The 54,455-nt window shown below is 66.9% G+C and carries 44 protein-coding genes and 1 tRNA gene; 18 read left to right on the top strand and 27 right to left on the bottom strand.

The window, feature by feature from the left end; translation table 11 throughout:
* Positions 1-50 precede the first annotated feature (50 nt).
* A complete protein-coding gene (gene lepA, locus Q0996_RS25460; protein WP_299627043.1) occupies positions 51-1,853 on the top strand; it encodes a translation elongation factor 4 in 1,803 nt (600 codons plus the stop codon).
* Between the two features lie 35 nt (positions 1,854-1,888).
* On the opposite strand, the gene Q0996_RS25455 is transcribed toward lepA, so the two are convergent.
* The gene (locus Q0996_RS25455) at positions 1,889-2,233 is read right to left on the bottom strand and encodes a hypothetical protein (RefSeq protein WP_299627040.1); all 345 of its coding nucleotides are present in this window, start codon (positions 2,231-2,233) and stop codon (positions 1,889-1,891) included.
* Positions 2,234-2,625: 392 nt separating this feature from the next.
* Here Q0996_RS25455 and Q0996_RS25450 point away from each other — a divergent pair.
* Positions 2,626-2,715, top strand: a tRNA-Ser gene (locus Q0996_RS25450).
* Between the two features lie 190 nt (positions 2,716-2,905).
* Here Q0996_RS25450 and Q0996_RS25445 read toward each other — a convergent pair.
* From Q0996_RS25445 to betC, 4 genes are all read right to left on the bottom strand, one after another.
* A complete protein-coding gene (locus Q0996_RS25445; protein ID WP_299627037.1) occupies positions 2,906-3,925 on the bottom strand; it encodes a proline racemase family protein in 1,020 nt (339 codons plus the stop codon).
* Between the two features lie 14 nt (positions 3,926-3,939).
* Positions 3,940-5,178, bottom strand: coding sequence for an FAD-binding oxidoreductase (locus tag Q0996_RS25440; RefSeq protein WP_299627034.1), 1,239 nt, complete (start codon positions 5,176-5,178; stop codon positions 3,940-3,942).
* 74 nt (positions 5,179-5,252) lie between these two features.
* Entirely contained in the window at positions 5,253-6,134 is an 882-nt protein-coding gene (locus tag Q0996_RS25435; protein ID WP_299627031.1) for a dihydrodipicolinate synthase family protein, read from the bottom strand.
* 18 nt (positions 6,135-6,152) lie between these two features.
* Positions 6,153-7,697: a choline-sulfatase gene (gene betC / locus Q0996_RS25430; protein WP_299627028.1), complete on the bottom strand. Its 1,545-nt coding sequence runs from the start codon at positions 7,695-7,697 to the stop codon at positions 6,153-6,155.
* Between the two features lie 100 nt (positions 7,698-7,797).
* Here betC and Q0996_RS25425 point away from each other — a divergent pair, with 100 nt between their 5' ends.
* From Q0996_RS25425 to Q0996_RS25400, 6 genes are all read left to right on the top strand, one after another.
* Positions 7,798-8,565, top strand: coding sequence for a GntR family transcriptional regulator (locus Q0996_RS25425; RefSeq protein WP_322096811.1), 768 nt, complete (start codon positions 7,798-7,800; stop codon positions 8,563-8,565).
* Entirely contained in the window at positions 8,562-9,512 is a 951-nt protein-coding gene (locus Q0996_RS25420) for an aminotransferase class IV (protein ID WP_299627025.1), read from the top strand. Before Q0996_RS25425 ends, Q0996_RS25420 begins: the two co-directional genes overlap by 4 nt.
* 34 nt (positions 9,513-9,546) lie before the next feature.
* Positions 9,547-10,578 carry a transporter substrate-binding domain-containing protein gene (locus Q0996_RS25415; protein ID WP_299627022.1) on the top strand — a complete coding sequence of 344 codons (1,032 nt, stop codon included), beginning with the start codon at positions 9,547-9,549 and terminating at the stop codon, positions 10,576-10,578.
* A gap of 69 nt (positions 10,579-10,647) precedes the next feature.
* Complete coding sequence (locus Q0996_RS25410) at positions 10,648-11,793, top strand: ABC transporter permease subunit (RefSeq protein ID WP_299627019.1); 1,146 nt, start codon at positions 10,648-10,650, stop codon at positions 11,791-11,793.
* Between the two features lie 2 nt (positions 11,794-11,795).
* Positions 11,796-12,875, top strand: a complete 1,080-nt coding sequence (locus tag Q0996_RS25405; protein ID WP_299627016.1) for an amino acid ABC transporter permease — start codon at positions 11,796-11,798, stop codon at positions 12,873-12,875.
* Entirely contained in the window at positions 12,868-13,608 is a 741-nt protein-coding gene (locus tag Q0996_RS25400) for an amino acid ABC transporter ATP-binding protein (RefSeq protein WP_299627013.1), read from the top strand. The genes Q0996_RS25405 and Q0996_RS25400 overlap by 8 nt, the downstream gene beginning before the upstream one ends.
* 74 nt (positions 13,609-13,682) lie before the next feature.
* On the opposite strand, the gene Q0996_RS25395 is transcribed toward Q0996_RS25400, so the two are convergent.
* The 4 genes from Q0996_RS25395 to Q0996_RS25380 all read right to left on the bottom strand — a co-directional run bounded on the left by Q0996_RS25395 (position 13,683) and on the right by Q0996_RS25380 (position 17,484).
* The gene (locus Q0996_RS25395) at positions 13,683-14,009 is read right to left on the bottom strand and encodes a zinc ribbon domain-containing protein (protein WP_299627010.1); all 327 of its coding nucleotides are present in this window, start codon (positions 14,007-14,009) and stop codon (positions 13,683-13,685) included.
* 92 nt (positions 14,010-14,101) lie between these two features.
* Positions 14,102-14,641, bottom strand: a complete 540-nt coding sequence (locus tag Q0996_RS25390) for an AmiS/UreI family transporter (RefSeq protein ID WP_299627007.1) — start codon at positions 14,639-14,641, stop codon at positions 14,102-14,104.
* A 166-nt stretch (positions 14,642-14,807) separates the two neighbouring features.
* Positions 14,808-16,046 (bottom strand): formamidase, encoded by a 1,239-nt coding sequence (gene fmdA, locus Q0996_RS25385; RefSeq protein WP_299627004.1) that lies wholly within the window; start codon positions 16,044-16,046, stop codon positions 14,808-14,810.
* Between the two features lie 280 nt (positions 16,047-16,326).
* Complete coding sequence (locus Q0996_RS25380; RefSeq protein ID WP_299627001.1) at positions 16,327-17,484, bottom strand: helix-turn-helix transcriptional regulator; 1,158 nt, start codon at positions 17,482-17,484, stop codon at positions 16,327-16,329.
* A gap of 328 nt (positions 17,485-17,812) precedes the next feature.
* Here Q0996_RS25380 and Q0996_RS25375 point away from each other — a divergent pair, with 328 nt between their 5' ends.
* Positions 17,813-18,550 carry a response regulator gene (locus tag Q0996_RS25375; protein WP_299626998.1) on the top strand — a complete coding sequence of 246 codons (738 nt, stop codon included), beginning with the start codon at positions 17,813-17,815 and terminating at the stop codon, positions 18,548-18,550.
* A 22-nt stretch (positions 18,551-18,572) separates the two neighbouring features.
* Here the strand turns inward: Q0996_RS25375 and Q0996_RS25370 are convergent, their stop codons facing one another.
* Positions 18,573-21,044 (bottom strand): response regulator, encoded by a 2,472-nt coding sequence (locus Q0996_RS25370; protein WP_299626995.1) that lies wholly within the window; start codon positions 21,042-21,044, stop codon positions 18,573-18,575.
* 49 nt (positions 21,045-21,093) lie between these two features.
* Complete coding sequence (locus Q0996_RS25365) at positions 21,094-23,943, bottom strand: ATP-binding protein (protein ID WP_299626992.1); 2,850 nt, start codon at positions 23,941-23,943, stop codon at positions 21,094-21,096.
* Positions 23,944-24,257: 314 nt separating this feature from the next.
* Here Q0996_RS25365 and katG point away from each other — a divergent pair, with 314 nt between their 5' ends.
* Positions 24,258-26,432, top strand: coding sequence for a catalase/peroxidase HPI (gene katG, locus Q0996_RS25360; protein WP_299626989.1), 2,175 nt, complete (start codon positions 24,258-24,260; stop codon positions 26,430-26,432).
* 120 nt (positions 26,433-26,552) lie between these two features.
* Here katG and Q0996_RS25355 read toward each other — a convergent pair whose 3' ends face one another.
* The 9 genes from Q0996_RS25355 to Q0996_RS25315 form a co-directional block, all read right to left on the bottom strand.
* A complete protein-coding gene (locus tag Q0996_RS25355; protein WP_299626986.1) occupies positions 26,553-27,665 on the bottom strand; it encodes an ABC transporter ATP-binding protein in 1,113 nt (370 codons plus the stop codon).
* A gap of 1 nt (position 27,666) precedes the next feature.
* On the bottom strand, positions 27,667-28,452 hold the full coding sequence (locus tag Q0996_RS25350; protein WP_299626983.1) for an ABC transporter permease: 786 nt from the start codon (positions 28,450-28,452) through the stop codon (positions 27,667-27,669).
* A gap of 13 nt (positions 28,453-28,465) precedes the next feature.
* A complete protein-coding gene (locus Q0996_RS25345; protein WP_299626980.1) occupies positions 28,466-29,452 on the bottom strand; it encodes an ABC transporter permease in 987 nt (328 codons plus the stop codon).
* Positions 29,453-29,533: 81 nt separating this feature from the next.
* Positions 29,534-30,640, bottom strand: a complete 1,107-nt coding sequence (locus Q0996_RS25340; protein ID WP_299626977.1) for a PotD/PotF family extracellular solute-binding protein — start codon at positions 30,638-30,640, stop codon at positions 29,534-29,536.
* 58 nt (positions 30,641-30,698) lie between these two features.
* On the bottom strand, positions 30,699-31,850 hold the full coding sequence (locus tag Q0996_RS25335; RefSeq protein ID WP_299626974.1) for an NAD/NADP octopine/nopaline dehydrogenase family protein: 1,152 nt from the start codon (positions 31,848-31,850) through the stop codon (positions 30,699-30,701).
* On the bottom strand, positions 31,850-32,440 hold the full coding sequence (locus tag Q0996_RS25330; RefSeq protein ID WP_299626971.1) for a peroxidase-related enzyme: 591 nt from the start codon (positions 32,438-32,440) through the stop codon (positions 31,850-31,852). Before Q0996_RS25330 ends, Q0996_RS25335 begins: the two co-directional genes overlap by 1 nt.
* Entirely contained in the window at positions 32,437-32,949 is a 513-nt protein-coding gene (locus Q0996_RS25325) for a hypothetical protein (protein ID WP_322096810.1), read from the bottom strand. Before Q0996_RS25325 ends, Q0996_RS25330 begins: the two co-directional genes overlap by 4 nt.
* A gap of 2 nt (positions 32,950-32,951) precedes the next feature.
* The gene (locus tag Q0996_RS25320; RefSeq protein ID WP_299626968.1) at positions 32,952-34,436 is read right to left on the bottom strand and encodes an FAD-dependent oxidoreductase; all 1,485 of its coding nucleotides are present in this window, start codon (positions 34,434-34,436) and stop codon (positions 32,952-32,954) included.
* A gap of 558 nt (positions 34,437-34,994) precedes the next feature.
* Positions 34,995-35,636: an NAD(P)-dependent oxidoreductase gene (locus Q0996_RS25315; protein WP_299626965.1), complete on the bottom strand. Its 642-nt coding sequence runs from the start codon at positions 35,634-35,636 to the stop codon at positions 34,995-34,997.
* A gap of 168 nt (positions 35,637-35,804) precedes the next feature.
* On the opposite strand from Q0996_RS25315, the gene Q0996_RS25310 reads away from it, so the two are divergent.
* Positions 35,805-36,740, top strand: a complete 936-nt coding sequence (locus Q0996_RS25310) for a LysR family transcriptional regulator (RefSeq protein WP_299626962.1) — start codon at positions 35,805-35,807, stop codon at positions 36,738-36,740.
* A gap of 153 nt (positions 36,741-36,893) precedes the next feature.
* Here Q0996_RS25310 and Q0996_RS25305 read toward each other — a convergent pair whose 3' ends face one another.
* From Q0996_RS25305 to Q0996_RS25270, 7 genes are read right to left on the bottom strand one after another with little or no spacing between them, the layout of a single operon-like run.
* Positions 36,894-37,886, bottom strand: coding sequence for an ABC transporter ATP-binding protein (locus Q0996_RS25305; RefSeq protein ID WP_299626959.1), 993 nt, complete (start codon positions 37,884-37,886; stop codon positions 36,894-36,896).
* A complete protein-coding gene (locus tag Q0996_RS25515) occupies positions 37,883-39,832 on the bottom strand; it encodes a dipeptide/oligopeptide/nickel ABC transporter permease/ATP-binding protein (RefSeq protein ID WP_322096809.1) in 1,950 nt (649 codons plus the stop codon). The genes Q0996_RS25305 and Q0996_RS25515 overlap by 4 nt, the downstream gene beginning before the upstream one ends.
* A 16-nt stretch (positions 39,833-39,848) precedes the next feature.
* Positions 39,849-40,817 (bottom strand): ABC transporter permease, encoded by a 969-nt coding sequence (locus Q0996_RS25290; protein WP_299626956.1) that lies wholly within the window; start codon positions 40,815-40,817, stop codon positions 39,849-39,851.
* A gap of 24 nt (positions 40,818-40,841) precedes the next feature.
* The gene (locus Q0996_RS25285) at positions 40,842-42,413 is read right to left on the bottom strand and encodes an ABC transporter substrate-binding protein (RefSeq protein WP_299626953.1); all 1,572 of its coding nucleotides are present in this window, start codon (positions 42,411-42,413) and stop codon (positions 40,842-40,844) included.
* Between the two features lie 32 nt (positions 42,414-42,445).
* Entirely contained in the window at positions 42,446-44,140 is a 1,695-nt protein-coding gene (locus Q0996_RS25280; protein WP_299626950.1) for a hydantoinase B/oxoprolinase family protein, read from the bottom strand.
* Positions 44,137-46,200 carry a hydantoinase/oxoprolinase family protein gene (locus tag Q0996_RS25275; RefSeq protein WP_299626947.1) on the bottom strand — a complete coding sequence of 688 codons (2,064 nt, stop codon included), beginning with the start codon at positions 46,198-46,200 and terminating at the stop codon, positions 44,137-44,139. Before Q0996_RS25275 ends, Q0996_RS25280 begins: the two co-directional genes overlap by 4 nt.
* A gap of 15 nt (positions 46,201-46,215) precedes the next feature.
* Positions 46,216-46,986: an HpcH/HpaI aldolase/citrate lyase family protein gene (locus Q0996_RS25270; protein WP_299626944.1), complete on the bottom strand. Its 771-nt coding sequence runs from the start codon at positions 46,984-46,986 to the stop codon at positions 46,216-46,218.
* 174 nt (positions 46,987-47,160) lie between these two features.
* Here Q0996_RS25270 and Q0996_RS25265 point away from each other — a divergent pair, with 174 nt between their 5' ends.
* The 7 genes from Q0996_RS25265 to Q0996_RS25235 form a co-directional block, all read left to right on the top strand.
* The gene (locus Q0996_RS25265) at positions 47,161-48,075 is read left to right on the top strand and encodes a LysR family transcriptional regulator (RefSeq protein WP_299626941.1); all 915 of its coding nucleotides are present in this window, start codon (positions 47,161-47,163) and stop codon (positions 48,073-48,075) included.
* Positions 48,076-48,240: 165 nt separating this feature from the next.
* Entirely contained in the window at positions 48,241-49,533 is a 1,293-nt protein-coding gene (locus Q0996_RS25260) for an FAD-binding oxidoreductase (RefSeq protein ID WP_299626938.1), read from the top strand.
* Positions 49,530-50,702, top strand: a complete 1,173-nt coding sequence (locus Q0996_RS25255) for an FAD-binding oxidoreductase (protein WP_299626935.1) — start codon at positions 49,530-49,532, stop codon at positions 50,700-50,702. Before Q0996_RS25260 ends, Q0996_RS25255 begins: the two co-directional genes overlap by 4 nt.
* A gap of 7 nt (positions 50,703-50,709) precedes the next feature.
* Entirely contained in the window at positions 50,710-51,846 is a 1,137-nt protein-coding gene (locus tag Q0996_RS25250; RefSeq protein ID WP_299626932.1) for an FAD-binding oxidoreductase, read from the top strand.
* A complete protein-coding gene (locus Q0996_RS25245; protein WP_299626929.1) occupies positions 51,843-52,139 on the top strand; it encodes a (2Fe-2S)-binding protein in 297 nt (98 codons plus the stop codon). The genes Q0996_RS25250 and Q0996_RS25245 overlap by 4 nt, the downstream gene beginning before the upstream one ends.
* The gene (locus Q0996_RS25240; protein WP_299626927.1) at positions 52,132-53,556 is read left to right on the top strand and encodes an NAD(P)/FAD-dependent oxidoreductase; all 1,425 of its coding nucleotides are present in this window, start codon (positions 52,132-52,134) and stop codon (positions 53,554-53,556) included. Before Q0996_RS25245 ends, Q0996_RS25240 begins: the two co-directional genes overlap by 8 nt.
* Positions 53,553-54,455 (top strand): FAD-binding oxidoreductase (locus tag Q0996_RS25235; protein ID WP_299626925.1); only part of this gene is annotated, 903 nt, incomplete at its 3' end. The genes Q0996_RS25240 and Q0996_RS25235, both read left to right, overlap by 4 nt.

Raw genomic sequence — 54,455 nt, 5'->3', positions numbered from 1 at the left:
ACGGACGGCGCGACCTCGAAACCCTCTTCGACAACGAGACCTGACCGGCCATGACCGACCTCTCGCACATCCGCAACTTCGCCATCATCGCCCATATCGACCACGGCAAGTCGACCCTGGCGGACCGGCTGATCCAGCTCTGCGGCGGCCTCAGCGACCGCGAGATGAAGGAGCAGGTCCTCGACTCCATGGACCTGGAGCGCGAGCGCGGCATCACCATCAAGGCCCAGACCGTCCGCCTGAACTACCGGGCCGAGGACGGGGAGACTTATGAGCTTAACCTGATCGACACGCCGGGCCATGTGGACTTCTCCTACGAGGTCAGCCGCTCGCTGGCGGCCTGCGAGGGCTCGCTGCTGCTGGTGGATGCCAGCCAGGGCGTCGAGGCCCAGACCCTCGCCAACGTCTATCTGGCGATCGACAACGACCATGAGATCGTGCCGGTCCTGAACAAGGTCGACCTGCCGGCGGCCGAGCCGGAACGCATCAAGGAACAGATCGAGGAAGTCATCGGCATCGACGCCGGCGAGGCGCTGCCGATCTCGGCCAAGACGGGCGAGGGGGTGGCCGCGGTGCTGGAGGCCCTGGTGCAGCGCCTGCCGCCGCCCAAGGGCGATGCCGAGGCGCCGCTGAAGGCCCTGCTGGTGGATAGCTGGTATGACGCCTATCTCGGCGTCATCACCCTGATCCGCGTGGTCGACGGCCGCCTGAAGCCGGGCATGAAGATCCGCATGATGGGTAGCGGCGCCACTCATCTGGTGGACAAGGTGGGCGCCTTCACCCCGAAGATGACGCAGTTGCCGTCCCTCGGGCCCGGCGAGATCGGCTTCCTGACCGCCAGCATCAAGTCGGTGGCCGACACCAACGTGGGCGACACCATCACGGAGGAAAAGCGCCTGGCCGCCGCGCCGCTGCCGGGTTTCCAGCCCTCGGTGCCGGTGGTGTTCTGCGGGCTGTTTCCGGTGGATGCGGCAGACTACGAGACCTTGCGCGATTCCCTGGGCAAGCTGGCGCTCAACGACTCCTCCTTTCTCTTCGAGCCGGAGACCAGCGCCGCCCTGGGCTTCGGCTTCCGCTGCGGCTTCCTGGGGCTCCTGCACCTGGAGATCGTGCAGGAGCGCCTGGAGCGGGAGTTCGATCTCGACCTCATCACCACGGCGCCCTCGGTGGTCTACAAGATCCACATGACCAAGGGGGAGATGGTCGAGCTGCACAATCCCGCCGACATGCCCGACGTGGTGAAGATCGCCAAGATCGAGGAGCCCTGGATCAAGGCCACCATCCTGGTGCCCGACGAGTTCCTCGGCCCGATCCTGAAGCTCTGCGAGGAGCGCCGCGGCGAGCAGCTTGACCTGACCTATGCCGGTACCCGCGCCATGCTGGTCTACCGCCTGCCGCTCAACGAGGTGGTGTTCGATTTCTACGACCGCCTGAAGTCGGTCTCCCGCGGCTATGCCAGCTTCGACTACCAGATCGACCAGTACCGCGAGGGCGAGCTGGTGAAGGTCTCCATCCTGGTCAATCAGGAACCGGTGGATTCCCTAGCGATGATCGTCCACCGCAGCCAGGCTGAGCCGCGCGGCCGGGCGCTCTGCGAGCGTCTGAAGGATCTGATCCCGCGCCAGCTCTTCAAGATCGCCATCCAGGCGGCCATCGGCGGCAAGGTCATCGCCCGCGAGACCATCTCCGCCCTGCGCAAGGACGTGACCGCCAAGTGCTACGGCGGCGACGTCTCGCGCAAGCGCAAACTCCTGGAAAAGCAGAAGGCCGGCAAGAAGCGCATGCGCCAGGTCGGCAACGTGGAAATCCCGCAGTCGGCGTTCCTGGCCGCCCTCAAGATGGGGGATGGTTAGGGGAGCGGGCCGGTGCCGGGAAACAAGAAACTCTCCTAGCGCTTTCCGCGCACGGAAAAGCGCTTGGGCTGGCGCTCCGGGCGCCAGCGCCGGAACAGCAGCACCAGCACCAGCCCGGCGGCCAGGAACACCGCCCAGGCCCACCAGCCCAGCAGCGGCGTGAAGATGTTGTCCCAGAGGTCGACGGAAATCCGCCGCTCGATGCCGGCCTGCAGCATGTTCAGGCTGGCGCCGCCGAAGGCCTGATCGATCTCGAACCAGCGCTGGCCCAGCGGCGCAAAGCGCCACTCCCCCGAACTCAACGCGGAGACGCCGTCCCAGCCGGCCAGGACCAGGGCGGCAAAGAGAAAGAACCAGCCAAGAATGCGGCCAACGATCATGCACCCCCCAAAGGCGCCGCCGCCCCAGCCGACCGGATCCTGGTTTGCCGACCCTGGCTGGCGATCCGGCGCTTTCAGGCGCGACGCGGCGGATATTAGCAGGCCGCCCCGCGAAGGGCCAAGCGGCAGCCCGGCGCATTCTTCCTGGGCGCGATTCCTCTGAGATCGGCTGCGCTCCGCCCCTGACCACCACCCCCGGCGCCCCGGCCAGGGATCCCGGACCATTGCATCCGGGGCCATTGCATCCGGGGCCGGCCTCGGTTAGGTTCGCGTCGCTGATCCGCCGCCCCGGGGCATCCGGGTGCCGGCGCAGGCGGCGGTTCCGGACCTTTGCGCCGCAGTAGGCAGTTTCCGCAGGGCGGATGGCTGTCGGGTGGGGGGATCGCCGTTAAGGAGAGGTGGCCGAGTGGCTTAAGGCGCACGCCTGGAACGCGTGTGGGTGGGAAACTGCCTCGTGGGTTCGAATCCCACCCTCTCCGCCACCCTACGCCTTCGGCTTCGGGTGGCAGGCCACCCTCGTGGTCTGGCGCCTGAAGGCGTTTAGGCGTAGGAGTGTCTCCCGAAGCCTTGGCGAAGGGAGACTGTCGCTGCTGTGTGGCACGTCTGTTCTCTACAATTGAGCAACGGCAGCAGTCCGCCTTCGGCTTCGGTTGACAGGGCCACCGCGGCGCCTCAGACGCCGCCCCAGGTGTCCGACAGGCGAAAGCCCTCCGGGAAGGGGTCGGAGGGGTCGAGGCCGATCTGCGACAGGGCGTAGATCCAGGCCGATCCCGTGACGCTGGAAAGCGTCGCTGCCCGGCCCGCGATCTCCGTGGTGCCGTGGAGCGTCGTCACGATCTCGCTGCCGATGATCGACCGGCTCACCTGCGTATCGCCCACCGTGATCGAAGCGCGGGCATGGCGGGCCGCGACGTTGGCGCTGCTGCCGGTCCCGCAGGGCGAGCGGTCGACGCGGCCCGGCTTCAGGGTCGTGCAGGTCCTGAAGGCGCCGTCGGGCTCGGCGCTGCGAAACATGACGTAGGCCAGACCTTCGATCTCCGGCGTGGCGGGATGGCGAATGCGGCGCTGGGCGTTGATACTCTCGTTCAACCTGACCCCGGCTTCGGCCAGCGCGCGGGCGGCCTGCGGTTCGATCCGAAGGCCGAACTGGTCGACGTCGACCAGGGCATAGAACACGCCGCCGAAGCACAGGTCGTATCGCACTTTCCCCCAATCGTCGGTCTCCACGACAGCATCCAGATCCTCGGCGAAGGCCGCCGGCATGGCCAGAGTGACGTCCAGGCACCGGCCGTCGCGGCAGCGGGCCACCGCCCGCACGAGCCCGGCCGCCGTGTCCAGGGTGATGGTCGTCTGCGGCTCGCGCATCTCCACCATGCCGGTTTCCAGCAGGGCGGTCACCGCGCAGATCGCGTTGGAGCCCGACATGGCATGGGCCTGATCGGGCTGCAGCACGAGGAAGCCGGCCGCCGCCTCCGGGCGGGTCGGGGGTGTCAGCAAGACGGCCGATCCCGCCGGTCCGCCCCGCGGCTCGGAGGTCAGGAAGCGGCGCAGGCGGTCGTCGGTGCTGTTGATGTGCTGCAGCTTGGCCGCCATGGTTTCGCCGGGAAGGTCGATGACGCCACCGGTGATCACGCGGCCGATCTCGCCCGCGCAGTGTACATCGACGGTCTGCAGTGTCCGCGTCCAGCGCATGGCGTCAGGTCCTCCTAGAAACGGTCCGCGCGGTAGGCGGAGAGGTTGACGTTGGATCTGCGGTTTGCGACGAGGTCGCGGACCAGCCTGCCGGTGGTCGCGGCGAGGGTCAGTCCAAGCTGGCCGTGGCCGGTCGCGACCACGACGTTGTCGGCGGTCGGCGCGCGCCCGATGATCGGTTTCGTGTCGGGCGTCAGCGGCCGGCGCCCGAAGTACCGTTCGGCGGATCGTGCGGTGAGGCCGGGAAGGACCCTCCGGGCCCGTTCAACGAGGATATCGGCGCGGCGCCAGTCCGGCGCGGCCGAGGCGCTGGCGAACTCCACGCTGCCGGCAACCGCAAGGCCGCTCTCATAGGGTGTGATGCCGAAGCCGCCTTTCCCATAGATCAGCGCGTGGGTCTGGTCGATGCCGGGCGCCTTCAGCAGGCTCTGATAGCCGATCACGCCGGCAAGCTGGATGGTGAATCCGAGGTCCGATACCAGGTCTTTTGAAGCCGCCCCCGCGGCGATCACGAAGGCATCGCCGGTGACGGCTTCGCCGGATTGGGTGCGCACCGCGCGGGCCTGACGCTCCTGCCGGTTGAACCCGGTCCCCTTCAACCGCCGGACCTCGCCGCCGCGGGCGGCAAAGGCCTTGTGGAGCTCGACGACATAGCGTTTCGGGTCGACGACCGAGCGCCAGTCCCGAAGGACAGCGGCCGCGGCGAAATCCTTCGCCAGGGCCGGTTCGAGCTCCGCCGCTTCGTTGCCGGAAACGACATCGATCTGGAACCCCAGGTCCCGGCGCAGGTCCAGGTAGCCGCGCTCCTTCTCGAGTTCCTCCTTGCTGTCGAAGAGTTGGATGACCGGCACCTCGCGCAGCAGCGACCGCAGTCCGTAGCGGTCCAGGAAATCCTCGGTGTCGGATACCGCATGAGCGGTCAGCAGGGCGATGTCGCGGCTGATCGATCGGATGCGATCGCCGCGCGCGTTGCCCGCGAAACGCAGGAACCACGGCAGAACGGCAAGCAACGAGGCCGGGCGCAGGGCCAGCGGCCCCTTGGGATCAAGCAGCCACTTGGGCGCGAGCCGGAGGGTGCCGGGCTTGGAAAGCGGCACCACTTCGCTGACGGCGATAGAGCCGCAGGATGCCCGGCTGGCGCCCTCGCCCGGCTCTCCGGGGTCCAGCACGACCACATCGTGCCCGTCAGCCTGGAGCGACAGCGCGCAGCTTATGCCGACGACCCCTCCACCAACGACGACGATCTTTGCCATGACCGGCTCGCCAGCCTCGCAATTCAGTTTGGGCGCGGCGGGAGCACCGCTGGTCCCGCCAGTTCAGGACCAGATCAGGACCAGTTCAGGATCGGTTCCAACGCGACCTTGAAGTCCTGCTTTTCCTGATCGCTCAGAGGCAGCAGCGGCTGGCGGCAGACGCCGACCGGCGTGCCCTGCAGCTCGCAACCGTACTTGACCTTCTGGACGAACTTGCCGCTCTCCAGGCTGTTCATGGCCCGATAGAGGGTCGCCATCTGCTTGCGCGCCTTTGCCAGGTCGCCGGAGCGGAAGGTCCGGTCCAGATCGCAGCACGCCTTGGCCATGCAGTTCGCCGGGCCGCAGATCCAACTGTCCGCACCCCAGAACATGAAGTCGAGCGCGATGTCGTCGGAGCCGCTGACGAGCTGGATGCGGCCGTCGTAGCGGCTGACGATGTCGACGGCCCGCTGCAGGACCCCGCTCGATTCCTTGATGCCGATGACCCGCGGATGGTCCGCCAGGCCATCCATCACCGTGAACGAGATCTCGACCCCGTCCTTCGGCGGGTAGTTGTAGAGGACAATGTTCACGTCGACCGCATCGAGCACGCTGTTGTAGTGGGCCAGGAGCTCGTCGTCGCTGGGCCGGGTATAGAAGGGCGTTGCAAGCAAGACGGTGTCGTAGCCGATGTCCTTGGCGGCGGCCGTGTTCTCGATCACCTCCCGCGTCGCGGGCGCATTGGTCCCGGCGATCAGCGTCTCGCCGTCCTGGGCAAAGTCCTTCACGAACTTCAGCACATCCACTCTTTCCTGATTGGACATGGAGAAATACTCGCCCGTGGACCCACAGGGCACCCATCCGCTCGCGCCCGCGGAGCGGAGCGCCGACATGTGCGCCTCCAGCGCTTTGAAGTCGACTTTGTTATCCCGGTCGAACGGCGTCACCAGGGCCGGCAGGACTCCGGAAAGCTGCATCTCGCTTCTCCTAGGAATTCAGGTCTTCGCGTAGGGCAGGTATCCCCGCCGCTCCACGGTCGGAAAGGCATCGCCGCGTCTGACATAGCGGGTGTTCTGAACCAGGGCGCGGGGCTGGAAATCCCAGGCCTCGACCCGCCCAAGCGCACTGGCCTCGGCGATCACGCGCCTCGAGGCCTGATTTTCGGTCACCTCTGCGGCAAGCGCCGTCAGGTCCCAGGTCTCCGCCGCTAGGGCCTGCAGTCGCGCCTGCGCATCGGCCACCTCCGGCAGACCGGCCAGATTGTTGCGCTCGTCCGGGTCCGCCGCCAGATCGAACAGCAGGGTCGGATAGGCCGGCGAGACGACCAGCTTCAAGGAGCCGGAGCGCACCATGACGCGCGGCGCTACGGTGCCCCCGTCGATGTGCTCGACGAAGACCTCGCGCGTGCTTGCGTCGGAGTCGAACAGCGGCACAAGGCTATGCCCGTCGAGCGGCGTCGAGACGGCGTCCTCCGGGGCGTCGGCCAGATCCAGGAGCGTCGGGAAGAGGTCGACAAGGGAAACCGGAGACGTCACCCGCTGCGCGCGCCGGCGGGGGTCTGCGATGACCAGGGGCACGCGGATCGCCGGTTCATAGAGCGTCTTCTTGAACCACATGCCGCGTTCGCCCAACATGTCGCCGTGGTCGGAGGTGACGACGACCACGGTGTTTTCGGCAAAGCCCGCTTCGCCAAGCGCCGCCATAAGCCGGCCGAACAGCGCATCCACGTGGGAAACCATGCCGTAATAGCCGCGTCTGGCGCGGCGGTAGGCTTCCTCGGATATCTCGATCCGGTCCTGTCCGTAGTGCACGTGCAGGGAGCGTGAATGGGGGTCGCGCTGCTCGAGCGGGATGTGGGGCACCCGGGGCGGATCGATTTCCGCGTCGTCGTAGCGGTCCCAATACTCCCGCGTCGTGACATAGGGGTCGTGCGGCTGGGTCAGCGACACGGTCATCAGGAAGGGGCGCTTATCCTCGGAGCGCGCGCGGACGAAGAGCTCTCTGACCGCATGGTGGACGACGTCTTCGTCGTAGTCGATCTGCATGGTGCGGGCCATCGGCGCCGAGTCCAGCACCGATTCCACCGTCGATGTCCCGGCCGCGTAGCGGCGCTCGTCGTCGGTTTCGATGTCCGCGTAGCCGGCGGTCGGAGTCCAGGAGAAATCCGCCGGATAGATCTCCGTGGTCAGCCGCTCCTCGAAGCCATGAAGCTGGTCGGGGCCGACAAAGTGCATCTTGCCGGAGATGCAGGTGTAGTAGCCAAGCCGCCTGAGATAGTGCGCGAACGTCGGTGTCGAGGCCGTGAACTCGGCCCCGTTGTCATAGGCGCCGATGCGTGACGGCAGGCGCCCGGACATCATCGAGAATCGCGACGGCGCGCAGAGCGGATAGTTGCAGTAGGCGTTCTCGAACAGCGCCGCGCGGCCGGCAAGCGCGTCGAGATTCGGCGTCTTGCAGACGCTTCCCCCATACGGCCGCAACACCTGTGCGGTGAGCTGGTCCACCATGAACAAGAGGATGTTGGGTCTGCTCCCGGACATTGGATTTCCGCGCACGCCTGATTTTTGTCGACAATGTGTCGGCATATTGATATACAGTCGACAGAAAGTCGACAAAAAAAGTTGGCGAGAAAAGTTGAGGGTGGAACACGTGGATAGCCAGGGCCACCAAAAGGCTTTGCGGGAAACGGCGGATCGGCGGACCCGGGGGGGGCGGTCAAACGCCGTCTACGAAACGCTGCAGCGGGAGATCCTCACCCTCGCCCTGTCGCCGGGCGAGCCGCTTGACGAGACCCACCTGGCGCAGCGTTTCGGCATGTCCCGCTCGCCGATCCGCGAGGCGCTCAACCGCCTGGTCATGCAGGGCCTTGTCGTCATGCTGACCAACCGCAGCACCCTGGTGGCGCCCTTGGACCTGGCGAAGTTCCCGCGCTACGTGGAGGCCCTGGACCTGCTGCAGCGGATCAACACGCGCCTCGCCGCCGAACACCGCACGGACGACGACATTGCCCGCATGCGCCGGCTTGCGGAGGCCTTCGACGAAACCCTCATCGAGTACGACCACTTCGAAATGTCGAGCACCAACAAGGCGTTCCACATGGCCATCGCCGCGGCGGGCGGCAACCCTTACCTCGCCCAGCAGTACGACGCGCTGCTGGACCAGGGACGGCGCCTGCTTCATCTCCACTTCGACTTTCTTGGAAAATCGACCTACGACCGGCCGCTGGCCAGCGAGCACCACGAGATGATCGACGCGATCGAGGCCCACGACCTCGATGGTGCCGACAGGCTGGCCCACGCGCACACCCGGCAATTCCACGATCGCTTCCTGGACTACCTGCGCACCAACTATGGCGCCGGCTTCGAACTCGATCCGGGCGCCATCGGAACGGCAGGCGGCGCCCGATGAGCCAAAGGACCAGCACGCACAGCACCGCCGCCGATCCGCGGAACGAGTCCCTCAAGCTGTTCCTCAACGGGAAGATCGTCCCGAAGGCCGAGGCGGTGGTATCGATCTACGACTCCGGCTTCATGCTGGGCGACGGCATCTGGGAAGGACTCAGGCTGCACGACGGTGTCTGGGCCTTCCTCGAGGCGCATCTGGACCGCCTGTTCGAGGCCGCGCTGGCGCTGGACCTGGACATCGGGATGACCAGGCAGGAAATCGCCGACGCCCTCGATGCGACGGCGCGCGCCAACGGCATGACCGACCATGTGCACGCGAGACTCATGGTCACGCGCGGCGTCAAGGTGCGGCCGTTCCAGCATCCGGCCCTGTCTCAGTCAGGTCCCACCGTCGCAATCATCATGGAGCATTCGCAACCGTCGATTCCGCGGCCCATCCGCCTGGTCAGCGTGGCCCAGCACCGCGGCCTGCCGCTGACCCAGGACGCGAAGCTGAACTCCCATTCCAAGCTCAACTGCATCATCGCCTGCAACCAGGCCATCCGTGCCGGTGGCGACGAGGCGCTGATGTTCGACCCCTTCGGCTTCGTCAACACCACCAACGCCTGCAACTTCTTCATCGTCCGGAAGGGAGAGGTTTGGACCTCCACCGGCGACTACTGCATGAACGGCATCACCCGCCGGAACGTGATCGAGCTCTGCCGTGCGAACGACATCCCGGTCTTCGAACGGAACTACACGCTGATCGACAGCTATGGCGCCGACGAGGCTTTTCTGACCGGCACCTTCGGCGGGATGACGCCCGTCGGCAGCATCGACGGCCGAACCATCGGCAGCGGCGACCGCGGAGCGATGACCGAGCGAATCAGCCAGCTCTACCGGGATCTCGTTCGCCGACACTGCGATGCGATGGCTGCGCAGAGGCCGGACAAAGCAAAGAAGATTTCCTGAGAAAAATCCCAGAACAGAGAGGAGACAAGAGATGATGAAGAGGTTTACATCGGCCCTGGCGGGGGCCGCCCTGGCCGCCGCCGTTTCCGCCCCGGTGCTGGCGGCATCCGGCGAAACGGTGAAGACCATCCAGGACCGGGACAGCCTGCTCTGCACCGGCCACAACGGCAGCTATCTGGGCTTCGCCGAGGTCGACGACAAGGGCAAGTGGACCGGATTCGACATCGAATTCTGCAAGGCGCTGGCGACCGCCATTCTCGGCTCGCCGGACAAGCTTCAGATCATTCCCGTCAGTTGGGCACAGCGCTTCCCGGCCCTGCAGTCCGGCGACATCGACGTCATCATCAAGGTGACGGGATGGACCATGGGGCGGGACACCGAACTCGGCCTGCAGTTCGCCCGGCCCTATTTCATCGGTCCGACCAACATCCTGACGCGCGCGGAACTCGGCGCGACGAGCGCGGCCGACCTGGAGGGCGGCGTCTTCTGCATCAATGCCGGCACCTCCATCGAACGCATCGTCGCCGATTACATGGGGGCGAAGGGTATCAGCTACGAGGCGCTGAACTTCGAGAAGGCCGAGGAGCTGCGCTCTGCGCTCTACGCGGGCCGCTGCGATGCGCTGGCCGGTTTCGGGCCGTTCCTGGCGGCCACCCGGTTCAACGCGCCGAACCCGGACGACTTCGTGATCCTGGACGAGGTGCTCGCGCTGGAACCGGAAGGCATCGCCGCCCGCCAGGGCGACGACAACTTCATCGATGTCATCAACTGGATGGTCTCCGCCCTTCTGATGGCCGAAGAACATGGGATCACCCAGGCCAATGTCGACGAGATGCGGGCCAATCCGCCGTCGTCGTCCATCGGCCGGCTGCTGGGTGCGACACCGGGCATCGGCGACCGTCTGGGCCTCTCCAACGACTGGGCCTACAACATGATCAAGGCGGTCGGCAACTATGGAGAGATTTATGACCGCACGGTCGGCGAAGGCTCGCCGTACAAGCTGCCGCGCGGCCTAAACAATCTCTGGAGCAAGGGCGGTCTCCACTACACGCTGGTCCTCGACTGACCACAACCTGTCCCGGCCGGTCGCCCTCCCGGACCGGCCGGGCGCCTTCCTCTTGCGGGGGTTTCGGCGATGAAGACGATCCTGAAAAACAGTCGAACGCGAAACAGGTTCATCCAGGGCACGGTTCTGGTCGTGACCCTTGGGATCCTCCTGACCTTCGTGCTGACGACGCGCCACAACCTCCTCGAACAGGGCATCGCGACCGGGTTCGGATTCCTCGAGAGATCCACCGGCTGGCCGATCAACTTCTCGCTCTTCGAGGTCACGGCCAACAGCCCCTATGCCGACATCCTGCTGGCGGGGCTGCTGAATACCCTGCTGGTCGGCGTTCTCGGGATCTCGCTGGCCACGGTCATCGGCGTGATCGTCGGGCTGATGCGAATCTCCGACAACTTCGTGCTCAACCTGGTCGGCACGACCTTCGTCGAGGTGTTCCGCAACGTCCCGCTCATTCTGCAGGTTTTCGTCTGGTACGCGGTGCTGACGCATCTGCCCTCGCCACGCCAGGCGATCTCGGTCTTCGACGTCGGCTACATCTCGAACCGGGGGCTGATCGTGCCCTCCCTCGACATGTCCGCGCTGGACATCATTCTGTTCTTCATCGGCCTCGGCCTTGCCGGTTATGCGATCGCGGCCGCTGGTAAGACGAACGAGACCCTGAAGCGTCATGCCTGGTCGGCCTTCGGGGCGGTCTGCATCGTCTTGTTCCTGATCCTGCTCTTCAGCGGGCGGAGCGCCGATGCCCCGCTCGTCAACATCCCCGAGCTTCGCGGCCTGCGCTTTGTCGGCGGCATCGCCATCAAGCCGGAGTTCACGGCCCTCTTGTTCTCCATCGCCGTCTTCGGTGGTGCCTATGTGGGCGAGATCGTGCGCGGCGGTTTCCTCTCCGTCGACAAAGGCAAGATCGAAGCGGCCCGCGGCCTGGGGATGACCGCCTTCATGGTCAACCGCTTCGTGCGCATTCCGCTGGCCGTTCGTGCGATTCTGCCGGCCCTGACCAACCAGTTCATCTGGCTGATGAAGGCGACGACCCTGGGCATCGCGATCGGCTATCCCGACTACTTCATGATCGTTTCCACCTCGATCAACCAGAGTGGTCAGACCATCGAGTTGATCGCGCTGCTGATGGCCGGCTTCCTGCTCATCAACTATGTGCTCGGGTTCACCATGAACTGGATCAACAAGCGATTGGCCCTGAAGGGTCAGGCGAGCTAGCCATGGAAGCCGCACTTCGTCCGCCTGTGGTCGACACCACCGCCTTCGGCTGGGCACGCCGCCGCCTGTTCGCGACGCCTGTCGATACCATCGTCACCCTCTGCTTCGGCGCGGTCGTCGTCTGGGTCGCCCTGCGCATCGTCGACTGGACCCTGATCAGCGCGCTCTGGTCCCTGGAGGACGGGCAGACCTGCCGCGACGCCGCGGGCGCCTGTTGGGCGGTCATCGAGGCCAGGGGCCGCTTGATTCTGTTCGGCCTTTATCCCTACGAGGAGCACTGGCGTTCGACCCTCGCCTGCCTTGCCATCGTCGCGACCATGGCGCTCTCCTGCGTTCCCTGGTTCTGGAGCCTGAAGCGCCTGCCGGCGCTGTGGATCGGCGGTTTCGTCACCTTCGTCGTATTGATGCACGGCGGCGTCTTCGGCCTCTCGGTGGTCACCACGGAGCAGTGGGGCGGGCTCTCGCTGACGGTTTTCATCTTCTGCTCGGTGGCGGTGATCGGCATGCCGATGTCCATCGGCCTGGCCCTGGCCCGCCGCTCGAAGCTGCCGGTCGTGCGCCACGTGACGAGCGTCTTCATCGACCTCTTCCGCTCCGTGCCCTTGCTGACGATCCTCTTTACCGCCGCCGTCGTCATCCCGTTGACGGTCCCGGATTGGGCGCAGGGCGACAAGCTGGGCCGCGTCATCTTCGCATTTGCCATCTTCTTCGCCTGCTATCAGGCGGAGATCATCCGTTCGGGCATGCAGGCGATCCCGCCGGGCCAGGAAGAAGCCGCCGCCGCCCTGGGCATGAAGTACTGGAGCCGCGTGTTCGACATTCTGCTGCCGCAGGCGTTTCGCAACTCCCTGCCGGCGACCATCAATCAGTTCGTCATCACCTTCAAGGAAACCTCCATCGTCACGATCATCGGCTTCTTCGAGATCATGGCCTCGGCCAACGCGGCGGTCGGGACCGGCGAATGGGGCGCGCAGTATGTCGAGGTCTATTTCTTCGTCGGCGCCGTCTACTTCCTCTTCGTATTCGGCCTGTCCCGCTACGGCGCCTATCTGGAGAAACGCGCGAGGTTGACCCATGCCTGATCCGGTCATCCAACTCATCGGTGTGACGAAGTCCTTCGGTCCGATTCAGGTCCTCAGGGGCATCGATCTCAAGGTCGGACTGGGCGAGAAGGTCGTCATCTGCGGACAGTCGGGGTCTGGCAAGTCGACGACCATCCGCTGCATCAACCGGCTAGAGGCCCACGACGGCGGCCGGATCATCGTCGACGGGGTCGAACTGACCGACGATCTCGATGCCCTCGACGAAATCCGCCGCGAGGTCGGCATGGTGTTCCAGCGGTTCAACCTCTTCCCGCACCTGACCGTCCGGGAAAACTGCGCCCTGCCGCAGATCCGCGTCCGCGGAACGTCGCGCGCCGATGCCGAGGCGAACGCCATGGCCCAGCTCGACCGCATGCGCATCGCCGACCAGGCGGCCAAGCATCCGGACGAGCTCTCGGGCGGGCAGCAGCAGCGGGTCGCCATTGCGCGGGCGCTGTGCATGGAACCCAAGATCATGTTGTTCGACGAACCCACCTCCGCGCTCGACCCGGAGATGATCGGCGAGGTCCTGGACTGCATGGTCGGCCTGGCGCGAGGCGGCATGACCATGGTCTGCGTCACCCACGAGATGGGCTTCGCCCGCAGCGTGGCGGACCGCGTCGTCTTCATGGGCGACGGCATGATCCTGGAGGCGGCGACGCCGGACGACTTCTTCGAGCGGCCCCAGGCGCAGGAAACGAAAGACTTCCTGTCGAAGATCATGGCGCACTAGCCGGCAAGCTCGTGCCCGCTGGTCCTTAAACGGCGGATCCGAAGGGCTGTTCCGCCGAGGCTATTGCCGATCCATCAATGGCCGATCATCCAGGGGCGGCCCGACGAACCATGGGCGTGGCCGTGGCCATGCCCGTGATGGTGGTGGTCATGCCCAGACCGTTTCCGGCCTATGGCCTGTTGCTCTGCCTTGGACATAAACCTCGGCTCGTGTGCCGACTTCTCGTTGCGCTCGTGGGCGATGCGATTGTGCCGCGGCATCATGGCCAGATTCGGCGCCGAAACGGCGCGCGGCGCCAGATCGCCGCAGTCAGGACAGACGCTCGGCTCGCTGGCCTCGCTCATGCTGCGCCAGTCGTCGAACTCGCCGCACTGCGCGCAGTCGTAATTGTACAAAGGCATGTAAGACGTCTCCTCGTTGACCGTCCATTGTCTGGCCGTCGCGCGCGGGATCGTGGCCGTCGTCATGCCCCCGCGGGTCTAGGGCCGTGACCTCAGGCTCCACCCTCCGCGAGCGGGCCGATCCAGCCGTTCAGCAGCATGAATCCCGGTATCCAGCCGGTGTAGATACCCTGTAGGGCGCAGAACGCCCCGGTGAACTGGGTGAGGTTTTCCTTGTTGAGCGCAAGCAGCGCCCAAAACAGCAGCCAGAGAACCGCCCAGGAGGCCCAGCACAGCGTGAACCACCAGTCCCACAGGCTGACCGCGCCGCCCAGCGAGACCAGGGTGATCGGGATCACCGTGATGCCGACAAAAAAGCAGAACCATCCCAGACCGCGGCCGTCGGCCCCGTTCCACCTGTTCCACGCGACCCAGAAGTAGGTGAACGTAAACAGCAGAGTATAGGCCGCAGCCCGTATCGAGCCTGCATCGGCCCCCGGCCCAAAGGCCAGGAACAGTGCGGCAATCAGGGTCAGGCCGCCGACGAAGACATTGATGACCGTAATCTCCCGGTCGCCGATGCGCCCCATGACCCACAGGCCGTTACAGAACAGAACGGCGCCGACGTAGAGCAACACCATGCCCAGCAACATGTTCTTGTCCTCCCTTTCCCAACCGGCGTTTGCTCGTTCACCGTCGGGCTCGTGCCACGCCTCGTTTGGCGGGCGTGGCCGGCCCAATGATCGCGGCTACGAAACCTGCCCCGCCGGCTGCCGAAAGATGGTGGCGCGGTTGGCCCGCGCCCCCACGACTTTCAGCTCAACTGGTAGCGGCCACGTCGACGCCGGAGATCGCCTTCGTCGGCCCGTTGGCGTTGGGCCGAATATCGAAGTCGAAGATCCCGGTCGGAATGGCGACGGTGCAGCACGCGTTTGGAATGTCCACGATCCCGCTGATCCGCCCTTCGACCGGGGCGGTGCCTAGGATCATGTAGGCCTGCTGACCCGAGTATCCGAACTTCTTCAAGTACTCGACGGCGTTCAGGCAGGCGCGGCGATAGGCCACGGTGGCGTCCAGGTATTTTTGTTCGCCGGTGTGCTCGTCGACGCAAACACCTTCGAAGATCAGATAGTCGTCGTAGTGTGGCTCGATGGGGCTCGGCCTGAAGATAGGGTTGGTGATGCCGTACTTCGAGACACCATCCTTGATGATGTCGATACCGATGTCGATCCAACCGGCCATCTCGATGGCGCCGCAGAAGGTGATCTCGCCGTCACCCTGCGACCAATGGATGTCGCCCATCGAGAGGCCACCGCCCTTCTGGTAGACGGGGAAGTAGACCTTCGACCCGCGCGACAGGTTCTTGATGTCGCAGTTGCCGCCGTGCTCGCGGCCGGGAACGGTCCGCGCCCCTTCCTGGCCGGCCTTCTCGGCCGCGGCCCCGGTGAGTTGGCCCATGAGGGCCGTGTCGGTGCCGGCAAGCCCGTCCGGAAGCGTGCACAATGGGGGCACCCGGTCCGGATCGGTGTCGAACAGCGCGGCCTCGCGCTTGGTCCAGGTGGCCAGCAGCTCCTCGGACGGCAGGGTGCCGATCAGGCCGGGATGAATCATGCCGGGGAAGCGGACGCCGGGAATGTGACGCGAGGAGGCGTAGACACCACTGAAGTCCCAGCAGGCCTTCTTCGCCTCTGGGAAGTGCCTGTCGAGAAAGCCGCCGCCGTTCTCCAGCGCGAATATGCCGGTGAAGCCCCACTGCGAATCTTCCAGCCAGCCGATGTCGTTGATGTCGACAACCAGAAGATCGCCGGGCTCCGCGCCCTCGCACCCGAACGGGCCGCTGAGGTAGTGCACCTTGGTCAGATCGACGTCGCGAATGTCGTTGGCGGAATCGTCGTTCTTGATCTGGCCGCCGGTCCAGTCGTAGCACTCGACGCGGAACTCGTCGCCGGGCTTGAAGTTCTCGACGATGGGTATGTCGTGATGCCAGCGATTGTGTGTTTTGATGTCCTGCTCTTCCGGCCACTTGTTCATATCGGCTCGGAACACGGTCTTCGCCATGGCAAGGCCTCCCTTTCTCGGTCGGTGATTGTGGTGTGCCGCTCTCTCCTGTCTTGAGCCGCCAAGTGCAGGGTGGCTGCCGGGCCACGTCACCACTGGTGGCGATCAAGCATCGAAGTGACAGGTTACGGACAATCGCAGAGGGCTGGCCTCACCCCTGGGGGTGAGGCGCATGGCGAGTCCGGACGCGCCACGGCCGAAGGACGCCACCGATTACAAACGGATTACAATTGTTGGGAGAGCTCGGCGCCCATCGGGTCGGGAACGCGGACCCGGCGGCTCAAAACACCGAAAAGCGCCCGAGCAAACGGACCAGGTCGGCCTGACGGTTTGTTCCCACCTTGGAATAGATGTTGCGCATGTGCGTTCGCGCGGTGTTCTTGGTGATGCCGAGTTTGTGTCCCGCATCGAAGAGGCCGTGGCCGTCGGTAAGCAAGCAGACCAGGCGCGCCTCGGCGTTGGTGAGCTTGTACGCACGGGCGAAGTCCGTGAGTCCCTCGCCGCTGTCCACAAGCGGATCCTTGATGACCAACGCGACGGCCGGGGCTTGAATCTGATCGTCGTGATGCCCCGATCCGTTTACGCGATACATCACACAGATGAGCGGCAAACGTTCCGGCCCCCTGGAAATGATGAAATGCTCTCCTGAAGTCGGGTCCCTGCCATTTGGCGCGGCACCTGCCGTATCGGCGATGAGTTGCCGCAGATCCGCGGTGTTCTTGGAGGAGGCCGTGGCGATGACGCCCTCGGTTCTCAACCGAAGACCGTCCCCGCAGGCGAACATGTCGTTTGCCACGCGGTTACAAAAATTCACGCGTCCCGTGTGGTCAACCACAATAAATGCGACCGGCAGGTGATCGATGATCTCGGCGAGGCTCTCGTGCGCGTGCCGATCGCGCACGACCTCGTCGCGAACTTTCATCGTTCGCTTCAAGTGCGGCAGGAGCCGCGACAGCGCGACCCTTTCCTCGCGGCCGAAGTGGGCGGCATGGGCCGGACGCATGAAGCTGATGACGGTCGCCTCCGCACCCTCGCAGGAGATGACGCCACATAGATGGTGCAACAGGGCCTGCGGTTGCAGATACCTCTTGTAGAACTCGGTCTGCTTTAACTCCCGTTCCGACAAGACATCCTCGCAGGCGATAACCGCGCCTTCCTCATACAATGCGGCCGACGTCATCCACGGGTCCAACGCAGACAGCCCATCGTTATAGGCATCATAGTATTTGGTTTGAATGTTGAACCTGTGCCGCAGCGCGCCATCGCCGGCGGCGAGGTCATGGGTCATGAAGCTGCCCGCCGAGGCGTCCAAGGCGTGGCCCAGCTTGGGAAGGACGTTGCACCACGCACATTCGTCCATGACCGCGAGCGCGGTGTCATAGAGGGCGTCGATGAGCTGCCCAAGGTCACTATTGGTGCTGCCGTTGACGTGTCCCATCGCCGTATCCCCAGACCTGCCTGCCCTCACCGCCTTCTGAAAGCAGCCCTTTTCTCGATTGCCAGTTCCGCACAGCCACACGTGCGGACACGGAAAACCGCTCTTGTTGGACGGGTGGGCTCGTCCCCACGGCGGATGATAGCGACGCCATGTAAGGGCTTTGCGTGCCGGAGAAGCCAATTTGTAAAGTTTTGTAACCAGCTCGAATTCTGGTTCCGAGCGTGGTTCAATTCGGTCAATGATTGATCCAAAGACTGCGAATGCCCGTTCTCGAGCAATCCGAGAGTTGCGTATAGACGGTCAACCAATCGAGCTCCCGAGGGCCAACGTGAGCCAGGCCGATGAGTCGCCGCGCGTTCTGGTCGTGGACGACGACCCACGCATCTGCCGACTATTGACGCGCTTCCTGACCGCTGAAGGATTTTTGGTGGACTCGGCGCCGAACGGCCGCGCCATGTGGCGGGCGCTGAAGGCAAAGCCAATCGATCTGGTGATTCTCGATTTGCGGCTTCCGGGCGGCGAGGATGGGCTCACCCTGGCGCGGCGCCTGCGGGCGGAGTCGAACGTTTCGCTCATCATCCTGACGGGCAAAAGCGAAAGCGTGGACAAGGTTGTGGGGCTGGAACTCGGCGCCGACGATTACATCACCAAGCCCTTCGACCGGCGTGAGCTGCTCGCCCGCATACGCAGCGTTCTGCGCCGCTCGGCCGCGCGGGAGCCGGACGCAGCAGTCGGCGCGGGTTCTCCCTCGATCCTGCGCTTTGCGGGATGGACCATGGATCTCGCGCAGCGCGACCTCGTGTCGCCCGATGGCGAAGAGGTCGAGCTGACCAGCTATGAGTTCGAGCTGCTCGCCGCCTTGGCGCAGCGGCCGGCGCGGGTGCTGTCCCGGGATCAGATTCTCGAGCTCATTGCCAACCGCTATTGGCAGCCCTACGACCGGAGCATCGACGTTCTGATCGGCAAGCTGCGGCGCAAGCTCGACGACGACCCGCGGAACCCGCGGCTCATCAAGACGGTCCGGGGCACCGGGTACATGTTCACGGCAGCGTTGCAGTCGGATTGATCCGGACCACCGGCTGATCTGCTTATGCTTCGCCGGCTTGGAGCGTGCGCCGAACCGCGCCGGCAAGGTCCTTCATCACGAACGGCTTGTTGACCAGCGGAATCGCGCCATCCGGGTCGTTGATCGAACGGGCGGCGCTGCGCGCGTAGCCGGAGCTATAGAGGACTTTCAGCTTCGGACAGCGGGCCCGCGCCTCCCGGGCAAGCTGCTCCCCGCCGATTCCTCCCGGCAGCATAATGTCCGTGAACAGCAGATCCACATCGACCAGATCGTCCAGAAGCGACAATGCGGCTACGCCGTCGCGCGCCTCGAACACCACGTAGCCGAGCCGGGTGAGGAGCCTTCGGGCCAGCTTGCGGACGTCGGTCTGGTCCTCGACCAGGAGGATGCGCTCGCCCTTGCCGTTCGCCTCGGACATCCATTGCGCATCGGTTTCAACTTCGACCGCACCTTTGGTTGCCCTGGGCAGATAGAGTCTGACGGCGGTGCCGCTGCCGAGCTTGCTCGAGATCTCCAGATGGCCGCCGGACTGCTTGGCGAAGCCGTAGACCATGCTGAGCCCCAGCCCGCTGCCCTGGCCGACCTCCTTGGTGGTGAAGAACGGCTGTATGGCGCGCTCCGCCACCTCCGGTGACATGCCGGTCCCGCTATCCTTAACTGCGATCAGGACATAGTCACCGGTGTCGACCGCTGCATGCCGGTCGGTGTAACCGTGGTCTAGCGTGACATTTCTCGACACGATCGTGAGCTCCCCGCCGTCCGGCATGGCGTCCCGGGCATTGATGGCGAGATTGAGGAGGCTCGTCTCCAGCTGGTTCCTGTCGACGTCTATGGGCCACAGTCCGTCGGGCAGGGCAATTTCGATCTGGATGTTCTCGCCCAGCGTCCGCTCCAGCATTCTGGACATGCCTGTGACCAGCTTGCCCGCGACCGTCGGTTGCGGGCGCAGCGTCTGCCGTCTCCCGAATGCGAGCAGCCGGTGCGTCAGTTCCGCGCCACTGCGTGCCGCAGCCTGGGCATCCTCGGCAATCTCGGACAAGTCCGTATCCGCAACGTCATCCTGGATCAGGTCCAGGTTGCCCGAAATGACCGCCAACAGATTGTTGAAGTCGTGCGCAATTCCGCCCGTGAGCTGGCCCAGGGCCTCCATTTTTTGTGCCTGACGCAGCTGCTCTTCCGCGCGCCTGCGATCGGTCAGGTCGGTCGCGATCGTGCCGATGCCTACGGGCTGCCCATGCGCGCCCGGCACCGGGAACTTCGTAACCAGCACCGAATGCACGGAGCCGTCGGCGAAGGGAATCTCGATCTCCTCTTCGACGACCTTGCCGCTGCTGAGCGCCTCCTGGTATCGCGCCGCATAGATGGCGGCGACCTCGTCCGGAAAAAGGTCCTGGGAAGTTTTGCCGAGCGCCTCCTCAGGCCCGTATCCGTGCCATTCCTCGAAGCGTCTGTTGACGACGACGAAGCGGCCCTCCAGATCCTTCAGCGAGATCAGCGAGGGTGAGTTGTCGATGACTTCGCGCAGGCGCTCCTCGCTCCAAAGCAGCTGCTCGTGCGCCTGGACGAGCCTGATCGCCTCGCTGGCGAGTGACACGAGGATCAGGCCGAACTCGCGGTCCTGCTGCGTGAAGGTCTTGTCTTCGGCCGCCTGCACGGTCAAGACGCCAACCGGGGCCTGCCTCGCGCCGGTGATCGGAAAGGTCAGCAATGCCCCACGCGTCGCCGTCGGCCAGCCCGCGGGCAAGGCTTGGGCGGCAGCCCCGGGACCGAGCGAGAAAACTGGCCGCCGCGAGGTGAGCACCTGCTGGAAAGGGTCGTCCGGCGGAAGAGGAAGGGCAATCGTCTCACGGTGCCCGGAATCAAGCTCGTGCTTACAGACGAGGTTGTCGCCTTCCTTCAGATAGACGGCGCCCTTGCGCGCGTCCATGTTCGCCGCCACCTGCTCGAGCACGGCGGCACAGAGTTGACGCAGCGTTGTGCAGGCGGACAGCGCCGGCATGCTGCCGACGACCATGCGCAGGCGGGCGTTGAGTTCCTCCAGTTCCCGGTTGCGGCGACGCAGGGCTGCCTCGGCTTCCTCGCGGCCGCGAGCGAGCGACATTCTCTCGAAACAACGCTCCAGCGTGGCGATCAGGGTCTCGGGGTAGAACGGCTTGCAGAGGTAGTCGTAGGCGCCCTTCTGCAGCGCCTCGATCGCACTGTCCGCCGATGCGAACGCGGTCATGAGGATGCAGGTGACCTCGGGACTGCGCCCGCGAAAGTCCGAAACGAGACTGAGGCCGCTCTGTTCTCCCATACGGATGTCGATCAGTGCGACCTCGGCGGGGTAGTCGTCCAGCGCCTGCTGGGCAGCGGTGATGCTGTAAGCCTGCTTCGCCTCGTAGCCTTCCAGCCTGAGGAAATGGCAGAGGCTGTCGGCGAAGTCATGGTCGTCATCGACGACCAGGACGCGACGGATCAAGTCCACCCCCGTGGTGTGTACTTGGTCATTCATCCTGATCGGCGCCCAATTGTGATTGGCATGGCCTTAACATCGTCCGCTCTCATGATCTCAAGATCTTCGATGTGCGCTCCGCCGCCGTGCCCTCGGGCGCGAGCGGCAGCCAGAGCATGACGGTCGTTCCATTGCCCCATTGGCTTTGCACATCGATGCCGCCACCGTGCTCTTCCATGATGCGTTTGACCAACGGCAGCCCGAGCCCGACACCGAACGCCTTGGTACTGAACAGGGGCTTGAAGATCCGGTCCTTCGAGTCGGGACGGATACCGCAGCCGTCGTCCGAGATCTGAAGCTCGAAGCGTTCCCCGTTGGCCCGTGTCGCGACGGTCAACGCTCCATTGGGCGGCCCCGTGTCGTCGCGCAGTGCGATGGCGTGATGCGCGTTCTGCAGCAGGTTCACCAGCACCTGACGGAACTTCTCGCTGTCTATGACCACGGTCGCGTTCGAGCGGAGTTCGGTACGCAGCTCTATGGAGTCCGGGAGCTCCTGTTCCTCCAATTCAGACGCGATCCAGCGGTCGATAGGGACCGGGCGGACGTGAACGCTCTGGTCGCGTGAGAACTCGAGCAGGTCTTCGATAATCCGCACGCAACGCTTGATGTTGCGTTGCATGCGGTCCAGTTCGTCCCGTACCGGCGGCTCCGACCGGTCGAGGTACTTGTGCAGCACGGAGACCGACGAGACCAGCGTACCAAGGGGGTTGCGCAGCTCGTGGCTGACCGTTGCGGTGAGCTGGCCGATGGTCGCCAGGCGTTCGCTTTGCATCAGTTCCTGCCGGGTCTCGGAGAGCTTTTCCAAGGAGCTGACAAGATCGCGCTCGGCCAGCTCGCGGCTTTCGTGCGACAGCACAATCCACCAGGCACCGATACAGATCAGAACCAGGCTGGCGACGTAGAGCCGCAGCAGCAGCCGCGCGTTGTCCGCCTGGGCGAAGGTTCCATCGAGTTCGATCATCCGGTAGGCCAAGAGGAAGACGGCGGCCGTCACCACGGCGAGCGCAAGAAAGACCCCGAGGAACTTGGCCAGCCGTTGCGCCAGATGTGGCTGGATCATGCGCCGGAAATGCGCGCCGCCGGGGCTCGCGACGGCCGCGACGCGCACGTGCTCCGGTTGTTTGCAGACGTCGTGACAGTGGGCGTCGAGGCTGCAGCACAGCGAACAGATGGCACCCTGATAGAAGGGACAATAGGCCATGTCCTGGGGCTCGTAGGTATACGCGCAGATCGAGCAGCGGACCATGTGTTGCCCCTTGAGCCGGCGCGGCAGGGAGTCCTCCCGGGCGATGTAATACTTGCCCCGGGTTACGACACCGATGGCGATCGCCACGACGAAGGCGGTGGCCAGCGACAGCCCCGCAGAGTAGGCCTCGGCCACCTCCCCAAAGACGCCGCCGTAGGCCGGGACCGAGACCAGGGAGGCGATGGCCATGGCACCGCAGCCCACCGGGTTGACGTTATAGAGGTGTGCGCGCTTGAACTCGACATAGGACGGGCTAATGCCCAGCGGCTTCAGAACCGTGAGGTCGGCGAAGATCGCGCCAATCCATGCGATCGCCAGGTTGGAATAGACGGCGAGCACGGTCTCCAGGGTCTCGAAGATGCCGAGGAGCATCAAGAGAAGCGAGATGAGGATGTTGAACACGAGCCAGACGACGCGCCCGGGGTGGAAGTGGGTCACCCGCGAGTAGAAGTTGGACCACGCGAGCGAGCCCGCGTAGGCATTGGTCACGTTGATCTTGACCTGCGAGATGAGCACGAAAACGGTTGCGGCGGTGAGGACGATCCAAGGGTCGCTGCTCACGTATCCATAGGCCTGGATGTACATGTGGATGGGCTCGACCGCATCGTCGAAGGCGAGGCCGCTGCTTACGGCGAGTACGGCCAGGAGGCTGCCGGCCAGGATCTTGAGCCCGCCGATCACGATCCACCCCGGGCCTGCCGAGATGACCGCGGCCCACCAACTGAGTCTGTTTTTCTGCGTCTTGTCGGGCAGGAAACGAAGGTAGTCGACCTGTTCACCGATCTGCACGACCAGCGAGAACAGGACCCCGGTCGCCGCGCCGAAGTAAAGGTAATTGAACCCGGACTCGCTGCCGCGGGCGCCGGCGAAGGCGATCCAGTCGGACAGGACCTCGGGTTCCTTGTGAAAGATGAACACGAACGGCGCGATCAGCATGATGACCCAGATCGGCTGGGTAACCAGTTGCAGCCTGCTGATCAGGGTGACGCCGAGAAACGTGATCGGAATGATGACGAGCGAGGACAGGATGTACCCGAGAACGATGTGAAGACCGAAATAGATTTCCAAGGCCTGCGCCATGATCGCCGCCTCGAGAGCGAAGAATATGAACGTGAAGCAGGCGTAGATGAGCGACGTGATGGTCGAGCCGATGTAGCCGAAGCCCGCACCGCGCGTCAGCAGGTCCATGTCGATGTTGTATTTGCTCGAGTAGTAGGCGATGGGCAGACTGGTGATGAAGACGAGGGTGCAGACGACGAGGATTGCGGGAAGCGCATTGCTGAACCCATAGCTCAGCGTGATCGCGCCGCCGATCGCCTCGAGGGCCAGGAAGGAGATGCCGCCCAGGGCGGTGTTGGTTATGACGAAGGGCCGCCATTTTCGGAACGCGGTCGCGGCGTAGCGAAGGGAGTAGTCCTCCATGGTCTCGTTGGCGACCCAGGCCTGGTACGAGCGTCTTGCCTTGATCGTCTCAGAGGACATGTCCGAAGCCTCCCTCGCGGTGCGGCGCCCGGGCCCGAAGGTTTGCGAGGCTCGACTGTCGCGTTTGCCGGGTCGCATCGCGCTCAGGTGGATCAACCGATCCCGCAGCGCCCGGTCTTGTCCGCTTATCTGGCGGCAAACAGGATTGCACATACCGGCTTGGCGTGTCATCCGCGCCCGCCATGGTGTGCAGCCCAATCGCTGGGCAATCTGCGCCCGCGCAGCCAGCCGCCTTCTCCCGCGTGAACGGGAGGTACGAATTCCTAAACGTTTGCTTGGTGTCCGTGGTCGGTTGTCCAGCCTCTCCTTCGGACTGCGCGTTCATGGGGGCGTTCCCCGGCCCCAATGGCAAGCGACCGATGCCGGCGCCCAGCGAAGGCTCCGAAGGGGCAAAGAGCCATAATTGCCCCTTGTTAGAACGATTCTAAATCTTATATATTTAGAACTATTCTAATTCCAAGGCTCACGACGACCGGAGACAAGACATGGACGGCGGCAGCAAATGCCCGGTGACCGGCCGGGTTCACATTTCCAATCGGGACTGGTGGCCGAGCCAGCTCAATCTGAAGATCCTTCACCAGAACTCGCCCCTGTCCGATCCCATGGACAAGGCCTTCAATTACGCCGAGGCGTTCAAAACCCTCGATCTGGATGCCCTGCGCCAGGACATCTTCACGCTGATGAAGACCTCCCAGGACTGGTGGCCGGCGGACTACGGCCACTACGGCCCGCTGTTCATCCGTATGGCCTGGCACAGCGCCGGCACCTACCGCACCGCCGACGGCCGCGGCGGCGGCTCCTCCGGCACCCAGCGCTTCGCGCCCCTCAACAGCTGGCCCGACAACGCGAACCTCGACAAGGCGCGCATGCTGCTCTGGCCGATCAAGCAGAAGTACGGCAACAAGATCTCCTGGGCCGACCTGATGATCTTCGCCGGCAACTGCGCCCTGGAATCCATGGGCTTCAAGACCTTTGGCTTCGCCGGCGGACGCGAGGACGTCTGGGAGCCCGAGGAGGACATCTACTGGGGCTCCGAGAACACCTGGCTGGGCGACCAGCGCTACAGCGGCGAGCGCGACCTCGAGCGTCCCCTGGCCGCGGTCCAGATGGGGCTGATCTACGTGAACCCGGAGGGCCCCAACGGCAATCCGGACCCCGTCGCCTCGGGCCGCGACATCCGCGAGACCTTCGCGCGCATGGCGATGAACGACGAGGAGACGGTGGCGCTGGTGGCCGGCGGGCACACCTTCGGGAAGTGTCACGGCGCCGGCGACGCAGGCCTCGTCGGTCCCGAGCCGGAAGGCGCGGCCATCGAAGAGCAGAGCCTCGGTTGGAAGAGCAGCTACGGCAGCGGCAAGGGCGTCGATGCCATCACCAGCGGCATCGAGGGTGCCTGGACCACCGATCCCGTGAAGTGGGACAACGGCTATTTCGATGCCCTCTTCGGCTATGACTGGGAGCTGACCAAGAGCCCCGCCGGCGCCCAGCAGTGGACCCCGAAAAACGGCGGCGGCGCGGGCAGCGTGCCCGACGCCCACGATCCCGCCCGGCGGCACGCGCCGATGATGACCACGGCGGACATGGCCATGCGGATGGACCCCATCTACGAGCCGATCTCGCGGCGTTTCCACGAGAACCCCGAGGAGTTCGCGGATGCCTTCGCGCGGGCCTGGTTCAAGCTGACCCACCGTGACATGGGCCCCCGCGCGCGCTATCTCGGCAAGGAGGTCCCCTCAGAGGTGCTGATCTGGCAGGACCCGGTTCCCGACGTCACCCATCATCTGATCGACGCGCAGGACATTGCGGCCCTCAAGGGCCAGATCCTCGCATCGGGGCTTTCCGTTTCCCAGCTTGTCTCCACTGCCTGGGCCTCGGCGGCGACCTTCCGCGGCTCCGACAAGCGTGGCGGCGCCAACGGCGCGCGCATTCGCCTGGCGCCGCAAAAGGACTGGGAGGTGAACCAGCCCGCCCAGTTGGCGTCGGTGCAGGAGACCCTGGAAGGCATCCAGAAGGCCTTCAACGACGCGCAGGCCAACGGCAAGAGGGTCTCCCTCGCCGACGTGATCGTCCTCGGCGGTTGCGCCGCCGTGGAGCAGGCGGCGAAGAACGCCGGAGAGGATGTCACCGTGCCCTTCACCCCGGGGCGCACGGACGCCTCCCAGGAGCAGACCGACGTGGAGTCCGTCGCCGTCCTCGAACCGGCCGCCGACGGCTTCCGCAACTACCTTAAGACCGCCTACAGCGTGGCGGCCGAGGCCCTGCTGGTGGACCGGGCGCAGTTGCTGACCCTGACGGCACCGGAGATGACGGTGCTCGTGGGGGGGTTGCGCGTTCTGGGCGCCAACGTCGGGCAGTCCAAGCACGGCGTCTTCACCGAGCGGCCGGAGAGTCTCACCAACGACTTCTTCGTGAACCTGCTGGACATGGGCACGACCTGGAAGGCGGCCTCGGATGCCGATGACGTCTTCGAGGGGCGCGACCGTGCCACCGGCGAGGTGAAGTGGACCGGCACCCGTGTCGACCTCATCTTCGGTTCGAACTCCCAGCTTCGCGCTCTGGCGGAAGTCTATGGATGCGAGGACTCGCAAGCAGCCTTCGTGGCCGACTTCGTGGCGGCCTGGGGCAAGGTGATGAACCTCGACCGTTTCGATCTGGCGTGATCTCCAGGGGACGGCCCTCGATCAAGACATCTGAGGGTCGTCCCCAAGGATCGCGAAGGCGATCGATGCCTTAAGACTTCAGGGCGGGCCGCTTCGGTCCGCCCTTTACTTGTGTCTGCCTCAGTCCCGCAGCACCGAGAGGCGGGAAGAGTCCCAGGAGACCCAGAGCTGGTCCTGGGCGATGCCTTCGGCTTCGCCGGCGTCCATGTAGGCGCGCACCACCGCGCCGTCCTCTTCGCCGATGCGGATGTCGAGGGTGGTGCGGCTGCCCTTGAAGATCCGGCTCACCACCCGCCCGGCCAGCGCGCGGCCGTTCGCCGGCTTGGCCGCATGGCAGACCACGCTTTCCAGCCGCAGCGCGGCGGTGACGCTGGCGCCGCTGTCCGGCATCGGCCCCTGCACGGTGCCGTGCAGGTCGACGCCGTTCCAATCGATCACCAGGCTGCCGTTATCGCCGCCCCGGGCGATGCCTTCGATCAGGTTGGTCTCGCCGATGAACTCGGCGACGAAGCGGCTTTGCGGGTGGAAGTAGAGCTCTTCCGGCGTGCCGTCCTGCTCCACCCGGCCGTTGTTCATCACCACGATGCGGTCCGACATGGTGAGCGCCTCTTCCTGGTCGTGGGTGACGAAGAAGAAGGTCTTGCCGGTGCGCTTCTGGATCTGTTTCAGCTCGACCTGCACCTGGCCGCGCAGCTTGGCGTCGAGCGCGCCCAGCGGTTCGTCCAGCAGCAGCAGCTTGGGGTCCGGCGCCAGGGCGCGGGCCAGGGCGACGCGCTGGCGCTGGCCGCCGGAGAGCTGGTCGGGCATGCGGTCCTTCAGGCCGGTGAGCTGCAGGAAGTCCAGCAGCGCGTCGGTCTGCTCGACGATCTCCGCCTTCGAGCGCCCCTTCAGCTCCAGGCCGAAGGCTATGTTGCGGGCGACGCTCATGTGGGGGAAGAGCGCGTAGTCCTGGAACACCATGTTGACGTCGCGGCGGTTGGGCGGCCGCGCCGTCACGTCCTCGCCGTCGATGACCACGCGGCCCTCGTCGGGGGTCTCGAATCCGCCGAGGATGCGCAGGGTGGTGGATTTGCCGCAGCCCGAAGGCCCCAGGAAGGTTATGAACTCGCCGGCCCGGATGCGCATGTCCAGGTCGTCGATGGCGGTGACGGCGCCGAAGCGCTTGGTGATGCGCTCCAGGTGGACGATGGTCTCGCCGGCTGTCACTTCGGTCTTGGCCGCGGCCTCGGTCATCTCAGGATCCCCTGTTCAGCCGCCGCATGGAGCGCTCGGCCCAGAGGCCGAGCACCGCGGTCAGCACCAGCACGACGGCTGAAATCGCGTTGATTTCTGGCGACATGCCGCTGCGCAGCATGGCGAAGATCAGCACCGGCAGGGTCGGTTCGTAGCTGCCCAGGAAGAAGGAGCGCACGAAGTCGTCGAAGCTCAGCAGCATGCAGAAGATACCGGCCCCCACCAGCGCCGGGATCAGATAGGGCAGAGTGACGCGGAAGAAGGCGACGATTGAGTCGGCCCCCAGGTCGCGCGCCGCCTCGATATGGCTCGGCGGCAGGGTCGCGAGCCGCGCCATCACCACCAGGGCGACAAAGGGCACGTTGTGCACCGTGTGGCCCAGGATGATGGCCAGCATGCCCGGCTCGATGTCGAGGGCGCGGGCATAGATCCGCAGGGAGATGGCGGAGATGATGCCGGGGATCACCGCCGGCAGGCAGGTCAGCGCGAAGACGATCAGCTTGCCGCGGAAGCGGTTGGGGCCGAGGAAGCAGGCGACCCAGGTGCCGATGGCCAGCGACAGGGCGGTGCTGGCGATGGCAATGGTCATGGAATAGGCGAAGACGCTCAGCACCTCGGCGTCCTGAAAGATGCCGGTGTACCACTCCAAGGTCCAGCCGCGGATCGGAAAGCCGATGAACTTGGAATCCTTGAAGCCCATCATGACCATGAGCACCAGGGGCACGAAGAGGTAGACGATGAAGGCCCAGTAGATCACCGACATCAGGATGCGGGTATGGCGGGTCATCGGATCCGTTCCCCTAGCGCAGCATACCGGGGCCGCTGCGCCCCATGAGCTTCAGGAAGATCGCCGCCGCCGAGAGGGTGGTGATCAGCATGATCGAGGCGAAGGCGGCGCCCACCGGCCACTGGTCGCCGGCGACGTAGAAAAAGCCGGCGATGGTCTCCGAGAAGACCGTGGTGCTGGGGCCGCCCAGCAGCACCGGCGTGGCGTAGTAGCCGGTGGAGATCAGGAACACCAGGGTACAGCCGGAGGCGATACCTTCTTTGGAGAGCGGCAGGGTCACCCGCCGGAAGCGCGTCCAGGAGCCGGCGCCCAGATCGGCGGCGGCCTCCAGATAGTTGTTGGGGATCTTCTCCAGAGCCGAATAGAGCGGCAGCAGCATGTAGAGCGAGGTCAGGTAGATGATGCCGACGCTGAGCGAGAAGCTGGTGTACATGAAGGGGATCGGCCGGTCGACGAGGCCGAGAGACTTGAGGATCAGGTTCACCGCGCCGTTGTTGCCCAACAGGATCATGATGGCGTAGGTGCGCACGATCTCCCCCACCCAGAAGGGGATCAGCAGGATCAGCAGAAACAGAAGCTGGCGGTTGCGGCGCACGTGCTTGGCCAGGAAATAGGCCACCGGATAGGTGATCACCAGGGTCGAGACCGTCAGCACCAGAGCAAAGCCCAGGGTGCGGAAGTAGGGCATGACGAAGATGGCTTCCTCGAAGAACTTCGTCCAGTTCGCCAGCGTGAGCTCCGGCGTCTGGCCGACGCTGGGCGGATAGGCGTCGAGGAAGCTGATCCAGAACATCCGGAGGATCGGCCCGAGATGGGCGAAGAAGACCCAGAACAGCGGGAAGCTGGCGAGCAGCCAGAACTGCCGGCGCTGGGTCTTGAAGAGAACCGCGCTGAGCGCCTGGTAGACCTCGCTGGTCAGCAGCCGCCCCCAGAGGCTGCGCCCACCGCCGGCGGTTCCGGCCGCGCCCACGCCGGCAAGCTTCGGTTCGCTCTGCGTCATTGAGGCCTTTTCTTCGAACGAGACGGCGGGACCGGGACGGGGCGCCCGCGCAGGTGCCCCGCCCCGTCACATGTCCAGGCCTCAGGCGGCCTTGATCTGCTCGACCGCCGGATCGATCAGCTCGTACTTCATCTTGTTGGCCTCGGCGCGGAAGAAGCGCAGTCCCGCCAGCTCCTCCTCGGTGAAGGAGGCGGCCTTCTTCTCCAGATCGTTCAGATGGGCATCGGCCCCCTGGAAGGTGGAGATGAAGCCGGAGGCTTTGGTCATCTCCGCGCCGACCTGCGAGGAGGCCAGCAGGGCGTCCAGCAGCTTGTAGGCGTTGTCCGCGTTGGGCGCGTTGTTGGCGACATTCAGGGTATAGACGAAGCCGTAGGAGCCCTCCTTCGGGATGGTCATCCGCACCGGGAATCCGTCCATGATCAGCTTGGAGATCGGGCCGCTCCAGGCGTGGGCCAACACGATGTCCTGGTTGATGAACATCTGCTGCACTTCCGCGCCGGACTCGTAGAACTTGCGCACCTTGCCCTTGTGGGAAATCAGGAAGTCGCGCACCTCCTCGACGATGGCGGCGGCCTGGGCCGGATTGTCCATGTACTCGATCATGTTGCCGTCATAGCCCTTGGCCAGGATCATCACCGACATCATGTCCTGAATAATGTAGGCGGTGCGCCCGGCATACTTGTCGGAGAACATGATGTCCCAGGAACGGGCCTCATCCGGCGTCACCTCGTCGCTGTTGTAGGCCATGATCTCGGCGCCGGAGAGAATGGGGGCGCCCCACTTGTTGCCCTTGACGGTGGCCCAGTCGCTCTCCGAGTAGACCGGATTGATGGTGCCCCAGTTCTTCAGGCGGCCGGTGTCCATGGGCGCCAGCAGTTCGGAATCGATGAACTGCAGGAAGCGGTGGCCGGCCACGGTGACGACGTCGGCCGTCGGGTTTGGGGCCTCGGCGGCCAGCAGGTTGAACTGCTTGCCCTGGTCGTCGACGAGGCGGATGCGCACCTCGATGCCGGTTTCCTTTTCGAACTCCTTCTTGAAGTCGTCCGGGATGAAGTTGGCATAGGTCCAGACGTTGACCGCTCCGGCCGCCCGCGCGTTGGTCCGCAGCACTGCCGGGGCGGCGAGCACCGTCGCTCCCGCGGCGGCGCCCTTCAACAAGCGGCGCCTGTTTGTCGTGAACTTGGTCATCTCTTTTCCCCTCTTTTTTGGTTGCCACAGATTGCCGAACTCTAAGGTCTCACGCGGGTCACCCCGCGCGTTCCGGCCGGACCTGCGGCCGCTCTTGCGTCGGCCTTTGCCCGCCGGTGGGATAGCCGTCCCGGGCGAGCCGCTTGAGCTCATCCAGGGACAGCGCATCGAGCGCCAGCGCCTCCAGAAGCTGGTTCTCGGAAAAGAAGTCGCGCCCGTAGAGCGCGGAAAAGATCTCGACCCCGGCGCGGTGCAGCGGCGCCGGACGGCCGGCCAGCTCGCCCAGCTTCACCGTCATCAGCAGGCCGTAGGGCGCGTCTTCGGTGACATAGCGGCTGTCGGCGGTGGCCGGGCCGGTCCCGCCGCGCCCCTGGCGGTGCATCTCCTGGTTCATGGCCGAGACGCTGTCCTGCGGGACGTGAAAGGAAAGGTGGAAGTGTTCGAAGATGGTGCGCACCGAAAGGCCGAGGGCCTTGCAGATCGCCAGGCGCTCGCGGTCCAGCGCCTCCAGCAGGCGCCCGACGTTCGGCGTCACGTTCAGCCCCTGGTCCCAGGCCTCGCCGCGCTCCATGCGGGTCATGTTGCAGAGCGCGATGCCCATGTGGTTCTGCGGGTTGAGGTTGCTGAGGGTGATGGCGAGCAGGCCGTCGCGCTCGACGAAACGGTCGCCGAACAGCGCCCGGCAGCAGGCCAGGCCCTGGGCGCTCATGGACTCCGGCAGGGTGCAGATGTCGACCTTGCTGCGGATCGTGTTCACCTGCGCCTCCACCGGGCTCGGCTGGCGCCCGGAGGTGATGGTGGTGCCCCAGGCGACGATGGGCAGCACCAGCCCGCGCTCCGCCAGACGTCGTGAGAGATACAGTGCGCCGAGAGAGGCGTGAGAGGAGATCAGCACCGTCTGTCCGGCGCGCAGGTGCGGCGCGATGGCGTCGAAGACCGCCTTGTGGCCGTAACCCGGCAGAGCGACCAGGATGACATCGGCGCCTTCCACCAGATCGGCGGCGGAGCCGGCGATGCGGGGATGGAAGCGGCCTTCGACGGCGCCGCTGGCCACCAGCGGCTCGCCCGCGGCCAGGCGCTTGGTGCGCGCGCCCGACGGCGACCAGAGGCTCGCTTTGTGCCCTGCGTCTTCGAGAAAGGCCGCCGCCCCATAGGCGATGGCCCCGGCCCCGGCGATCCCGACGGAGAGGCTCTGGTCCGGCCCGGCCATCACGCTTCCTCCGCTTGCCTGGCGACAGGGTCGCCCAGCAGGTGCATCAGGCGGTTGGCCCAGCCGAAGAGGGCGGCGGAAAGCACAAGGTCGAGAATTTCCTCGTCGTTCAAACCCGCGTCGCGCAGGGCCTGCATGTCGGCTTCCGTCGCTTCGCTCGGAGTCTTGGAGAGCTTCACCGCGAAGTCGTAGATCGCCGCTTCGCGGGACGGCAGCGTTGCGGCCTCACCCTGGGCGAAGACCTCGCGCATGTGGTCTTCGGTCTTGGTGAGCTGGTTGTAGCGGCTGGCGTGCACCGCGGCGCAGTAGATGCAGCGGTTGACCACGGAGGCGCCGACGGCGCCCAACTCCCGCCCGCTGCGGCCCAGACCGCCGCGGTTGTACATGATGGCGTTGAACAGCGGGGTGCGGGCCTTCAGGGTCTCGACGTCGTTGGCCAGCACCAGCACGTAGTCTGACACCTTGGTGTTGGAAGGCGTCACCTTCAGCGCATCAAGCTGGTCGGGCGTTGCTTCCGCCAGGTCGATGGGCCGGACGCGGGGCCGCCAGAGCGGCACCTCGACGGTGAAGTCGTGGAGCGTCTCGCTCATGCCGTCGCCTGCATCAGCTTCAGCCCGGCGACGACGCGGAACTGGTAGGCCAGGAAGGCAGTCAGCTCCGCCAGGCGGACGATGTCGGCATCGCCGATGCCGGCGGCTTTCAAGGCCGCGATGTCCGCCTCGGTGGCGTCCTTGGGCGCAAGGGAGGCGAGGTCGGTGTAGGCGGCGAAGGCGGCCAGGCGCCGATCCGCGAAGTCCTTGGTGGCGGGCTCGGCCAGCGCCGCGACGTCGCCTTCCGCGCCTGCCTCGGCCATCAGCGACGCATAGTGGGCGGCGAGAGAGGCCTCGCCGTGCAGCCGCGCGGCCCGTACCGCCAGGGCGGCGCGCAGGGCGTGGGAGAGCCCGCCGGGCTCCGCCGGCGTGAGCGCGGCGTCGTGCGCCTTCTGGGTCATGGCCAGGATATCGGCACGGCCGCTGAGGGCGGCCTGCACCGGGCTGTCGGCGGGAATGCCAGCCTCGCGCAGCACCACGTCGTCGTCGTTGAGCGTGTCGGCTTCCATGATCAGCCTCCCGCCTCGCTGAGCGGCGCCACGGCCTCGGCCTCGATCTCGCTCGCCGTCCATTCATCGCCCAGCAGTTCCGGCTTGCTGTAGTCGATCATGCCCTGGAAGTAGGCGGCCACGTCTTCGCGGTAAAGGGTTGCCGCCATCTCGCGGGCAAGCCAGGAGGCGCCCTCGCTGATCCCCGGGATGTCGCCGCTCACCTTGCCGAGGCTGGCCGAGGCGCCGTAGTTGAAGCAGTAGATGTGCTTCAGCCAGGGCGCCGCGCCGGGATCGCGCTCGCGGAAGGTGAAGTCGCGGTTGAGGTAGGGGAAGTTCGCCAGGTCTTCGCTCTGCTCGTTGGCCGGCGGCGTGTAGCGGTCGCGCCAGAGTTCGATCTTGTCGGCGTAGCCATCCAGTTCCGTACGCGCCAGGGGATCGGTGGTGAAGCCGGTGGCGAGGATCATGTAATCGCAGGCGAGCCGCACGCCGTCCACGGTGTCGATGACCAACTCGTCGCTGCAGAGCTGCATCCCGGCGATGCCCTTGCCGAAGTGGAAATAGACGTTGTCGTTGCGGCTCGCCCGCAGGGTCGAGCCGCGCGGCGCCGGCGTCTGAGTGGCGAAGGAATACTGCATGAAACGCCAGCGCCATTCGTCCGGCAGGTCGGCGTAACCGGCCGTGAAGCCAAAGGAGCCGATGCCCATCATCTTGTTGATGGTCGGCATCTCCCGGCGGCGGATCAGATGGCGCACCTCCTTCGCGCCATGCTCCGCGGCTTCGGCGGCGTTCTCCACCGCCGAGGCGCCGGCGCCGATCACCACCACCCGCTTGTCTTTCAGGGCGGCGAAGTCGATGTCCTCGGAGGTGTGGGCCCAGTGGCTGCGCGGCAGGTCACGGGCGAAGCCGGGGATCTGCGGGTGGCCGGTGCCCTCGCGCCCCGTGGCCATGATGCACTTGCGGGCGAACAGGACCGGTTCTTTGGCACCGGTCAGTTCGAGGCGCAGGTAGTCGCCCTCCGGAAGGATGCGCTTCACCGCGATCCCGTTCTCCACCGGAATCTCCAGCACCTTGCGGTACCATTTCAGATAATCCATCCACATGGGCCGGGGGATCTTGTCGAGGGCGTCCCAGGCCGCTTCGCCAAACTGCGCCGTGAACCAGGCGCGGAAGGTGAGGGCGCCGTAGCCATAGGCCGGGCCGGTGAGCTGCTTGGGCGAGCGCAGGGTTTCCATGCGGGCATAGGTCATCCAGGGGCCTTCCAGCCCCTCCGGGCTGCGGTCGAGGATACGGATGTTGCGCATGCCCCCATTGGTCAGCGCGAACCAGAGGAGCTGGCCGCACATGCCGCCGCCGATGATGACGGCGTCCAGCACCCTTTGTCCTTCGTGGTGGTGCGGCAGCACCCAGTTCTCGGCCGGCCGGCAGAGGTTTTCCTGATCCTCGCGCAGCCGCGCTTCGAGCGCGGCCAAAGCGCTGGCGTCCGAGTCCCCTGTATCTCTTTGCAATCCCCTCTCCCCAAATTGCGGACGGCGACCCCCATAACCGTCCCCGGCTGCTTGTCTGCTTTATGGACCTGCCCCGCCTCTCAGGCTGACCCCGGCGCGCTTTGCGACAGCGAGCACGCCGGTTGCGATGAAGAAAAAACTCCTGGCGACGTCCGACCGGCCTCGGTCGGGCTTTGCGGAATCAAGAACATCGCGGTCCATCGTTCGAGCCTACCATTATATGCATCGGGACTCCCGCAGAGTCGAATGGCCGGCTGCAAACGATCGATCCTTGCAGCATCGCACATTTTCGCCCGGGAGTGTCAGGGTAAGGTGCTGTTGGAATGAGATATTTTCCGGCACGGCACAGCGGTTCGACGGGCACTTCGGCCTTTCGTCGAACCCTCCGGAGTTCCCGCAGCCATACGTTGTCGAAGCCGTCGCCGGCGCCAAAACGACTAATCAAGTGGTGTAGGAACTTGGACTAGTTGGTGCCGGCTCGGCGAGGGAACGGTTTGTGTTTCTTGATCGTGCCGTTCCCTCGTCGAAATGAACTGGCAGAGCACTCCAGATCGGATGTCAGGATGCGACGGTGAACCTGGCGCGGTGGTGTCTGGGGCGTTCGGCCTCGTCCAGCAATGCCACTGCGAGATCCTCCATGGAAATCGCCGAGCGGCCCTCGTCATCGATCAGCAGTTCGTTCGAGCCGAGGCAGTAGCGGCCGGTCCGCGTGCCCGGTTCCAAAAGCGCCGGCGGGCTGAGATAGGCCCAGTCGATCGCGGTCGCGGCGCGGCAGGCCTCGAGCTGTTCCGTGCAGGCCTGGGCGATGGGCCGCCATGCCGGCGGCACGAAGCGCGGATCGTCGACCACAAGGGTGCCATTGCCATCGGGAACGCTCAGGCTGCCGGCGCCGCCGACCACCAGCAGCCGCGCATCGCTCTCGGCGAGCCCGGTCAGCAGGGACTCGGTGGTTTCGACGAGATCCTTTTCGTTGCCGGGGGCCGGACGGGTCGCGGTGATCACCACGTCCTGACCGGCGGTCAGGGCGGCCACCTCCGCCGCCTTGGCGGCATCACCGATCCGGGGTTTTGCTCCCTCGGGGATCTCATCGACCCGCGCCGGGTTGCGGACCACGGCGGTGACTTCGTGACCGCGGGCAAGCGCTTCGGTCACCACTCTGCGGCCGACGTTTCCGGTTGCTCCAAAGACCAGGATTCGCATGGCTCCAACTCCTTCTCGGGGGTGCGGTTCGCTCCAGGTGGGCAGGTGTCCGCTGTCCGGTGGTCGTTCCGCCTTCGGCGTTCCTGGCCCAAGCCATAGATAGCGGCTTGATCTTCGGTTTATAATGCGCAATCTGGTGGCATTATTATTCACTCATGGTGAATGATCATGGATCGCCTGACCGCCCTGACGGTGTTTCGCACCGCCGTAGGCCTCGGCAGCTTTGCCGCCGCCGCGCGCCATCTCGGCCTGTCGCCGGCCGCCGTCAGCAAGAACATCGGGGAGTTGGAGGCCCATCTTGCCGTGCGGCTGCTCAACCGGACGACCCGCCGCATGAGCCTCACCGAGGCCGGCAGCCTTTACTACGAGCGGGTGGAGCAGATCCTGGACGACCTGGCGGAGGCCGATGGCGCCCTCGGCCCCCTGCAGCAGCGGCCGGCGGGCCTGCTGCGGGTCAGCGCGCCGATGACCGTCACCCTGCTCTGCCTCTCCGAAGCCATACCGAAGTTTCTCGAACGCCACCCCGATCTGTCCCTCGACCTCAGGATGGACGACCGGCGGGTCGACATCGTGGAGCAGGGATTCGACCTGGCCATTCGCGGCAGCGACAACCTGGAGGACTCGAGCCTGATTGCGCGCAGGCTGATGACCCTGTCCCATGTCGTCTGCGGCAGTCCGGACTACTTCGAACGCCGGGGCGTGCCGCAGCGGCCCGACGATCTGCAACAGCACGACTGCGTCCAGTTCACCCTCTCCGGCCATGCCCGGGAGTGGAGCTTCCGCAAGGCGGGCCGCTCAGTCCGCGTTCCGGTGCGTGGCCGCTACAAGGTGACGTCGAGCCTCGCCGTCCGCGATGCCCTGCGCGCCGGCTTCGGGCTCAGCCTGATCCCCTGGATCTATGTCCGCGAAGACATCGAAGAGGGACGCCTGCTGAGCGTCCTCGACGACTGGTCGGCCGTCGAAACCACGCTCTACGCGGTCTATCCCTCCCGCCGCCATGTCGGGGCCAAGCTGCGTGCCTTTCTCGATTTCCTAGTCGAAGAGATGGGCGTCGAAGAGTTGGGTGATCAGCCCCGCCGCGACGAGGCCCTACCAGGCTGTTGAAAGAGCCGGTTTGGTGACTGACCTCGTGCTTCGAGACGCTTCGCTCCTCAGCATGAGGTCAATCAATCCAACACCTTGACCTCACCCTGAGGAGGCCCGAAGGGCCGTCTCGAAGGGTGCTGTGCTCCGTGCAGCCACCTTCTCAACAACCTGCTACAGCACGTCGTCGCGGATGCAGGCCGTGCGGTGGCCGGGGGCGACTTCGCGCAGCGGCGGCGGCGCTTCGGCGCAGGCCGGCAGGGCATAGGGGCAGCGGGTGCGGAAGACGCAGCCCGAGGGCGGGTCCATGGGGCTCGGCAGGTCGCCCTCCAGGATGATGCGCTTGCGCTCCACGTCCGGCTCGGGCACCGGCGCGGCGGAGAGCAGGGCCTCGGTGTAGGGATGGCGCGGCTTGGTGTAGAGGTCGCGGGCCGGCGCCTCCTCCATGATGCGCCCGAGGTACATCACCATCACCCGGTCGGAGATGTACTCCACCACGCTGAGATCGTGGGAGATGAACAGCAGCGCCAGGTTCAGATCGCGCTGCAGCCCGGCCATCAGGTTGATGATCTGCGCCTGCACCGACACATCGAGGGCTGAGACCGGTTCGTCGGCGACGATGAAGCGAGGCTCCACCGCCAGGGCGCGGGCGATGCCCAGGCGCTGGCGCTGGCCGCCGGAGAACTCGTGGGGAAAGCGCTCCAGGTGGTCCGCCGAGAGGCCGACCCGTTCCAGAAGCGCCACCGTGCGTTCGCGGCGTTCGCGCCGGCTGTAGAGCTTGTGGATGGCGAAGGCCTCGCCGATCAGGCCGGCCACGGTCTTGCGCGGGTCCAGGCTGCTGTAGGGATCCTGGAAGATGATCTGCATGCGCCGTCGCAAGGGCCGCAGACGGCCCTGGCTCCAGTCGGTGATGTCTTCGCCCTCGAAGCGGATGCGGCCCTCGGTGGGCTCGATGAGCCGCAGCATCAGGCGCCCGAGGGTGCTCTTGCCCGAGCCGGACTCGCCCACCAGGCCCACCACCTCGCCGGGGGCCAGGGTGATGTCCACCTGTTCGACCGCATGCACCTGGGCACGCCGGCCCCAGCCGCCGCCGCTGGCGCGGAAGCGCTTGGTCAGGTCGCGGGCCTCGACGATGGTGGTTGCTGGCGCGTTCCCGGAGGTCGTCATTGCCCCGCCTCCTGCGTGATCTCCCGCTCCGTGTCCCGCGCCGCCGCGGGCCCAAGCTCGTCCCAGCGCAGGCAGCGGGTGCTGCGCCCCGGCGCGAAGCTGTGGGCCACGGGCTCTTCGACGGAGCAGCGCGGCTCGGCGAAGGCGCAGCGGGGCGCGAAGGCGCAGCCCTGGGGCCGCTCCCCCGGCCCCGGCACGGTGCCGGGAATCGCCGTCAGCGGCGCCCGCTCGCCGGTCGCCTGGTTGACCCTGGGAATGGAGGACAGCAGGCCGCGGGTGTAGGGATGGCGCGGGTCGCGGAAGACTTCGCGCACCGGCCCCTCCTCGACGATGCGCCCGCAATACATCACCAACACCCGGTCGGCGATCTCCGCCACCACACCCAGGTTGTGGGTGATGAACATGAGGCCGAGGTCGCTGTCGCCCTCGTCGCGCAGGTGCTGGAAGAGGTCGAGGATCTGGGCCTGCACCGTGACGTCCAGCGCCGTGGTCGGCTCGTCCGCCACCACAAGGGCCGGGGTGCAGCTCAGGGCGATGGCGATCATGACGCGCTGGCGCATGCCGCCGGACATCTGGTGCGGATAGTCGCGCACCCTGAGCGCCGCGTCGGGGATGCCGACCCGCTCCAGCAGTTCGATGGCCTTGGCCAGGGCTTCGCGCTTGTTCAGGTCGTGGTGACGGCGCAGCGCCTCGGCGATCTGTTCGCCCACCGGATAGACCGGGTTGAGGCTGGTCATGGGTTCCTGGAACACCATGGCCACATCCCGGCCCCGCACTTCCTCCAGGGCTTCTTCGTCGAGCTGCTCCAGGGGCAGGACGTCCCCCTGCTTGGTGCGCAGGGCGATGCTGCCGGCGGTGATGGAGCCATGGGGCCCGGGGATCAGGCGCAGGATGGACAGACCGATCATGGTCTTGCCGGAGCCCGACTCGCCGACCACCGCCACGGTCTCGCCGCGCCCGATGGCCAGGGAGACGCCGTCCACCGCAGCGAAGGCGCCGTGCGGCGTGGCGAACTCGATGCGCAGGTCGGAGACCTTGACCTGCGCGTCCTCGGCTGGCTCGGCCTCGGCGCGCCGCGCTTCGCCGGCCACCGGGAAGCGCACCAGGGAGCGGGCCGCCTGCAACAGGCCGCCTTCGCGCGCCGCCTTGGGATCGTAGATGTCGCGCAGCGCATCGCAGAGCGCGTTCACCGCCAGTACGGTGACGGTCAGCGCGAGACAGGGCCAGAGCAGCGGCAGCGGGCTGTAGACCATGTAGCCGCGGGCGGCGCGGATCATCAGGCCCCAGCTCGAATCCGGCGGCACCACGCCGAGGCCGAGGAAGCTGAGGCCGGACTCGATGAGGATCGCCGAGGCCACGGTCAGCGAGAACTGCACGATGAGGGGCCCGCTGATGTTGGGCAGGATGGTGCGGAAGAGAATGCGGAAGGGCGAGGCGCCCAACGCGCGGGAGGCTTCGACGTACTCGACGGAACGCGCGGAGAGAGTCTCGCCGTAGGCGACCCGGGCATAGCCCGGCGTGTAGAGAATCGTCAGCACCAGGGTCAGGGTCTCCGCCCCCGGCCCCAGGATGGTGACGATGAGCAGCGCCAGCAGCATCGGCGGGAAGGACAGCACGATGTCCGTGAGGCGCACGGTGAAGAGCTCGGCGATGCCGCCGAAGTAGCCGCCGACCAGGCCGAGGGTGACGCCGATGACCCCGGCGGCGGCGGCGGCCAGCAGCGCCACGGCCAGCGACACCCGCGCGCCGTAGAGCAGCCGCGCCAGGATGTCTCGGCCGTACTCGTCCTGGCCGAGGTAGTGGTCGGCCGAGGGCGGCTGCAGGCGCTCGGAGATGGTCATCTTCACCGGGTCCTGGTCGGTGAGCAGCGGCGCGAAGAGCGCCAGCCCCAGGATCAGTCCGACCAGCAGCAGGCGGGGCAGCAGGCGGCGCAGTTTCGGGTTCATGCTCGGCACCGCGCGATCATTCCAGGCGAATGCGCGGGTCGAGGACCGAGTAGAGCAGGTCGACCAGCAGGTTGAGCAGGATGAAGAGGAAGGAGATCACCAGCACGATGCCCTGCACCTCCGGATAGTCGCGGGTCTCCACCGCCACCACCAGGAAGCCGCTGAGGCCGGGCCAGTTGAAGACGTACTCCACCAGCACCGTGCCGCCCAGCAGAGTGCCCATGTGCAGGCCGAGAACCGTCAGCACCGGCCCCAGGGCGTTGCGCACGACATGGCGCAGCAGCACGCTGCGTCCCGAGAGCCCCTTGGCCCGGGCGGTGCGCACCCATTCCTGCTGCAGGGTCTCCAGGACCGTGGTGCGCATCATGCGGAAGATCACCGCCGAGAGGCCCATGGCGATGGTGACCGCCGGCATCAGCAGGTGGATGAGATGTCGTATGGGATCGCGCGACCACTCGACGAAGCCGCCGGCCGGGACCCACTGCAGCTTCTGGGCGAAGACCAACACCAGCAGTGTGCCGGTGACGAAGACCGGCACCGACAGCATCAGCCCGGCGACCAGCGAGAGGCTGCGGTCGGTGATGCCGCCCTGGCGCAGTGCCGCCAGGGTGCCCAGCGGCAGGCCGGTCAGCACCGACAGCAGGGCGGCGGCCAGGATCAGCTCGATGGTGCGCGGCAGGCGCTTGGCGATCTCGGCGGCGACCGGGTGGTCGTCCTGGAAGGAGTTGCCGAGGTCGCCCTGCAGCAGGCCGGCGAGATAGTCGATGTACTGGGTGAAGATCGGCTGGTCGAGGCCGAGCTTGCGCCTGAGTTCGGCCACGGCCTCCGCCGAGGGATCGACCCCGCCGCCGCTCAACAGCAGCATGGCGGGGTCGCCCGGGATGACGTGGAGAACCAGAAAGACGATGGTGGTGACGATGTAGACGAGGCCCAGCGCGATCAACACGCGCCGGGCCACGTAAGTCGTCAGGCCGCCTCCACCCATACTGTCCGGGTCTCCGCCTCGCTACTACTCGATGGCCGTGTTCTCGATGGTATAGCCTGAGTAGAAGGTGAGGAAGCCCGGCATGTTCTTGAAGCCGGACACATAGGCCTGAGTGGCGTAGCCTTGGGCCCGCCAGTTGATGGGCACGATGGGCGCCAGCTCCAGGGCGCGGGCGTGGACCTTGTCGTAGATCGCCTTGCGCTTGGCCGGGTCGAGCTCCTGGCGGCCTTCCGCCAGGAGGCCGTTGATTTCATCGTCGGCGAAGCCCAGCGAGCGGACGTAGGAATTGCCGCGGGTGCCGTCGAGGAAGTTGGTCAGCGCGTCGGGATCGTTGAAGTCGCCGGCCGAGCCCATGACCGCGAAGTCGTACTGGCCGCGGTTGCCCAGGGAGACGCGGGTCGCCCAGTCCGGCAGGTTCAGCTTCACCTGGATACCGATGTCGGCGAGGTTCTGCTGCACCACTTCGGCGGTGTCCTTGTGCATGCCGTACTGGGCGGTGGACAGCAGCGTGGCCTGGAAGCCGTCGGGGAAGCCGGCTTCGGCCAGCAGCGCCTTGGCCTTCTCCAGGTCGCGCTTCCAATGCCCCTCGAAACTCGGCTCGTGATACTCCGAGCCCTTGGGGATCGGCATGGCGCCCAAGAGATTGCCGCGGCCGAAGAAGGCGGCGGCGATGACGTCCTGGCGCTGCACCGCATAGGCCACGGCCTGGCGCAGGCGCGGGTCGGTGAAGGGCCCGGCCTCGGTGTTGAACAGCAGATACATGAAGGGGCCGTCCACCACGTCCAGGTTCAGCTTCGAGTTGGCACCGATGGAATCCATGCTCTGCCAGGGCACATACTCGATGACGTCGACATCGCCGGCTTCCAGCGCCGCGACGCGCAGGTTCTCGTCCTTGTAGGCATCGAAGCGCAGGTTCTTGGTCTTCGGCAGGCCCGCCTTGTAGTATTTGTCGAAGGCTTCCATTTCGATGCGGGTGCCGCGCTCCACCTCGACCATGCGATAGGGGCCGGCGCCGACGAAGTTGTTCGGGTCCTTCGCCAGCTCCTTGGCCGAGACAATGTGCGAGTGCACGCTGGCCAGGAGGTAGATGAAGGTGACCTGGGGCTCCTTCAGATTGATCCTGACGGTCTTGGGGTCGACGATCTCGATGGACTCGACGACGCCGAAGCGCGAGCGCAGATGGGCGGTCGAGTCTTCCGCCGCGATCGCCTCCAGGGAGACCTTGACGTCCTCGGCGGTGACCGGGTCGCCGTTGTGGAAGTAGGCGTTGTCCCGCAGCTGGATGATGTAGGTCTGGGCGTCGGGGATCTCCCAGGACTCGGCCAGCTCAGGCTGCAGGCCGCCGTCCGGGCCGTAGCCCAGAAGCCCGCGGAACAACTGCAGCTTCACGGTGCTGCTGGCGGTGCCCTTGTTCTCCCAGGGCTTGATGCCCGGCGGATAGGACGAGAGGCCGAACACCAGGGTGCCCGGCGTCTTGGCCTGGGCCCGGCCGATCAGGCCCGGCCCCACCAGAACGGCGCCGCCCAGGGCGGCCATGCCGCCCAGCATGTGGCGGCGGCTGAGGTCATCGTAAAATGTCTTCGGCTTATCGCTCATTATCTTTACCTCCCAATTCGTGTTGATGCCGGTTACCGGCCCGCCTTGGCGGCCACGTCACTCTCCTCCCCGTACTCGATCCCATAAGCGCGCCGCGCGGTCTCCGGCGATATCCTGTCCTCCGCGAGGTCGCGGCGAACCAGGGCCTGGTCGCGCCGCTCCGGCGGGCCGTAGCCGCCGGCCCCCGGGGTCACCACGGCCACGGACTGTCCCGGCGCCAGTTCGCCGACACCGCTGACCAGCGGAGCGACGCCGGGATCGCGCTCGAGCCGGTAGCGCCCGCCTTCCAGGCCGCCGAACAGGCCCCAGGGCGCGGACTCCTCCCGGGTACCATAGATGAACATGCGGCATTGGTGGTCGATGGCGCGGATCTGGCGACGGATGCCCATGCCGCCGCGCCACTGTCCGGGCCCGCCGGAGTCGCGTACCAGTTCGTAGCGTTCGACGATCAGCGGGTATTCCGGCTCCAGTCCTTCCACCGGCAGGTTGCTGGTGTTGGTGACGTGGACCTGGACGCCGTCCAGTCCGTCCTTGCTGGCCCGCGCGCCGAAGCCGCCTCCCAGGGTCTCCAGATAAACATAGAACTCGCCTGTGCGGGGGTTGGTCCCGGTGAAGGTGGCCGAGGTGACGGCGCCGTTGCAGGCGGCCACCAGGCGCTCCGGCACCGCCTGGGCGAGGGCGCCGTGCACCAGGTCGACGACCCGCTGACAGGTGTTGGTGCGGCCGTTGACCGCGCCGGGCGGGGCCGAGTTGAGGATCGAGCCGTAGGGCGCCGACACGGTGATCGGCCGGAACAGCCCGGCGTTGGGCGGCGCGCTGGGGTCGACCACGGTCTTGACGGCGTAGTAGGCGGTGGCCAGCAGCGCGGTCTCCACCAGGTTGAGGCCGGCGCGCACCTGCGGGGGAATGTCGATGAAGTTCAGATCCATCTCGTCGCCGCGCACCGTCAGGCGCAGGCGGAAGTTCAGAGCTTCGTCCAGTTCGTCGGCGTCGAAGCTGTCCTCGAACTCGTAGGTGCCGTCGGGAATCTCGGCGATGCCGGCGCGCATGCGCCGCTCCGCATAGTCCAGCAGTTCGTCGAACACCCGGTTCAGGAAGTCTGTGCCGTAGCGCGCGCAAAGCGCCTGGAAACGCTGGATGCCGAAACGGTTGGCGGCGAGTTGGGCGCGCAGGTCGTTCAGCCGTTCGCGCGGCACCTGGCAGTTCAGGAGGATCAGATCCAGCACGTCCTGCTGCAGCTCGCCGGCGCGCTGCAGGCGGATCGGCGGGATGCGCAGGCCCTCCTGGTAGATGTGGTCATGGCCGCGGTCGACGAAGTCGGCGTGGTGCGCCAGGTTGGTGGCCCAGCCGGCCAGGGCGCCCTCGTGATAGATGGGCGAGGCCAGGACGATGTCCGGCAGATGGGTGCCGCCGCCGGTGTAGGCGTCGTTGCCGATGAAGACGTCGCCCTCGCGGATCTGATCGGCGGGGAAGCGCTCCAGGATCGCTTCTACTACGCCCATCAGAGAACCCAGGTGAATGGGAATGTGCTCGGCCTGATAGAGCGTGCGGCCCTGGGCATCGAACAGCACGGTGGAACAGTCGCGCCGCTCCTTGATGTTGGTGGAGTAGGAGGCGCGGATCAGGGTCTCTCCCATCTCCTCGGCGATGGAGGAGATGGCGTTGCCGATCACTTCCACGGTGACCGGATCGACGGTCCAATTACCGCCCTTCGCTCCGTCGTTCATGCGCCCTCCCCGAATTCCAGCACAAGGTTGAGGTGCGGGTCGACCGTGGCGCTCTGCCCCGGCAGCACCAGGGTGGTGGAGTCCATCTGTTCGACGACAGCGGGCCCTTCGATCCGGTTGCCGGCGGCCAGGCGCTCGCGGTCGTAGACCGGGCAGGCGACGAAGTCCTTCAATTCCGGCAGGTAGACCTCGCGTTCGCCGATGCGCGCGCCTGCGGCATCGGGGCCGGCGTCCGGCGCGGCGCCCAGCTTCGGTTTGTCCACCAGCCCGTAAGCCTCGATGCGGAAGGTCATCACCTCGATGGGCTCCTCCGGTGCGGTGTAGCCGTAGAGCCGCTGATGGGCCGCTTCGAAGCCGGAGCGCAGCGCGTCGAGCAACTGCGCTTCGCCCGCCAGCTCCGGCAGGGGCACGTTGAGCTCGTAGTTCTGGCCAGCGTAGCGCATGTCCGCGGAGGCCACCAGCCGGCGGCGTTCGGCGGCCACGCCCTCGCGCTCGAACCAGGCCTCGGCGTCGCCGCGCAGGCTTGCGAAGGCCTCATGGGCCTCGCCCTGCGCGCCCTCGTCCAGACGCAGGCGCCGGGTGACCGAGAGATCGTGGCGCAGGTCGGTGAGCAGCAGCCCCAGCGCACAGAGGATGCCGGGATTGCGCGGCACCAGGACCTTGGGGATTTCCAGTTCCCGGGCCAGGCGGCTGGCATGGAGCGGCCCGGCCCCGCCGAAGGCCACCAGGCAGTAGTCGCGCGGATCGTGGCCGCGCTGCACCGAGATCACGCGGATGGCCCGGGCCATGCTCGCGGTCACGACCCGGATGATCCCGGCGGCGCTCTCGTTGATGTCGAGGCCGAGGCGGCCGGCCAGATAGCCGATGGCGCCGACCGCCTTGCCGCGCTCGATGGGCATGCGGCCGCCCAGCAGTTCGCGCGGGTTCAGCACCTGCATGACCACGTTGGCGTCGGTCACCGTCGGCTCTTCGTTGCCGAGGCCGTAGCAGACCGGCCCCGGCGCCGCGCCGGCGCTGCGCGGTCCGACTTTCAGGAGGCCGCCGGCATCCACGTCGGCGATGGAACCGCCGCCGGCGCCGACGGTGTGGATGTCGATCATCGGCACCTTCAGCGGATAGCCGTGCACCTCCGCCTCGGTGGTGGTGCGCGGGCGCCCCGCCTCGACCAGCGAGACGTCGGTGGAGGTGCCGCCCATGTCGAAGGTGATGATGTTCTCGATCCCGGCGGCGCGCGCCGTTTCCAGCGCCCCGATGACCCCGGTGCTGGGGCCGGAAAGCACCGTGCGCACCGGCAGTTCGGAGGCGGTTTCGAAAGTGATTGTGCCGCCGTTGGACTGGGTGATGTGCGGTTCGACGCGAATGCCCGCATCGGCCAGGCGCGGGGCCAGTTGCGAGAGATAGCCCTTGATCACCGGGCCGAGGAACGCGTTGACCACGGTGGTGCTGAGGCGTTCGAACTCCCGGAACTCCGGGCAGACCGCGTGGGAGCAGGTGACGAAGGTATCGCCGAGCTGCTGGGCGGCGATCTCCGCCACCAGGCGCTCGTGGGTCGGGTCGCGGAAGCTGTAGAGGAAGCAGATCGCCAGGGCGTCCACCCCCATGGCGGCGAGGTGGCGGGCGGCGGCCTGGATGGCCTCCGGGGTCGGTCGCGCCAGCACCGCGCCGTCGTGCAGGATGCGCTCCGGCACCTCCAGGCGGCGGTCGCGCGGCACCAGCGTTTCCGGTTTGTCGGCCTGCAGGTCGTAGAGGTCCGGGCGGCGCTGGCGGCCGATCTCCAGAAGGTCGCGGAAGCCCTCGCTGGTGATCAGGCCGATGCGCGCGCCGCGGCGCTGGATCAGGGCGTTGGTGGCCACCGTCGTGCCGTGGCCGAAGAAGACGACCAGCGCCGAGTCGCCGGCGAAGCGGTCCAGCGCCTCGCGGGCGCCCCCGGAAATCGCCACCGAGGGATCGTCCGGCGTGCTCGGCACCTTCCACACCGCCAGGCGGCCGCTCTCCTCCTCCAAAAGGCAGACGTCGGTGAAGGTTCCGCCCGAGTCGACACCGACGCGCCAGGTACTCATCGCCGCGCCTCCCTCCTAGGCCGCGCCGGCGGCAACGGCGCCCCGCGCGCCGTCGCGCAGCAGGGTGACGTCGTTGGCGTTGGTGACGAAGTGATAGCCGCGGGCGAACTGCGCGGCCGGGCTGTCGCCGGGCAGGGTGACGGCGCCCAGCCATTTGCCGCCCTCCAGGATGCGGCGCTCGGCCTCGGCCATGAGTTCCTTGAACTCCGGCGCCTCGAAATCGCGCGCCTTGCCGATGCTGCCGCTCAGGTCCGTCGGTCCGATGAACAGCATGTCGACCTCCGGCAGTGCGCACATCTCCGGGATGGCGGCCACGCCCCTGTCGGATTCGATCAGGAGGGCGAGCAGGAAGTTCTGCTCCCAGGTGCGGTAGTAGTCCGCCGGCGGCAGGAAGCCCCAGTCGGACGCGCGCGAGGCGCCGGTCTGATGTCCGCGGATGCCCTGCGGCGGATAGCGGCAGGCGGCCACCGCCGCCGCCGCGGCCTCACCGCTCTCCACGTTGGCGACCAGGATGCCCTCGGCGCCGGCATCGAGGTTCTGCTTGAAGTACATGGGCTGGTTGTCGGCGACGCGGACCAGCGCCGTGGTCGGCGTCGTCTGGATGGCGCGCATCTGGTGGATGCCGGTCTCCAGGCCGCCGGGCGCGTGCTCGTGGTCGACGATCAGCGCGTCGAACCCGGCGTGGGCCAGCAGTTCGCTGACCACCGGGCTGCCCATGAACAGCCAGCAGCCCAGCGTGGGCTCCCCGGCCCGCAGCTTCGCCTTCAAGCGGCTTTCGCGATACACGTGGCTCTCCTCCCTCAGAACCACGGCAATCGGCGCGATCGCGCGGGTGCTTTGCCCGCGCACGACAAGTTTTGCCGCGACATCACGCCGGCCGCGCCAGGTTTTCATGTTCGGCTTGGCGATGTCATAATGCAAATTACATTTCTTCGGAAATCCATTCCCTAAAGGAATACTATGATTTCAAACCGACACCTGCAGGTGCTCGCCGCAGTGATCCGCCAGGGCTCGGTGACCCGGGCGGCGGCGGAGCTGAATCTCTCCCAGCCGACGGTCAGCAAGGCGGTGAAACGCCTGGAAGACGTGGCCGGCATGCGGCTTTTCGAACGCATCGACGGGCGCCTACGCCCCACGGGGGAGGCGGTGATCCTGGCCCGCGAGGCGGAGCGCGTCAGCGAGGAGATGACCGCCTTCGAAAGCCTGGTGACCGACATCCGCAACCGCGGCGGCGGCCCTTTCCGTCTGGCCACGGCGCCGGCCTTCGCCGCCGCCATCGTGCCGCGGGCCATCGTCGCCATGGCGGACGCCAATCCGGATCTGAAGATCCTGGTGAACGTGCAGGCACCGCTGCTGATCCTGGAGGACGCCGCCTCGGGGCGTATCGACCTGGGCGTGGTGCACTACACCGAGGAGGAACCCCTGGCGGCGACGGTCCCGCTCAGCAGCGGACGCATCGTCGCCATCATGCGCCCGGATCACGAGCTGGCGGCGAAGACCGCTCTGCAGCGCGAGGACCTGAAGGGTCAGCCGTTGATCGCCTACCGCGGCAACCTGCCCTTCGCCCGCTCCATCCGCGAGCGCCTGATCCCCGACGACCCGGCGCCGACCGTCTCCATCGAGGCGGAACCGACCACCCTGTTGCGCGACCTCGTGCGCCTGGGTTCCGGTATCGCCCTGGTGGACGAATTCAGCCTCTGGTTCGAGCCGCGCGCCGACCTCGCGGTCCGCCCCATCGAGCCGGCGGTGGAGGTGATGATGGCGGTGGTGCACGTGCGCGGCCGGCCGCTGACGACGGCCGCCAGCACCTTCATCGGCTGCCTGCAGGCGGTCATTGCGCACGGTCAGAAAAGGGGCTTGTCGGACTCGCTTTGAGGGGTACTCGCCGGGTTCTTGGCGGCGCCCTTCGGCGGCTTGAACCTTGACAGCCACGTGGACTTGGCAGGAAGGTCGTGCGCCCAGAGGGCAAGTCCGACCGCTTTCCACGTCGGTCTCTGCCGTCGATCCGGCACGATGTTCCGCACGCAAATGAGGCCCGCTGTGACGCCCGAATTCGCGCATTCCGAAGAGCGACCGCTGCCCAAACGCGCCAGCGTCGTGGTGATCGGCGGCGGTGTCGCGGGCGTCTCGGCAGCCCTCACACTGGCGCAGTGGAAGGTGCCTGTGGTGCTCTGCGAGAAGGGGCGCATCGCCGGCGAACAGTCGTCGCGCAACTGGGGCTGGATCCGCAAACAGGGGCGCGATCTGCGCGAGCTGCCCTTGATGATCGAAAGCCAGCAGCTCTGGCGGCGCTTCGACGAACAGCTCGATGAAGACATCGGCCTGCGCACAGGTGGCACCACCTACCTGGCGGACAACGAGAAGGATCTGGCCGGGCATGCCGACTGGCTGGAGCGGGCCAAGGACTTCCAGCTCGACACCCGCCTGCTGAGCCGTGCCGAGACCGACGCCATGCTTGGTCAGTCGGAGGGCCGCTTCGTCGGCGCCTTGCACACGCCGAGCGACATCTACGCGGAACCGGCCCGCGCCGTGCCCGCCGTCGCGCGGCTGGCCGCCGCTGCCGGGGCGGAGATCTTCGAGGGCACGGCGGTGCGCAGCATCGAGACCGCCGGCGGTCAGGTCTCCCAGGTGGTGACCGAGCACGGTTCGATTGCCTGCGAGGCGGTGGTGCTGGCCGGCGGCGTCTGGTCGCGGCCCTTCCTGGAGAACCTCGGACTTTCCCTGCCGCAGCTTGCGGTCCAGTCCTCCGCGCAGCGCACAACAGAGGCGCCGCTGATCTCCAACAGCACCTTCGGTGCCTCAGGCGCTTCGATCCGCCGGCGCGTCGACGGCGGCTACACCGTGGCGCGCAGCGGCGCGGCGCGCTTCGACCTCATCCCGGCGGCCTTCCGGCACTTCTTCGCCTTCACGCCGGTCCTGAAAGACCGCTGGCGCATCGTGAAGCTGCGTCTCGGCAAGACCTACTTCGGACCCCTGGGCAGCCACCGCTGGCAGGCCGACGAGGCGAGCCCCTTCGAGGCTGTGCGGATCTTCGATCCGGCGCCCGACCATCAGCTTCTCGATTCTGTCCTGCAGGCGGCAAAGACCCTCTATCCGCAACTCGCCGATGTTCGCCCGGTGGAGCGCTGGGGCGGCATGATCGACGTCATGCCCGACGAGATCCCGGTGATCGGGCCTGTCGCGAAACTGCCCGGGTTGATCATGGCGACCGGCCTCTCCGGACATGGCTTCGGGCTCGGCCCCGGCGTCGGGCATCTGGCGGCGCAGCTCGCCACAGGACGGGCGCCGCTGGTCGACCCGGCGCCCTTCCGCTACGAGAGGTTCGGCTCTTGACCTTGCCGGACATCGCCATCGTCGGCGCCGGGATCACCGGCTGCAGCGCCGCCTACCGGCTCGCCAAGGCGGGCGCGAAGGTCACGGTGATCGACAGCTACGGGCCGGCGGCCATGGCCTCCGGCTGGACCCTGGCCGGGGTGCGTCAGTCCGGCCGCGACCCGGCGGAACTGCCCCTGGCCCAGCGTGCCGTGGCGCTCTGGCCGGATCTCGAAGCCGAACTCGGCGCGCCGACCGACTATCGCCGGAACGGCAATCTGCGCCTGGCCCGCACGCCGGCGGAGGTGGAGACCATCCGGCAGCTTGTGGCCGATCAGCGCGCCCTCGGCCTCGACCTCACCTTCCTCGACGACATCGCGGCAATCCGCGAGATCGCGCCGGCTGTCTCGGGCGACGTTCTCGCCGCCTCCTTCTGTCCCACCGATGGCCATGCCGATCCGGTGGCCAGCGTCGGCGCCTTCGTCGCGGCGGCCGAACGCCACGGCGCGGTCTTTCGCTTCGGCGAAAAGGTCGAGGCGGTCGAGGTTGCCGGTGGGCGTCTGCAGGGCCTGCGCACCACCGCCGGGCGGCTGCCGGCGGGCCTTTGCGTTCTCGCCCCGGGCATCGGCATCAACGCGCTGCTGCAGCCCCTGGGGCTGACGGTCCCGCTGCGCATTCCCATGGTGACGGTGATCCAGTCCGTGCCCCTACCGCCGCTGCTGGCGCCGGTGCTGGGGGTCGCCAGTGCTGACTGCGCGGCGCGCCAGCAGGTGGACGGCTGTCTGCGGGTCACTAGCGGCGCCGAGGCCTGGCACGGCGAGATTGGGGAGACCGAAGACGGCCGCCCCAAGGTGGAGCCCACCACCGCCAGCGTGAAGCGCACCATCGATCTGGTCGGCGCGCTGCTGCCGGACTTTGCCGAGGCCCGGGTGAGACGGATCTGGGCCGGCCTTCTGGACCTGACCCCCGATGCCCTGCCGGTCATCGACTTTGCGCCGGGCATCGACGGCCTGATCGTCGCCGCCGGTTTCTCCGGCCATGGCTTCGGCATCGGCCCGGCGACGGGCGAGATGATCTGCGACCTGGCGCTGGGCCGGCAGTCGCCGCTCTCCCGCGAAGCCTTCGCTTTCGGCCGCGCCGCCCTGAGCGCGCCCGCTGCCGAGCCCGCTGCGCTCACCTTGCACGGGTAGCGCGGCCATGCCTTTGTCATCGGCGAAACACATCGAATGCGAGATCGCCGTGGTCGGCGGCGGGCTGGTGGGCTCGGCGTTGGCCTACGGTCTGGCGAAGGCTGGCGCGGAGGTGCTGCTCCTCGACGCAGGGGACGACAGCTTTCACGCCTCGGCCGGCAACTTCGGTCTGGTCTGGGTGCAGGGCAAGGGCCTGGGCCTCGCCGACTATGCCGCCCTCACCCGGCGTTCCGCCGATCTCTGGAGCGGCTTTGCCCAGAGCCTCGTTGAGGAAAGTGGTATCGATCCCGGCCACCGCCAGACCGGCGGCGTGAAGCTCGCCCTCGACGAGGCGGAACTGGAGCGCTACGCGACGGCGGTGCGGCGCATGCACAACCAGGCCGCCCCCGGCGACAACGACACACGGGTACTCGACCGGCAGGCGGTCCTGGACCTGGTGCCTGCCGCCGGGCCGGAGGTGGTGGGCGGCACCTACTGCCCCCATGACGGCTTCGCCGATCCCCTGGCGACCCTCTCGGCCCTGCGCCGCGCTCTGCTGCGGTCGCCGCGGGTCAGGACCGAAAGCGGGCTGGTGACGGAGGTCCGCGCCGACCCCGGCGGCGGCTTCCGGATCTCCACCGGGGATCGGGACGTCCAGGCCGGCAGGGTGGTGCTGGCCGCCGGGCTGGGCAACGCCAAGCTCGCGCCGCAACTCGGCTTGCAGGCGCCGCTGCGTCCGGAGCGCGGGCAGATCCTGGTCTCGGAGCGCCTGCCGGCGTTCCTCGATCTTGCCTGCCACACCATCCGCCAGACCGGTGAGGGCACGGTGATGCTGGGCGACAGCCACGAGGACGTGGGCTTCGACCGCGGCACCAGCCAGGACGTGGCGCGGGCCATCGCCCGCCGGGCGGTGCGCACCTTCCCGCGCCTGGCACAGGCGCGGCTGGTGCGACAGTGGGGCGCCCTGCGGGTGCTCGCCCCCGACGGCTTTCCCATCTACCAGGAATCGGAGCGCTGCCCCGGCGCCTTTCTGGTCACCTGCCACAGCGGCGTCACCCTGGCCGCGGTGCACGCCCGCGAGGTGGCCGCGGCGATCCTGGCGGGCAGCCTCTCGGACCGCTACCCGGCGTTCTCCGCTGCCCGCTTCGACGAGGCGGTGGCATGACCTGGTTCGTACGGACCGGCAGCGGCGAGGCGGTGCGCGTCATCGTCGACGGCGCGCCCCTCGAGGCGCGGGCGGGGGAGAGTGTGGCCACCGCGTTGCTCGCCGCCGGCCACCGCAGTTTCGCCCGCAACCCCGCCAGCGGCGCACCCAACGGCACCTACTGCCTGATCGGCCAGTGCTTCGGCTGCCTCTGCACCATCGACGGCCGGCCGCAGAGCCAGGCCTGCCTCACGCCGGTGGCCGAGGGCATGGTGGTCGAAACGGGCGAACAGGTGGGCACCGGCGATGACTGAGCCCGTCGATCTCGCGGTGATCGGTGCCGGGCCCGCCGGCCTCGCGGCGGCGACCACCGCCGCGGCACACGGGCTCACCGTCCTGCTGCTGGACGAACAGGCCGAGCCCGGCGGCCAGGTCTGGCGGCAGGCCGAGCGGATCTTGGGCGCCGACTCCTCGGGTCTCGGCAAGGTCGCCGCAAGCTACGGCGGCGCGCGCGAAGCGGTCGCCGCCTTGCGCCAGTCCGCCCTGGACTACCGCCCGGGGGCCACGGTCTTCGACGTCTCGCCGGATCTGCGGCTGAGCTGGCTGCAGCGCGAGGCCGACGGCGGCGGCACCCGCCATGCGATCCGCGAGGGTGCAGCCAAGGCGCTGATCCTGGCCACCGGCGCCATGGAGCGGCCGCTGCCCTTTCCCGGCTGGACCCTGCCCGGCGTGATGGGCGTCGGTGCCCTGCAGACGGCGCTGAAGGTGGGTGGCCTGCGGCCGGGCTCGGAAGGATTGGTGCTGGCGGGCCAGGGGCCCCTGTTGCTGCTCTACCTGGCGCAGATCGCGGCGCTGGGCGGCCGCGCGGCGGCGATCCTCGATCTGGCGCCGCCGGGGCGCATGACCGCAGCCTTTCCCGGCCTGCCGCAGGCATTCTTCGGCGATCCCCGCACCATGATCCGCGGCTTCGGCCTGCTGCTGCGCCGCGCCCTGTCCGGGGCGCGGATCTATCGCGGCGTCACGCGCCTCGCAGCCCTTGGTGATGAGAGTCTGGAGCATTTGAGTTTCGAGAGCGGCGGCCGGCGCCACGAACTCCCCTGTTCGCTGCTGGGGGTGCATGACGGGGTCATTCCCTCGACCCAGGTCTCGCGGCTTTTGGGGCTCGAACACCGCTGGCACGATGAACGCCAGTGCTTCGAGCCGCTCTGCGATCCCGACGGGCGGAGCTCCGACGCGTGGGTCTGGATCGCCGGCGACGGCGGTGGCGTCGAAGGCGCGGACCTCGCCACGCTGCGCGGAACGCTGGCCGCCCTGAAGGCCGCCGAACATCTTGGCCGTCTCCCGACGGCGGAGAGCGAAAAGGCGGCGGCACCCTTGCGCGCCCGCCGGGCCCGGCAGCAGCGGGCGCGGGCCTTTCTCGACCGGCTCTACGCGCCGGTGCCGCTCGAAAACCACCTGACCGACGACACCCCGATCTGCCGCTGCGAGGGCGTGACAACAGCCGCGGTGCGCCAGGCCGTCGACCAGGGGGCCGGCGGGCCCAACCGGGTGAAGACTTTCACCCGCTGCGGCATGGGCCCCTGTCAGGGCCGCTTCTGCGGGCCCAGTCTGGTGCGCCTGATCGCGGCTGAGACCGGACAGCCGCCGGACGAGACCGGGGCCCTGCGCATCCGTCCGCCGCTGAAGCCGATCCTGCTCGGCGACTACCTGGAAGCGGAGCCGGAGCTATGACGCCGGCGCGCAGCGACATGATGGTCATCGGTGGCGGCCTGATCGGCCTGTCCTGCGCCCATGCCGCCGCCAAGGCCGGGCTGAAGGTCACCCTACTGGAGGCCGAGAGTTGCGGGCGCTTCGCCTCCAGCGCCAGCGCCGGGGGTGTGCGCAGCCTGAACCGCCATCCCGCGGAAATCCCGCTGGTCCTGGCGGCGCTGGAGCTCTGGCGCTGCCTGCCGGCGCTCATCGGCGACGACGGCGGCTTCGCTCCCGGCGGGCAGATCCGCGTCGCGGAGGACGAGGCCGGCCTTGCCGCCTTGGAGCGCCGGCAAGCCATGATCCGCGAGCTCGGCTACGACCATGAACGCCTGATCGGCCCCGCTGAGCTCAAGCGGCGGCTGCCGAACCTGGCGGCGCATTGCAAGGGCGCTCTCTATGTCGAGGACGACGGCTTTGCTGATCCGCTGCGCTGCGTCCACGCCTTCCGGCGCGCCGCCAAGGCGGCCGGTGTCGCGCTTCATGAGGGCTGCCCTGTCACCACTGTGGAACGGGATGGCGGCGGCCTGCGGGTCGTCACGGCCAAGGGCTACTTTGCGGCGCAGTTCGTGGTCAACGCCGCCGGCGCCTGGGGCAATCGGCTGGCCGCGGCGGTGGGGGAGCCGGTGCCGCTGCGCCCGGCCGCCCTGCAGATGCTGGTCACCGAGCGCCTGCCGCGCTTTGTCGAGGGCGTGGTGGGCTGCGAAGGACACAAGCTCTCCCTCAAGCAGTCGCAGGAAGGTTCGGTCATCATCGGCGGCGGCTACGAAGGCGCGGTGGATCTGAACCAGGGCCGGACACGGCTCTCTCAAACCAATGTTCGCGAGAACCTCGCCGCCGCGGTGCGGCTTTTCCCTGTCCTGCGCAGCGCTGCCCTGGTG

Origin of the sequence: Pelagibius sp., from assembly GCF_028289705.1 — a bacterium.
Classification (GTDB): Bacteria; Pseudomonadota; Alphaproteobacteria; order Kiloniellales; family Kiloniellaceae; genus Pelagibius.
Note: the sequence above shows the minus strand (reverse complement) of the source record. Positions and strands in the feature narration are given on the sequence as shown.

Coding starts and splice junctions, on each gene's coding strand:
- lepA (WP_299627043.1), top strand. CDS start 51: ATGACCGACCTCTCGCACATCCGCAACTTCGCCATCATCGCCCATATC.
- Q0996_RS25455 (WP_299627040.1), bottom strand. CDS start 2,233: ATGATCGTTGGCCGCATTCTTGGCTGGTTCTTTCTCTTTGCCGCCCTG.
- Q0996_RS25445 (WP_299627037.1), bottom strand. CDS start 3,925: ATGCGCTGGACGCGGACACTGCAGACCGTCGATGTACACTGCGCGGGC.
- Q0996_RS25440 (WP_299627034.1), bottom strand. CDS start 5,178: ATGGCAAAGATCGTCGTCGTTGGTGGAGGGGTCGTCGGCATAAGCTGC.
- Q0996_RS25435 (WP_299627031.1), bottom strand. CDS start 6,134: ATGCAGCTTTCCGGAGTCCTGCCGGCCCTGGTGACGCCGTTCGACCGG.
- betC (WP_299627028.1), bottom strand. CDS start 7,697: ATGTCCGGGAGCAGACCCAACATCCTCTTGTTCATGGTGGACCAGCTC.
- Q0996_RS25420 (WP_299627025.1), top strand. CDS start 8,562: ATGAGCCAAAGGACCAGCACGCACAGCACCGCCGCCGATCCGCGGAAC.
- Q0996_RS25415 (WP_299627022.1), top strand. CDS start 9,547: ATGAAGAGGTTTACATCGGCCCTGGCGGGGGCCGCCCTGGCCGCCGCC.
- Q0996_RS25410 (WP_299627019.1), top strand. CDS start 10,648: ATGAAGACGATCCTGAAAAACAGTCGAACGCGAAACAGGTTCATCCAG.
- Q0996_RS25405 (WP_299627016.1), top strand. CDS start 11,796: ATGGAAGCCGCACTTCGTCCGCCTGTGGTCGACACCACCGCCTTCGGC.
- Q0996_RS25400 (WP_299627013.1), top strand. CDS start 12,868: ATGCCTGATCCGGTCATCCAACTCATCGGTGTGACGAAGTCCTTCGGT.
- Q0996_RS25395 (WP_299627010.1), bottom strand. CDS start 14,009: ATGCCTTTGTACAATTACGACTGCGCGCAGTGCGGCGAGTTCGACGAC.
- Q0996_RS25390 (WP_299627007.1), bottom strand. CDS start 14,641: ATGTTGCTGGGCATGGTGTTGCTCTACGTCGGCGCCGTTCTGTTCTGT.
- fmdA (WP_299627004.1), bottom strand. CDS start 16,046: ATGGCGAAGACCGTGTTCCGAGCCGATATGAACAAGTGGCCGGAAGAG.
- Q0996_RS25380 (WP_299627001.1), bottom strand. CDS start 17,484: ATGGGACACGTCAACGGCAGCACCAATAGTGACCTTGGGCAGCTCATC.
- Q0996_RS25370 (WP_299626995.1), bottom strand. CDS start 21,044: ATGAATGACCAAGTACACACCACGGGGGTGGACTTGATCCGTCGCGTC.
- Q0996_RS25365 (WP_299626992.1), bottom strand. CDS start 23,943: ATGACACGCCAAGCCGGTATGTGCAATCCTGTTTGCCGCCAGATAAGC.
- katG (WP_299626989.1), top strand. CDS start 24,258: ATGGACGGCGGCAGCAAATGCCCGGTGACCGGCCGGGTTCACATTTCC.
- Q0996_RS25355 (WP_299626986.1), bottom strand. CDS start 27,665: ATGACCGAGGCCGCGGCCAAGACCGAAGTGACAGCCGGCGAGACCATC.
- Q0996_RS25350 (WP_299626983.1), bottom strand. CDS start 28,452: ATGACCCGCCATACCCGCATCCTGATGTCGGTGATCTACTGGGCCTTC.
- Q0996_RS25345 (WP_299626980.1), bottom strand. CDS start 29,452: ATGACGCAGAGCGAACCGAAGCTTGCCGGCGTGGGCGCGGCCGGAACC.
- Q0996_RS25340 (WP_299626977.1), bottom strand. CDS start 30,640: ATGACCAAGTTCACGACAAACAGGCGCCGCTTGTTGAAGGGCGCCGCC.
- Q0996_RS25335 (WP_299626974.1), bottom strand. CDS start 31,850: ATGGCCGGGCCGGACCAGAGCCTCTCCGTCGGGATCGCCGGGGCCGGG.
- Q0996_RS25330 (WP_299626971.1), bottom strand. CDS start 32,440: ATGAGCGAGACGCTCCACGACTTCACCGTCGAGGTGCCGCTCTGGCGG.
- Q0996_RS25325 (WP_322096810.1), bottom strand. CDS start 32,949: ATGGAAGCCGACACGCTCAACGACGACGACGTGGTGCTGCGCGAGGCT.
- Q0996_RS25315 (WP_299626965.1), bottom strand. CDS start 35,636: ATGCGAATCCTGGTCTTTGGAGCAACCGGAAACGTCGGCCGCAGAGTG.
- Q0996_RS25310 (WP_299626962.1), top strand. CDS start 35,805: ATGGATCGCCTGACCGCCCTGACGGTGTTTCGCACCGCCGTAGGCCTC.
- Q0996_RS25305 (WP_299626959.1), bottom strand. CDS start 37,886: ATGACGACCTCCGGGAACGCGCCAGCAACCACCATCGTCGAGGCCCGC.
- Q0996_RS25515 (WP_322096809.1), bottom strand. CDS start 39,832: ATGAACCCGAAACTGCGCCGCCTGCTGCCCCGCCTGCTGCTGGTCGGA.
- Q0996_RS25290 (WP_299626956.1), bottom strand. CDS start 40,817: ATGGGTGGAGGCGGCCTGACGACTTACGTGGCCCGGCGCGTGTTGATC.
- Q0996_RS25285 (WP_299626953.1), bottom strand. CDS start 42,413: ATGAGCGATAAGCCGAAGACATTTTACGATGACCTCAGCCGCCGCCAC.
- Q0996_RS25280 (WP_299626950.1), bottom strand. CDS start 44,140: ATGAACGACGGAGCGAAGGGCGGTAATTGGACCGTCGATCCGGTCACC.
- Q0996_RS25275 (WP_299626947.1), bottom strand. CDS start 46,200: ATGAGTACCTGGCGCGTCGGTGTCGACTCGGGCGGAACCTTCACCGAC.
- Q0996_RS25265 (WP_299626941.1), top strand. CDS start 47,161: ATGATTTCAAACCGACACCTGCAGGTGCTCGCCGCAGTGATCCGCCAG.
- Q0996_RS25250 (WP_299626932.1), top strand. CDS start 50,710: ATGCCTTTGTCATCGGCGAAACACATCGAATGCGAGATCGCCGTGGTC.
- Q0996_RS25245 (WP_299626929.1), top strand. CDS start 51,843: ATGACCTGGTTCGTACGGACCGGCAGCGGCGAGGCGGTGCGCGTCATC.
- Q0996_RS25240 (WP_299626927.1), top strand. CDS start 52,132: ATGACTGAGCCCGTCGATCTCGCGGTGATCGGTGCCGGGCCCGCCGGC.